We start from the raw sequence: 55787 nt of genomic DNA on the forward strand, positions 1-55787 counted from the left end.
CGCATCGCCACCGACGTTGACTACGCCAATATCGAGGCAGTGGTCGGCCACGAATATTTTCACAACTGGACCGGTAACCGCGTCACCTGCCGTGACTGGTTCCAGCTGTCGCTGAAGGAAGGCCTGACGGTGTTCCGCGACCAGGAATTCTCGGCCGATATGGTCGGCACCGATAGCGGCCGTGCGGTCAAGCGTATCGACGATGTGCGCGTCTTGCGTCAGGCCCAGTTCCCGGAGGATGCCGGCCCGATGGCGCACTCGGTGCGTCCTGACTCATATGTCGAGATCAACAATTTCTATACCGTCACGATTTATGAAAAGGGTGCGGAAGTGGTCCGTATGTACCAGACCCTGTTCGGCCGCGACGGTTTCCGCAAGGGCATGGATCTGTACTTCGAACGCCACGACGGCCAAGCGGTCGAGTGCGACGATTTCCGCGCCGCGATGGTCGACGCCAACGGCCGTGACCTGAGCCAATTCGAGCGCTGGTACAGCCAGGCCGGCACCCCACGGGTTCAGGTGCAGGCCAAGTATGACGCCGCCAAGAAGACGTATGAACTGACCTTGTCGCAAACCTGCGCACCGACGCCGGGACAAGCCAAGAAGCTGCCATTCCATATCCCGGTTGCGGTCGGTCTGCTCGATAGCGCCGGCAAGGACATGCCGCTGCGCTTGAGCACTGACGCCAAGGGTAAAGCGACCGCCGAGACCACCCGCGTGCTTGAACTGACCAAGGCGCAACAGACTTTCCGTTTTGTCGATGTTGCCGAACAACCGGTGCCGTCGATCCTGCGTAATTTTTCGGCGCCGGTAGTGCTGGACGTTGAGTACACGGATGCCGAACTGGCGTTCTTGCTGGCACACGACAGCGATCCGTTCAATCGTTGGGAAGCCGGCCAGCGCCTGGCGACGCGCAGCTTGCTGTCGCTGACTGCAGCAGTGCAGGATGCATCGCAGGCTGGTCACGTAGTGGCGCTGGAAGAAGTTTTGAACAATGCGGCTTCGAACAGCGATGCCTTGGGCAAGGCCTTCGGTTTGATCCTCAACGATACGACGCTCGACGCTGCATTCCGCGAGCAAGCACTGACATTGCCGTCGGAAGCGCTGTTGGCCGAACAAACCGAAGTAATCGATCCGCAAGCCATCCATCGTTCGCGTCAATACCTGCGCGGCAAATTGGGACAGGCATTGAAGGACGATCTGCTGGCGGCGTATCACGCCAACCAGACACCAGGCGCGTATAGCCGGACGCTGATGCATCCGGCAAGCGCGCGCTGAAAAATGTCGCGCTGGCATACCTGATCCAGGCCGACGATGCGGCCGCACATGAATTGGCGCAGCAGCAATACGACCACGCCAACAACATGACCGACCGCCTGGCGGCGCTGGTGGCGTTGACCAATAGCAGCGCGCCCGGCAAGGCTGCTGCATTGGAAAGTTCTACAAGGACTTCGAACAGGAAGCGCTGGTGATCGACAAGTGGTTCGCACTGCAAGCGACCGCGTATACTGCCGATATCGCCGCCATTCGCGCCTTGCTGGAACATCCGGCCTTCACGCTGAAAAACCCGAACCGCGCACGCAGCCTGATCTTCAGTTTCTGCAGCGGCAATCCAGCCAATTTCCATGCGGCCGACGGCAGCGGTTATGAATTCTGGGCAGACCAGGTGATCGCGCTCAACGGCGTCAACCCGCAAGTCGCGGCGCGCCTGGCGCGCAGCCTGGATCGCTGGCGCAAATACGCGCCGGCGCTGCAGGAAAAAATGCGCAGCGCCCTGCAACGGGTGGCGGCAGCGCCAAACTTATCGAAGGATGTACTGGAAGTGATTGGCAAAGCACTCGCCAATTGATTTTGGTTGCTTCGCCGTCATCGTGGCATACCATGCCGGCGGCGAACAGCTACAACAAAGAAAGAGCAATATGAAACGTGTCAGTCTTACGCAGCACCTGATCGAGCAACAGCGCTTGCACAACAGCATCCCGGCCGAATTGCGCCTGTTGATCGAAGTCGTGGGCCGTGCCTGCAAAACCATCAGCCATGCCGTCGGCAAGGGCGCACTGGGTGAAGTGCTGGGCAGCGCCGACAGCGAAAACGTGCAAGGCGAAGTGCAGAAGAAACTGGATATCATTTCCAATGAAATCCTGCTCGAAGCCAATGAATGGGGCGGTCACCTGGCGGCGATGGCGTCGGAAGAAATGGAGTCGATCCATCCGATTCCAAATCGCTATCCGCAAGGCGAATACATGCTGTTGTTCGATCCGCTCGACGGCTCCAGCAACATCGACGTGAACGTCTCGATCGGCACCATTTTCTCGGTGCTGAAGGCGCCGGACGGCATGAAGACGCCGACCGAGCAGGATTTCATGCAAGCCGGACGCAAGCAGGTCGCCGCCGGTTATGCAGTGTATGGCCCGCAGACCATGCTAGTGCTGACTACCGGCAATGGCGTGCATTGCTTCACGCTGGATCGTGAAATGGGTTCGTGGGTCCTGACCCAGCGGGACATGCAGATCCCGGCCGAGACCAAGGAATTTGCGATCAACGCATCCAATGCACGCCACTGGCATCCGCCGGTCACGCGCTACGTCAATGAGATGCTGGCCGGCACCACCGGTCCGCGTCAAAAGGATTTCAACATGCGCTGGATCGCCTCGATGGTGGCCGATGTCCATCGCATTTTGAATCGTGGCGGCATTTTCATGTATCCGGCCGATGCGCGTGAACCGGATAAGCCAGGCAAGCTGCGCCTGATGTATGAAGCCAATCCGATGGCCTTTATCGTCGAGCAGGCCGGTGGCGCTGCGACCGACGGCAAACAGGCGATCCTGGATATCCAGCCGGAGAAGCTGCACCAGCGCGTGCCGGTGTTCCTTGGTTCCAAGAGTGAAGTCGAACTGGTGACGCGCTACCACCAGGAGTAATGGGATGGGGCGTACACGTGCGGCCTTGGTTGCGGATCGACCGGGCCGGCGCGGGGCGTCAAGGCAGTGAGCGCCCAGTCGATGTAAAATTGCACGCCGTCGGCATCAGCTGCTTGCAGTAACGATTATTTATATACAAGAGGAACAGATTGAAAACAGCACTAATCGGAGAGAAAGACGTCCCCGAATTTGATCACGATATCATGACCAATTTGCTGGTCACGACGGTGGAATTGAACATCGTCCGGCAAGAAGAGATGTTGATCGGCATCCGCAATGCAAAACAGGAAATCTATCGCGTTATCGGCGCTTCCAGCAGCAAGCAATACAACAATGCCTCGGAAGAACTGGAAGACCTGGGTTTGAACAATGAACTGGAAGAAGCCGATCGCGCCAAGAATGGCTACGACGCAATTTTCGGTTTGACCAAGTAAGCAGGAGTTCACATCCTGCTGATGCTGTCGGCTCGATGAGCCGGCAGTGTTCATTATGACAACAAGGATTGCGTATGTCTGATCCTTGTTTCAATTCCGATCCTGTCCGAGCTCAACCGATTCCGCCGTTTTTTCAATCATCAGCAACGCTCTGGCGCCCCGCGAGTCCTCCTCATCGTTTGAATTTCCCATCTATAACAATATTCGGTAAGGCGGTCCTGTCCCTGTCCGATTAAATACGCAGAAATTGCCATTTCTGGTATTCATTATATTTCCATATGGAAATATAATGGCGGCTGTCTTCATCCAGGGAAAAGAACAATGAAAGCAATCATCGCATTGGCGGTGCTCACGATCATCATGATGGCCGTGATTGCCGTGCTGACCAGAGAGAAGCAGGCGACTGTGCAGAAGCGCCGCGAATACGTCAAGAAAAAGCCGTTATCGAACAACGAACAAGTCATGTACTGGCGCTTGATCGGGGCGCTGCCGGACCACATGGTGCTGACGCAAGTCAGTTTGGGCCGCTGCCTGGGTACCAAGGACAGCGTGGGTCTCGATACCTTGACGTCGAAGAGTCTGGATTTCGTGATTTGCGATAAAGCTAGCGATGTGGTTGCCGTGGTTGAGCTGGATAACAAGACGCACAACCACAAGACATTCAGCAAGGAAGACGAGAAAAAATACAAGGCATTGAAAAACGCCGGCATCGATATCATCCGGTGGCGCGCCAGTTCGCTGCCAAGCGAAGCCGATATCCGTGAGCGCTTCACCTTGATGGATCCCACCAAGAAATTGCGGGCGGTAAAAGCCAAAACCCATCAGACCAGCATTTTCGGAATCGGCATCGGCAAATACAGGAATACTGGCGCCGGCTGACCAGGAATTTTACGATCGCAAGGGCTGCCCGCGTAGTTGCTTTAAGCAGTGATCACACAATTGCGTCCCATATCCTTGGCTCGGTAAAGCCGTTCATCTGCTGCGCGGAATATCGTATCTATGCTAGTGCCGTCGTGGCCGAACTGCGAGACGCCGATGCTGACGGTGAGCGCCAGTTTGGGTATCAGGATGCTCTCGAACACGGCGTTTTCGGTTGCCGACCTGACCCGTTCGCCGATCGTCACGGCGACATCCATGGTGGTTTGCGGCAGCAGGATCATGAATTCCTCGCCGCCCATGCGGGCGATGCTGTCATAGGGGCGGATTGCATCTAGGCTCTGCTGCACGAATCCTTGCAGGACTTCATCGCCGATCTGGTGGCCATAATGGTCATTGATCGATTTAAAATTATCCAGGTCGAGGGCCAGCAGAGAAAAGGGCAGGTTGTCACGCTTGGCCCGTGCTATTTCAGCATCGACCCGATCAATGAAATGGCGGCGATTGGCTGCGCCGGTCAGCGGATCGGTTGATGCCAGGTGTGCCAGCATCTGATTGCTGCGTTGCAGTTCCTGGATCGCGCTTTCCGTTTTTACCATCGCCATCGCCAGGCGATTCACCATTTCTTCCTGGCTGTAGACTTTGGCGAAGGAGCGCGTTGTGTGGAAGGCCTGGATAATGCCGTAGCTGAGGAAGAAAAATCCGCCGGCAAAGATGGCATGCGCCAGCCACCACATATGATTCCAGGGCGGCCAAGGATGAAGGCTAGCGAGGATAGGCCGAACATGGTGATCGAGATTCCGAACACAGTCATCAGCGGCGAACGAATCCTGCCTATCAGCATCAGTGTGACATTTATCGCGGAAAAGGCCAGCGCGCCGCCCTCCATCGTCAACCGCACCACCGGATTGCCGGCAATCGGCGAGTAAGCCAGGATGGCAACCAGGATATTGACCAGCAGGAAGGCCGCTATCCATATCAGCCATCTGCGTGGAGCGGCGCGTTGTCCCGGGCTATCGGCTTCCTGGTTGAACGACAGCAGGCCAATCAGCAGCAGGATCGCCATCGCAAGGCGGGATGCCGGTCCGTACAGCAGGAACAGCCAGATATTGTGGTGGGCCATGCCGGTGAAGGCGCCATGCAGCGCATAGATCGCGGTAAATCCCAGAAAGGCCAGTGTCAGCCAGCGCAACAGCGGTTCACCTGACGATTGGTAGCATCGCCAGCTCACATATGTGACAAACACTCCCTCCAACGTAGCTGCGGCGATCGCCATTTCGTGGAACAGGTGGTTCTCGAATTTGAGGGCCGGGTCCTGGAAGAAGTACAGGTAGGCGATCAGGACGATGGGAGACAGGGCAAATCCTGCAATCAGCAATTTCGCGTACAGCTTGGTCACACGACGGATTGCTTCTGGCTGTTCTCCGATTTTTGTGCTCATGTCCATATGCATCCTTCGAAGCGATGATGGCTTGCTCACTGATGTGCCCAATTTGCGACAGGTTGTCAACACAGAGCATTGCTGTGGAAAACAAATTCTTACAAGCAAGGTAACAAACATTCGGGCCCGCGGGTAGGGGGGGCGAAGAATATTTCTCGGCGCAACGGCAATGGCCTTCAATCATTAATAAAACGACATGATTGCGCAGCTGTGCCCGTTGACGATTTTTCGGTTGGCGGAATGGAGTGTCTGGGTTGTTAATCAGGAATGATCACGCGTCATCGTTCAATTGCGATCTCAATATAGGCTTGCCTGGACCCGAGCGGGCAATTCGCTATCGTAAGCGTCGGCATCGAATGCACCATCCGTCAGCCGCTCGTGCATGGCCCCGGGACTGGGCAGGCGGCTGCGTTCCAGTTGCTGCGATGGGTCCCAGAGTTTTGAGCGGACCAACGCCTTCGAACAATGAAAATAAGCCGCCTCGATGTTCACGATGGTGACTGTGCGCGGCAGTTTGCCATTTACCGCAAAATTGCCCAGCATGGCCGGATCGGTGGAGATTTCCGCGCGGCCGTTGACGCGCAGCGTTTCACCGATACCAGGCACGATGAAGAGCACTGAAATGCGCGAGTCGACGACGATGTTGCGCAGTGTGTCGATGCGGTTATTGCCTGGACGGTCCGGGATCGCCAGCGTACGCTCATCCAGAATCTTGACGAATCCTGGCGCATCTCCTTTTGGGGAGCAATCGGTGCCTTCGGGGCCGGCAGAAGAAATGACGATAAATGGCGAGGCGGTGACAAACGCTTGGTAATCCTCGTTCAGGAAATCAATTTCCTTCCAGATCGCGCGTTCATGCGGTTTGCCATAAATCTCTTCCAACTGCGCGATGCTGGTAAGCATATGGATTCTCCGAATTGGTATGCGGCAATTTTACCAATGAATCACTGTCTTTCCCGGATTGCGGCGGTAGCGGCCTGTCTCTGGCGCCGGAAATGAAGCAATCATGATGAACGCAGAAAATGGCTACAGCGTAATGTTCCCGCGACCGATCTCGATGACCTTGCCGCCAACCTGGATGGTGCGCTCGGTCGTCACTGCTAGACGCAGCAGGCAAGGGCGCTGCACCGCCGCCCCTTGTTCGACCTGATATTTGAGCGGTAACGTGTAGTCGTGAGCGAGCAGCCAGCCGCCCAGGTTGGCGCAGGCCGAGCCGGTGCCCGGATCTTCTACTACGCCGCCGCCTGGCTTGGCGTAGAAATAGCGGGACAGGATCCGCCCCGGATTTTCGGTGTCGAAAGCAAACACATAAACCGTCTTGCGATCGATGCTGTTTTGCGGCCAGGCATCCAGGCGGCTACTGTCGGGGCGCGTCCGCCGCACCGCATCGAGGCTACGCAGCGCCACCAGCATTTGATCGGTGCCGGTGTCGACCCATAGCGGCGCGGCCAGCAAATCATTTTCGTTCAATCCGAGCAATGCCGCCATGTCCACTTGCGTCAGATCGGCCGCAGCGGTTTTCGGTTGGCCGGGCGCAGTCAGGGTCCAGATGTCGCCTTCGGCGCTTACCGGGACTACTCCGGCGTTGAGTTCCAGCGACAGCGTAGGACCGGTGCGAGCGAGATCACGCACCACATGTGCGGTCCCAAGCGTCGGGTGGCCGGCAAAGCGCATTTCATGGCCGGGAGTGAAGATGCGCACGCGTGCGTCGGCGCGATCTGAAGGCAGGATGAAAGTGGTTTCCGATAAATTGAATTGCAGCGCCAGGGCTTGCATGGTGGGGGCATCCAGGCCGCGTGCGTCTTCGAATACGCACAACTGGTTGCCGCTGAAAGTCGATTCGGCAAACACGTTGAGGAGGCGGTAAGCGTAGCTGGCCATGGGAATCCCGTCGTTCTGAAAGTGAGCAATTCTAGCAGGTTGACTGGGTTGCTTTCAGAGTGGATAGCATCATCTGTTTATCGACAATGCGGCGTCGAATCCCGCCGGCAAGTGGTTTTTTGTGGCGTGCGCTTGACATTGTCGCCAACTAGGCGCAAAAGTTGTCCTTGTCCCGACCCATCCACCCAACGGGACAGCGGGGGCGCCAGAATGGACTGCGATTTGCCGGAATTGATCGAGCTGGAACGCATCATGCAGGAAGGAAAACCCTACCTGGAAAGCAAGACCGTATGCGAAATTCAGATGAAAGGGCATCGTTTTCCTGTCTATGCGCTGACGATCGGCAGCAAGAGTCCGGAAGCGTCGGCGGTCGGATTCTTTGGCGGCGTCCACGGCCTCGAACGGATTGGCACCCGTGTACTGCTTTCCTTTTTGCGTAGCCTGTTGAGCCGCTTGAAGTGGGACGCGGCGCTGCATCAGCAATTGGCTTCAGTACGATTGGTCTTCATGCCGCTGGTTAATCCGGCCGGCATGTGGGACAGTACCCGCTGCAACCCGCGAGGTGTCGACCTGATGCGCAATGCACCTGTCGACGCCAGCGAGAAGGTCGCCTTCATGCTCGGCGGCCAGCGCTTCAGTTCGCGTCTGCCTTGGTATCGCGGTGTCTCCGACGCACCGATGGAGGCGGAGGCCCAGGCCTTGTGCAGCGTTGTACGGCAGGAGCTGATGAGCCGCGAATTCAGTATTGCGCTGGATTGCCATTCCGGTTTCGGCCTGAAGGACCGCATCTGGTTCCCCTACGCCCACAGCCGCACACCGATTCCGCATCTGCCACAAGTCCTCGCCCTCAAGGAGCTATTCAATCAAACTTATCGCGAACATAACTATCTGTTCGAAGCGCAGAACAAACAGTATCTGACACATGGCGATTTGTGGGATTACCTGTATCTGCAGGCGCAAGCCAGAAGCGACCGGGTTTTCTTGCCGCTGACGCTGGAGATGGGTTCCTGGCTCTGGGTGCGGGAAAATCCGCGCCAGCTGTTTTCTCGTCTGGGCATGTTCAATCCGAAATCGCCCAACCGGCTGCAGCGTGTGTTGCGCAGCCATCTGGTGTGGTTCGAGTTTCTCACCCGTGCGGCCGGCGCTCACCGCTATTGGACGCCCGATAGTCCCGGCTTTCAGCAAGAGCATGGAATGCATCATGAGTAGGTGGGTGTTCCTGCGTGGTTTGATGCGAGAGTCCCGTCATTGGGGGAAATTTCCAGACGTGTTTCGTTCGCTGGTGCCCGACGCCGACATCACACTGCTAGACCTGCCCGGCAACGGTAGCCTGCATACATTGAGAAGTCCGATGCGGGTGGAGGAAATGACCGAAGCCTGCCGTAGCCAGCTCAAGAGCCGCGCTATTGAGCCGCCTTATCATTTGTTTGCCTTGTCGCTGGGCGGCATGGTCGCTACCGATTGGGCCGCGCGCTATCCGGAGGAGGTCGATGGTTGCGTGTTGCTCAATACCAGCCTGCGCCCCGTCAGTCCGTTCTATCGGCGTTTGCGGCCGCGCAATTACCCGGCGCTGCTTTCTCTCGGCTTGCTGGGCTTGAGTCGACGCCGCGTCGAACGGCAGGAAAGCCTGTTGCTGGACTTGACCAGTAATCAACATCCGCAGCAAACAGAAGTGCTCGCTGCCTGGATCAGCTACCAGCACGACCAACCGGTCAGCCATCGCAACGCGTTGCGCCAGTTGTGCGCGGCAATTCGCTATCGTGCACCGGCAAGCGTACCGCAAACGCCGATACTGATTCTCGCCGGCGGCGCTGACCGGCTGATCGATCCTCGCTGTTCGCAGCGTCTGGCGCAGCAGTGGCAAGCGCCATTGGTGGTGCAAGAAGCAGCTGGTCACGATCTGACCCTGGATGCGGGGCATTGGGTGGCGGAACAGGTGCGCGATTGGCTGGCGTGACAGCGGTTCGTGGGCCGTAATACAAGTGATCCGAAAGAGCGCAGAATATCCCTATTGCATTGGCCGATTCCTCATGTTGGAGCGGCAATGTGAGGAGACTGCCATGTACATGAAGATTCTGGTGGCGTACGACGGCACGCCGGAAAGCAAGTCCGCCTTGCACGAATGTATCCGCATCGAACCGAATCCCTCGGCAGAAATTCACCTGCTGGCGGTGGTCCAGCTATCACCGTATGGCATGGCCGGCGGTTACGCGCCGGAAATTGCATTCACTACCAAGACGCAAATGATGCAGCAGGAGCTGGAACGAGGCCGCGAGCAACTGGCGTCCGCTGGACTGAAGGTGATCACGCACTTCAAGATTGGCGAGCCGGTCGATGTGATCGGCGCCCTGGCCGACCAACTGGGAATAGAGCTCATCATCGTTGGCCATTCGCGCCGCAAGACATTTGCTATGCGGTGGTGGCGAGGGGCGATGGATGCGTTGCTGGTGGAGAGGGTCAAGAGCAGCATTCTTGTCGCGGTTCACGCCTAGTCGTCCGGACCGTTGCTCATCGGTGACCTCCCTTAGCAGTACTTCATTTGACGAAGATAAAGTCGCAATATAGTTTTGCTATACTCCCGCTTGCTTAAAAGACAAGAGGAAGATACATGATCGCTTTAGATACCCTGGAAACGCTGGTTGCGGCGTCATTGGTATTGCTGCTGGGACGCAAGTTGGTGTCGTCTTCGACTTTCCTGAAAACATACAGTATTCCTGAGCCGGTGGTCGGTGGTCTGCTGGTGGCGCTGGTGTTGTTTGCGCTGCGCGGACTTGGCGATGTGCAGGTGCAGTTTGATGGCGGTTTGCAGGGGCCGTTGATGCTGGCGTTTTTTGCCACCATCGGGCTGAATGCCAATCTTGCCAGTTTGAAGGCAGGTGGCCGTACCCTGATGCTGTTTCTGGTTGTGGTGCTGGGTCTGTTGATATTGCAGGATACGATTGGTATCGGCATGGCCAAGATGTTGGGACTGGATCCTTTGATCGGTTTGCTGGGAGCATCGATTTCTCTTTCCGGCGGACATGGCACTGGTGCAGCTTGGGGCCGAGTGTTTGCCGAGCGCCACGGACTAGCGGCGGCGACTGAGATTGCGATAGCATGCGCGACATTCGGCTTGGTTCTAGGTGGTTTGATTGGCGGCCCGGTAGCCGGATTCCTGGTGAAACGGGTGAAATTGCCTATGGTGAAAAACGCTCAGGAAGAGCAGCAGGATGCGCCGCTGAGCTTTGAACAACCAAAGGCGGTGCAACTGATTACTGCGCAATCATTCATCGAAGCATTGGCCTTGATTGCCGTCAGTCTTACGGTCGGCACCATGATCGCCAATCGACTGAACGGCACGGTATTTGAATTACCGACGTTTGTCAGCGTGCTGTTCGTTGGCGTCTTGTTGAGCAACGGTTTGTCGCTGGTGGTCGGCTACAAGATTTTTGAACGCGCAATCCTGGTCATTGGTAACGTCAGCCTGTCGCTATTTCTGGCGATGGCATTGATGAGCCTGCGTCTGTGGGACCTGGCGTCGCTGGCCTTGCCGGTGCTGTTGATCCTGGCCGTACAGACGGTTGCGATGGCGCTGTATGCAGCCTTTGTGACTTTCCGCGTGATGGGATCGAACTACGACGCGGCGGTCCTGGCAGCCGGACATTGCGGTTTCGGGTTGGGTGCAACACCAACCGCGATTGCCAACATGCAGGCGGTGACAGACCGTTTCGGACCGTCGCGGCTGGCGTTCCTGGTCGTACCGATGGTCAGCGCCTTCTTCATCGACATTGCGAATGCGATCGTGATCAAGCTGTTCCTCGCGCTGCCGATTTATAACTGACGCGCCCCTGCATCGAAGAAGCGCGCTTCGCACACTCGTGTGTATGCGCTTCCTCGATGCGGCATCGATCGACATTTCTGTCGATATTCTGGAATGCTGGCGCGTTGCCGTCATCTTGCGCTTTGTACTATACAATTCGCTGTTCCCGACATTTCCCCGCCGTTTCGACGTGCCCACTCCGCAATGACCGATATTTCCCCGCAAGCCCCCGATTTGCCCGTTGAAACCGAAGCCGCTGATAGTTACGTTATTCAGGAGCCGCGTTTGTGGCGCGATGACGGCTGGACCGCGCGCATTATCAAGAACGACGATGACGACGGCTGGGCGGTGGCGATGATCAAGGATGGCGAGCCGGAACCGGCGCTGGTCGGCCCATGGACCATGGGGCGCGACAAGAAAAATCCGAAGCCATTGGATGCGCCGGCGTTCATTACGCTGGTCAAGACGGCAACTGAATTCGTGCGCCGCCACGAACAGCAATTGCACGCGATATTACACAAGAACATGACTGTGAGTGATGGTTCTGCGAGTTACAACGTGACACTGGATATCGTTCCTGATGACGATTTTCCATATGCATTGCTGAGCGCTCGCGATGAGGACGGCGAGCAGGTCGCCCAGGTACGTGTTGCGCCCACCTTCAAGCTGAGCCAGAGCAGCGCCAGTACCTGGGTCGAGAATGGTTTCCGCAAACCGGGGTGACGTGTTGCCGTCACTGAGCGTTGGTGCCGGATTATTCGGGCGCACGGATTGAGAAGAAAAATTAGGATTGTGCTTGGAGCGGTTTGAGTAAAACCTTATACTGTGTATTTATACAGTTTTTGGTGAGCAATGCCGCACAAGTTTCGTTTGTTTCTCGTTTCTCTGTTTCTTCTCAGTTCCAATGCTTTTGCCACAGATTGCTCATCTCATTATGCCGGTGGCCAGGCTCCAAGGATTCTCAACGACAAGTTGGCGCGCCAGACCCAGGAGCTTTGCTACCAGGCATTTGTCGTCATGCATTCCGGCATCACGCGCACGCCGCTCTGGTCGGCCGAGCATTTAACGCGCAATAACGTTGATGCGGCGCGGACCCTGTCACGTGAAAATTCCTTCCATCCCGAGCCGGCGCTGCTGATCAATGATCGGGCGGAACTGAAGGACTATGCGCGCTCCGGCTTTGACCGCGGCCACATGAGTCCGAACGGCGACATGGCGAACCGGACTTCGCAGTACGAAAGTTTCAGCCTGGCCAACATGATCCCGCAGAATCCGCAGAACAACCGGCATGTCTGGGCCGCGATCGAAAGCGCTGTGCGCAACATGGCGGTGAATGACGGCGAACTGTATGTGATCACCGGACCGGCATTTCTGGGGCAGGAGCTGCAGAAGGTCGGTAACGTATTGGTGCCAACTTATATCTATAAAGTCGTCTATAGTCCGAAGAGGCAACAAGCTGCGGCATATTTCATCAAGAACGAAGATACTTCGCACTACGAACAGATGTCGATCACGCAACTCGAAAATACCTTGCGCATCAACCTGCTTCCCGGCGTGCCGAAGCACGTCAAGGATGTGGCGATGAAATTGCCCGGGGCAAGCATGCGCGGCGAGCGAACCAGTCCGGAAAAACGGGCAGAGCCGGCGGCGCAACAGGTCCAGAAAATGGAAACGGATTTGCTGACGAGATTGCTGAACGATTTCTTGAAAATGTTGATGAATTTTTTAACCAGCCTGATTCAGAAAGGGATGTCCCATGTCTAAATTTACGCCATTCGCGGACGAAAGTGCGACCTTCGCCATCGGTAAATTGAACGTTGAAAACCGCCTGGATCGTGTCAGCCTGTTTGGCGATCTCGATCTGACCTTGGACGCGCGCGGACTGGAGCAAGCCAAGGCGCTGCAGGTGCTGGTCAATCAGGTGATCGGCGAGATGGAAGCGCGGACGTTGCCTGATGTGTTGCCGACAGCGCCTGTGGTGAAGGTCAGCAATCCGTTTTAACCAAGGTATCAATGAGTCAATGAGGCGGCAAGATGGATGAAGCAACGGGTAACGAAACTGAATTGAGTGCGGTAGGCATGCTGGGGAACGGTGCTCCGGTGACCATGGCATTGGAAGCCGTCGCGATTCGCAAGCATGGTGTGGGCGGTTGGGAGCCTTTTCATTATGAGAAGATTTCCGAGAGCGAATATGAGGTCACCGGCGGCACGTGCGAACTCATTGGCGGTGTAAAAAAATGGCCGGGAGAGCACACTACGGTGATCGTGTCGGTGGAGGAACTGGCGGCTGAAGCGCGGACAGATGTGCCTGTGGAAATGGTGCAGAAATTGCCCCGGGTCGAGTCATTGAGTCCAGTCGGCAAGCAGGCTTCACAAAGGGCTCTGCCGCAGAACGATGATGCAGGCGGCGCACCAACCTATCTCACGGTCGTGTTGCAATTGCCGCAGGACGAACAAGGTCGCAAGCGTATATATAACGCACTTAGCCTCGATACGAATTTTTTTGGCGCGGTGGTGACGGCAACTTCCCTGGCCGACGAAATTGCCGTCAACCAGTTGCTGGAAATGCGTTGCGAACCGGGAGATGTCAAGGACGCGCGCGAACGGGCGACGGCGCGCAATAGCAAGGCGTGAGCGCTTTGTGCTGCTGGTCTTGCCAATCTCTCAGAGAGAGGTCCTCAGCGAGAACAGTTCCGGAAACAGCACTACATCCAGCATCTTCTTCAGATAGCTCGCGCCCTCGGTGCCGCCGGTGCCTTTCTTGAACCCGATCACGCGTTCCACCGTGGTCAAGTGACGGAAGCGCCAGAAGCGGAACGAGGTTTCGAGGTCGACCAGTTTCTCGGCCAGTTCATATAACTCCCAGTGTTTGTCCGGCGTCTTGTAGACCGTGAGCCAGGCGTTTTCCACGGATTGGTCGGCGACGGTGGGGCGGCTCCAATCCAGCGCCAGCCGGGCGTCGTCGACTGCCAATCCGGCACGCGCCATGAGCATCACTGCCTCATCGTAAATCGACGGCTGCTTCAGCGCGTCGTCCAACCGCGCAAACGATTCCGGCGAGTCTCGATGCATTTGCAGTAGCGTTGCATTCTTGTTCCCGAGCAGGAATTCGATCTCGCGATACTGATACGACTGGAAGCCGGAGGAGTGGCCCAGATAGGGACGGATCGCTGTATATTCGGGCGGCGTCATGGTCGCCAGAACATCCCAGGCATGCACCAGTTGATCCATGATGCGGGCGACGCGCGCCATCATCTTGAAGGCTGGCGACAGCATATTCATGCGCAGCTGCGCGCGCACCGCATGCAGTTCGTGCAGCATCAATTTCATCCACAACTCGCTGGTCTGGTGCTGGACGATGAACAGCATCTCGTTGTGATTCGGCGACAGCGGCCGCTGGGCCGACAACACCTGGTCGAGCGCCAGGTAATCGCCGTAGCTCATGTCTTCCTTGAATTCCATCTTGGCGCCGTGCCAGGCACCTTTTTCGTTGTACGGGCATTCCATTCTTGTCTCCTGGTGCTAATTAGGTCACGGCTTCTTGTTGCGCGCTGATTTCGTAGTCTGTATCGACCAGGATTTGGCGCAGCGATTCGACCGCGTCCCAGACGTCGATAAATCGCGTGTAAAGCGGCGTGAAACCGAAGCGCATCACTTGCGGTTCGCGGTAATCGCCGATCACACCGCGTGCGATCAGTGCGCGCATGATGCCGTAGCCGTGCGCGTGCGCGAAGCTGACGTGGCTACCGCGCTGCGCATGATCACGCGGCGTGACCAGTGTCAATTGCTGACCGGCGCATCGGCTTTCCACCAAGGCGATGAACAGGTCGGTCAACGCCAGCGATTTGGTGCGCAACGCCTGCATGTCGGTCTGCGCGAAGATGTCCAGGCCGGATTCCACCATCGCCAGCGACACGATCGGCTGGGTGCCGCACAAGGCGCGGCGGATGCCGTCGGTTGGCGCAAAATCGGGCTGCATCGTGAATGGCGCGCGATGTCCCCACCAGCCCGACAAAGGCTGGCGGAATTGCGCGTGATGGCGTGGAGCGATCCAGGCAAAGGCCGGCGCACCGGGGCCGCCGTTCATGTACTTGTAGGTGCAACCGACGGCGAAATCGGCATTGGCTGCATGCAGGTCGATCGGCAGTGCGCCGGCGGAATGCGCCAGATCCCACAACACCAATGCGCCATGTGCCTGTGCGGCGGCCGTCACTGCCTGCATGTCATGCAGGTGACCGCTGCGGTAATTCACGTGAGTCAGCATCAGCACAGCGGTTTCCGCATTCACTGCGGAGGAAAGTTCTTGCGGCGAATCGACCAGGCGGATGCGGTAGCCGCGATCCAGCCATTCCGCCAGGCCCTGGGCCATGTAGATGTCGGTCGGGAAGTTGTCGCGTTCGGTAACGATCACCTTGCGCGTCGCGCTGTCCGGCTGCGAAGCTTGCATCTGCAGCGCGGCGGCTAGCATCTTGAACAGGTTGATCGACGTCGAATCGGTGATGACCACTTCGTTGTCGCCGGCCCAATTAATGGCGCCAGCTTGTTACCCAGCCGTGCGGGCAGATCGAACCAGCCGGCCTTGTTCCAGCTGCGTATCAGGTCGTTGCCCCATTCCTCTTCGATCACTTTCTGGGCGCGTTGCAGTGCCGCTTTCGGGCGTGCGCCCAGCGAATTGCCGTCGAGGTAAACGACGCCGGGCGGCAGCGCGAATTGCGCGCGCAGCGGCGCCAGTGGATCGTTCGCATCAAGTGTTTCACAAGCTGCGCGAGTGTTGATGTGCTTGATCATTGCCATGTTCCAGAAGAGTTAAAGAGGCCGCAATATCGCCCTGACCGGGCTGGCATCGAGGCCGGCCAGGCGCAGGGGCAGGGCAATCAGTTCGTAATCGCCGGCGCCAATCGCATCGAGCACGATACCTTCGAGTATCGCCATGCCGTGGCGGCGTACTGCGTGGTGCGCCAGCATGTTTTTTGATTCCTGCGGGTCGAGCGATGGCGTATCGACGCCGATCAGACGCACGCCATGCTGCGCCAGCAGATCGATGGTCTCTGGCGCAACGGCCGCAAATGCCGGATCCCATTCGGCTTGCGGTGCGCTGGCATAAGTACGCAACAGCACGCGCGGCGGCACATCATTCAGTGCATGCGCAATGTCTTGCGGCTTGACCGGCGAAGCGCCGATGCAATGGATCACGCGGCAGGGGCCGATGTAGGCATCAAGCGCGACCTGGTCAATGGACAAGCCTTGCGGATCGTAATGGGAAGGTGCATCGCAATGTGCGCCGGTATGCGTGGAGAGGGTTATCCGACTGACATGCACGGGGCAACCTTCGGCGATTTCCCAAGTGGTTTGCGCACTGAAGGTGGTGTCGCCCGGCCAGACTGGAATACGTGGGGAAAGAATGGGGCTGATGTCCCAGATGGGTTTGGAGGCACTGTGGGCATTGTTCGTCATTGGCGTGGCACGATAGTCGATTCGACGAAATATTTTAGGCGAGCTGATTAGAATTTTTCTACGAAATTACTATACAATTTTGGCTAAATTTAGAATAAATTCAATATTTATTGAATATTGTTGAAAGATAATTTCAATGCAGCTCGATGCCATCGATTTAAGCATTCTGACGTTGTTGCAGCAGAATGGCCGGATCAGCAACCAAGATCTGGCGGAAAAGGTTTTCCTGTCGCCGTCTTCGTGTCTGCGCCGGGTGCGCATTCTGGAGGAGGAAGGCATCATCAGCCGCTACAGTGCGTTGCTGAATCCGGAAAAACTTGGGCTGGAGCTGGATGTCTTCGTGCAGGTGACAATGCGCCGCGATGTGGAAAGCTGGCATGAGAATTTCATGGAGGCGCTACAGAAATATCCGGAGGTGGTCGGTTCCTATATCATCACCGGCGATGCCAATTACCTGTTGCGCGTCAAGGCGCGCAACCTGAAACATTATTCCGCTTTCGTGCTGGAAAAACTCTATAAGATACCGGGCGTGCTCGATATCCGTTCCAACATCGTGCTGCAGGCGATCAAGGAAACCTACGAATTGCCGCGCGAGCTGTTGCGTGACGGCTGATCAATTACCACTAATAGAATTATCAACATCATGGCAAAGACAGTACAAGAAGTTCTGGACCGGCAAAAAGACGGCGCGCAATTCGTGTTGTCGGCGCCCATGCTCGGTCTCGAAGTCGAGGAATTTGATACCGTTGCGAAGATATGGGTGAAGGAAGGTGGCCCAGGATTTCAGCTGGCCGGCGTACCGCACCGGAAATGCATCGACGGCGAATTTTTCATCGACCGGATAACAGTCGTCAAGACCGCGGCGGCTTAACCGGTTCGCCGCGTGCGCAGCCGATCCGTTTTTCGGACTTGACGGGATGACGCCAAGCCCGGCAGATAGAAGGTGAAACGGGTGAGGGAAATCACCCGTTTGTGATACGTCGGTTTGTCACACTTCTTTTTCGCAGTTGATCATCCACGAGATGCCGAACTGATCCTGGACCATGCCGAAGCGTTCGGCCCAGAAGGTTTTGTCGAGAGGCATTGTTATGTTGCCGTTCTTGACCAGCGCATGATAGAAGCGTTCTGCATCAGCGATCTTGTCGACGTTGATTGATAGCGAAACGCCCTGCGGCTTCTGGTAATACCCCGGGGGACAGTCGGATCCCATCACCGCCATGCCGTTGAATTCCAGATGGATGTGCATGATTTTGTCGCGCCATTCAGGTGCGGTTTGCTCCGCCATCGGTGAATTCCCGTGCGTCAGCATGAAGACGATTTTGCCGCCAAGTGCCTGTTCATAGAACTTGAATGCGGCTTCGCATTGACCGTCGAAATTAAGATAGGGAATCAATTTCATGATGCAATCCTTTAATGAGTGATTGAATATGCCGCTCGTATGGGAATCAGTGCACTTATTTTTCCGCGACGGCTTTCAGGTTGGCCAGACCGGCTTCAAAATCCTTGCCGATCATATGGTCCATATCAAAAAACAGGCCCATCACTTTCGAAATGAAAGGCGAAGGGCCATACATGGCCCAAGTGACAATGTTGCCGTCGCCTTGGGGTTCTACGGTAAATTCGGCAGTGTTATGAGCTTCAAACGGCTTGAAGAAATCCAGTTTGATCGCGACTTTGGAGGAGGGGGATGCTTCCGTGATTTCCATGCGCCCGGAACCCACGTCACTCGAACCGTCCCATGCGTACACGGCACCCACGCCGTTGTCGGCGCCACTGTAGCTTCTCTTCATCGCCGGATCGCGTTTCTCATAAGGCGACCATGCAGTCCAGTTGTGGAAATTGTCGATCTGGGCAATGATCTTTTCCGGTGCGGCCTTGATGGAGATGGTCCGTTGCACACGGAAAGTGTCGGGCTTGGTGGCCGCATAGCCCAACACGGCGGCAAGTACGACGACGATGAGAATGGCGATGGTCTTGATCATGGTTTTCCTTGTTGGGGTGCTGGGATGAAGGGGGAGTTGCGTTTATAGTTTTGCACTCGCAGCGCGCAAGCGTTCCTCTGTTTCCCTGAGTTCGGGGGTGAGCGCATCGCCGAAATCTTCCGCTTCGAATACCTGGCGCAGCTCAAGTTCGACACCACCGTCGGCGTCGAGGGCAGGCCAGCGTTTGACCCAGGCAATCGCTTCTTCCTTCGATTTCACCTGGATCATCGTGAAGCCGGCGATCAACTCCTTGGTTTCGGCAAACGGGCCATCGGTTACAGTTGGTTTGCCGCCTGTGAATTTGATGCGCGCTCCCTTGGAGCTAGGTTGCAGTCCTTCGCCGGCCTGCATGACGCCAGCCTGTATCATTTCTTCGTTGTACTTAATCATTGCTGCAAGCAATTCGCCACTGGGTAGTACGCCCGCTTCGGTCGCCTGGTCTGCCTTGCGTATGATCATGAATCGCATCTTAAATCTCCATTTGGTTTGAGGTGGTGGGCCGGTGCCACTTTAGTATGGCCGATAAATCCGGCCTTACTTGTCAGTCGAATTGGTAATCGTTGAATCGACATGTGGCCGACATTTTTTCATGAATATTTTTTCTAGCCTGCTTTTTATTGTTAAAAACAAAACCATCTGATCTACGGAAGTGCGGGGGATCTGATGTGTTGGCGCCGGTCTATCGGGCCGTCTGAGTATTACAGATTAGGCAAGCTCAAAATGGATTGCAATTCAAATTGTGCTGCAGGGGGAGGAAGTTCGATTGAGTCGTGATGATGTAGCTTGGCCCGGCGTGTGTACGGGCCGCATGCAATGGGAGTGAGCGTACGCTCAAATAATTGAATGGCGATTGCGCGGCAACGTGCCGGTGCATCAGGACGGCATTCCCGGAGCAAACATTCAAAGCCAATATTGCCCAAATTGTAGGCATTGACGATTAACGTAGCGTCAACAATGTGCAGCTATAAAAAATTCATATAGATCAAGCACATAACAAAGTCGCAATGAGGTTATCAACAGGACTATCCACAGATTCTGTGGGTAACTTTGGCCGGATTGAGAGTTCAATCCGGGAGCGGTCACTCAATCACTACAGCCATGAACACGGTCGACAGGCTGAGTAGTGTCAGTCCGAAAATGAAGGCAATGTCGGCATACTGCTCCAGGCGAATGCTTTGCGTGGAGCGCATTGCTGCGTAGGAAAGCATGCCGCTGCTCAGGAACACCAGGCTGTTGAGAGCCAGCAGGTGCCCGAGCCAGATTGCCAGTCCGCTGAATCTTGCGAGCTTGATGATCGACAGCGCAGTGATGCAGACACCGATCATCGTGGCGGAGGAGGGCAGGATGTGTTGCGACAGATTATTGAATTTCATGCGCGGCTATCCTTTTTGTCATCCCGCCATCCCTCAATCGATCATTCAACCCAAGGTCAGCGGTACAAAGATCTTGTCCTTGTCGCGTTGCACCAGTAGTGCCACATTCTTGCCGGCTTTGCCTACCAGCTGGCGCAACTGTTCGACGCTGCTGACTGGCGTGCCGTTGAGCGAAAGGATAACATCGCCGCGCTGGATACCGGCCACTGCGGACGGTCCGGAGGCATCTTCCACCACCAGGCCGCCGCGGGTGCCGATCTGTTGCTGCTCATTCGGACTGAGTTCGCGCAGCGCTAACCCCAGCCTGCCTTGCGAACCGGCGCCGTTGTCGTTGCGGGCCGACTTGGCAGTTTCTGCTTCGGTCAGTTTGACGACCAGCGTCTTTTCCTGGCCGTTGCGGATCACGTCGATCTTGCTGGACGTGCCGGGCACAGTGTCGGCCACCAGGCTTGGCAGATCAGCCGAGTGATTGATCGATTGGCCGTTGAAGCGCAAGATCACATCGCCGGTCTGCATGCCGCCCTTGTCAGCCGGGCTGCCTTTGTCAACTGAACTGACCAGCGCGCCTGTAGTATTTTTCAAACCGAACGATTCAGCCAGCGACTGATTAACTTCCTGCACGCTGACGCCGAGATGGCTACGGGTGACCTTGCCGCTTTTCACCAACTGTTGTTCGACCTTGGTGGCGACGTCGATCGGAATGGCAAACGATAAGCCCTGATAACCACCGGTCTGGCTGTAAATCTGCGAATTGATGCCGATCACTTCGCCGCGGATGTTGAACAGCGGGCCACCCGAGTTGCCGGGATTGACGGCAACGTCGGTCTGGATGAACGGTACGTAGGTATCGTCTGGCAACGAGCGCGATTTGGCGCTGACGATGCCGGCGGTGGCGGTATTTTCAAAGCCGTATGGCGAGCCGATGGCCAATACCGGTTCGCCGACCTTGGTCAGCGTCGGATTACCGATCTGCACCGTCGGCAGATTCTTGGCGTCGATACGGATCACCGCGATGTCGCTTTGCTTGTCGGAGCCGAGCACCTTGGCCCTGAATTCGCGGCGGTCGGTCAACTTGACGGTGACTTCCTGTGCGGCATCGACAACGTGGGCGTTGGTGAGTATCAAGCCGTCCGGGCTGATGATGAAGCCTGAGCCTTCACCGCGCATGATTTGTGGATGGCGCGGGATTTGCAGCTGCGGGCCGAAGCGTTTGAAAAATTGCGAGAATGGGTCGTTAGGATCGAGGTCAGCAGAGTCTTCGTCCTGGTCTGAGACCGCGCTCTGCTTTGGTTTGCTGGTCACACTGATGTTGACCACGGCCGGTCCGAAACGGTCGACAATGCCGGAAAAATCGGTTGCTACGGCTACCGCCGGCGCGGCATTCGCAACCGGCGCCACTGGTGCTGCACTGGCAACCTGCGTCGCTGCATTGGCGTCGGGGATGCCGATTTCTCCACCCTTGGAATGCAGGTAAGCGCCACCGGCGACAACCAGTACGGCGACGGCAATGGTGCTACGGGTAAAATTCAGGCGATTCATGCTGTGCTCCTTTGCAGATGGATGAACCGATGTCGTTTCCAATCCGTTTCAGCACCCGAACGAAGCTGAAAATCTGAGCTTGAAATCAGAGACTAAAACGACTCGATAGCACACAGCATAAATAGTGAAAATTAAAACAAACTTAAAGGCCCGCAGATAAATTTCTTCAGCGTCGAGCTGCAATCAATTTGAGAAATGGACACTTGCAAGGAGGCCGTGGCCAGTGTTGTGTAACGTCACAGCGGCGCCGTGTGCATCGGCAATCTGCTTGACGATGGCCAGTCCCAGGCCGCTGCCTGGTGTTTGCGACTGGCTACCGGCGGCACGATAAAAGCGGTCGAACACGCGCTGCAAATCCGCCTCTGGAATACCAGAGCCGTGATCTTCCACGGACACGGTGACGCCGCTTTCTTCGGATGCGACGGCAATGTCGATGCTGCTGCCGGCCGGGCTGTGGCGCAATGCATTGTCGATCAGGTTGTTGAACAAGATGCGCAAGGCATCGGCATTGCCGACCACGGTAGCCGGTATTTCCTTGCTGATGCCGAGGTCGATTTGATGAGCATCCGCGGCGAGGGCGAAGTCGCTGATCACGCTATGCAGCAGCGCATTCAGGTCGAGTTCGGCATGGGCCTGTTCGAAAGCGCCCGGCTCCTGGCGCGCCAGCGTCAGCAGTTGCTGCAGCAAATGGGTGGCGCGCTCCAGGCCGTTCTTCAAGTCGCCAAACGCAGCCTGGCGTTCGCTGTCGTTGTTGGCGCGCTCGGCCAGTTGCACCTGCAGGCGCAACGCGGTCAACGGCGTACGCAATTCATGCGCGGCGTCGGCGACGAACGCGCGTTGCGCATTGATCGATTGCCCGAGCCGGCCCAGCAAGTCGTTCAGGGCTTGCGTCAACGGCTGGATTTCTTGCGGCAGCTTGGCATCCGGTATCGGCGACAACGCATGCATGTCGCGCGCCTGGACCTCCGCCGCCGCGCGCTTGATCGGCGCCAGCCCGCGGCCGACCGCGATCCAGATCAAGATGCCCAGCAACGGAAACAGCAGCAGCAACGGCGTGACAGTCTTGACGGCCATTTGCGCGGCAATCTGGTTGCGTGCGCTTTGCGGCTGCGCAATCTGCACCACGGTGTTGCCGATCTGCGCACTGTAGACGCGCCACACACCGTTGCTTTGGCGGACATTGGTGAAGCCCAATTCTGCTTGCAGCGGCAGACTGGACTGACCGTGAGAGTGGTATAGCACGACACCGGTGTTGTCCCAGATCTGGATCATGATGTCGTCCTCCAGTTCCGGCCCGCTGTCGGCTCTTGGATCGACCAGCGCAAATGCCTGGCGTGGCAGGGAGGCGGCGATCTGTTTCATCTGATAGTCGAATAGCTCGTTGGCTTCGCCGCGTGCCTGATAGTACAGAGCAATCCCGGCGAGCAAGATGGCGCCGCCCAGGCCGACTGCCAGCCACGACAGCAAACCGCGGCGTATCGACGTCATTTGGCCACCATATAGCCGATGCCGCGAACATTCTTGATGAAGCTGCTGCCAGCTTCTTGCGCAAGGCGTGGATATACACTTCTATCGCATTGCTTTCAATGCTGTCGTCCCAGCCGTACATTTTTTCTTCCAGTTGAGCGCGCGACAATACGGCGCCTGGGCGATCAAGGAACGCGCACAGTAATGCATATTCGCGGGCCGACAGGTTCACCTGCCGTCCTTGCAGCAAGACTTCATGCGTAGCTGGATTGAGAGTCAGCTCGCCGAGCGCAATCAACGGTTCGGCACGTCCCGACTGACGCCGCAGAAGGGCGCGGATGCGCGCTGCCAGTTCTTCCAGATCAAAGGGTTTGACCAGATAGTCGTCGGCACCGGCATCGAGTCCGGCGACGCGGTCAGATACTGCATCGCGCGCAGTCAGGATCAGTACTGGAATCTGCTTGCCGCTGCCACGCAGTGCCTTGAGTACTTCCAGCCCGCTCCTTTTCGGCAAGCCGAGATCCAGCAATATCAATTGATAGTCTTCCTGGACGGCCGCACTTTGCGCAGCGATGCCGTCCTGCACCCAGTCAATGACAAAACCGTCCTGCCGCAGTCCCTTGCGGACCGCTTCGCCCACCATCGGATCGTCTTCCACCAGCAACAAACGCATGAGCCCAGCTCCTTAGGCAACCGGCGATATGCCGGAAATGCTTCAGTTTAGCCGCATTGGATTAAACGATTCTTAAACCAATCCGGATGGCGCCCCGCCAACTTGTCGCGGCAACTGTGTGCAGTAGGAAAAAATCCATATAAATCAATCACATAGGAAAAGCGTTGGGCAGTTATCAACAGGACTGTCCACATTTTCTGTGGGTAAGTAGTGGACTGGAATTAGAGGAAAACATCTTTAGTGGTTTTACGTAACCATTAAGTAATTTCTTTGTGGCAATATCGCCGTGGGCATCAACGATAACGTTTTGTCATTGAAAGATGTGGTGTTCTGGATTTGTCGATGCCGCTTTTATTCGTCGGCAGTTGATCCCGCTGTCTGGCTGCCGGCCCATTCCTGTCGTCCAACTTGCCGTTCGCAGTAACTACAATAAGGAAACCAGCAATGAAAACACTCTTCGTACTTTGTACCCTGTGTTCCAGCATGGCTTTGGCACAAGTGTCTCCTGATGTAAAACCAGATGCCCGTTTCACTCATCAACTGTCTTCTTCCGGCCACTGTCCAAGGAGCAGTTGCTCAAACAGCAATCTACGCAGTCGGCTAAAAAAACTGGCGCTACCAGCTTGCGCACGGAGGCCGTTGCCAGCACGGCCAGCACCAGTACCTACACTTACTTGCGCTGTTTCTACCGCACCAACAACAATCCGACCAAACCGACCACCACCTATGTCTGGGGGCTGGACCGTCCAGCGGCGATTACTACCGCATCAACGGCTACTGGTGGGCGGGTGGACTGTTGAACTGGCAAAACATGTTCTATAGCGATGTGACGCAAAACACATTGCAATCGGTTTGCCAGAGCACGCTCACCGCTAAAGGCATCAGCCAGCCGGTAGCCATGGTCGCTGCAGCCGACAATGCGTTGTCGTTCAACTACACAGTCTGGACCACTGACAGCGTCGCCCAGAACGGCATCAACAAGATCGTCGCTTTCGGCGACAGCCTGTCCGATAATCAAAACATCTACAACGCATCGAACTGGACTCTGCCAAACTCCAATAGCTGGTTCCTGGGGCATTTCAGCAACGGTAATAACTGGGTGGAATACCTTGCCGGGAATCTGCAACTGCCGTTATATAACTGGGCCATCGGCGGCGCAGGTGTGACTACCCAGAATCTGGTGATTCCGGGCGTGATCCAGCAGGTGCAGTCGTACACGACGTACATGCAGAAGGCGCAGAACTACCAACCGCAGAACACCTTGTTTACGCTGCTGATCGGCGGCAACGATCTGGTCAATTACAACAGCACGGTCGATCAGGTCATCAGCGGCGAAACGCAGGCCTTGCAAAACCTGATCCAGTCGGGCGCCCGCAACATCCTGCTGCTCAAACTGCCCGACGTTTCGAAAGCGCCGGTGTTTACCATCAAAACCAATGGTGCAACGGTAGCGGCGCAGGTAACGGGCCTGAACAATCGCCTGGTTGCGCTGGTGGCTTCACTACGGGCACAGTACGGAAGCAGCCTGAATATCCAGTTGTATGATACCTACGCGCTGTTCAACGATCTGCTGACCAACCCAGCCAAGTATCAGGTCAGCAACACCACGCAGTCCTGCCTGAACATCAATACCGACTCCAGCACCAACTATCTGCAAACGCAGACAGCGCGTTCCCAGTGCAACAACCCCGATTCCTTCGTATTCTGGGATACGCTGCATCCGACCACGCATACACACAAGTTGTTGGCCGATGCAGTTACGGCCTTTGTCAGTGGCAGTTTTGCTAATTTGAGCAGCCCAGGCAAGTAGTGCCGGGTAGCTGCCGCCCGGCTCGGGGCGGCAGCCGGCTTGCTGTGTGTGTGACAAGACCGGCCTTACGATTCAGACGTAGAGATCCACGCTGCCGCCTGACGACAGCGTGGATTGTTTTTTGCGTGTTGCGTTCGTCGCCGCATCCTGAGTCGCTTCCTGCATGCTTTGCTGTGCGTCGCTTAGCGCAGGTGCTGCTGCCATTTGAGTTAGCCGGCTGATTTCGGATTCGATCGAGGTGATTTGCAATTGCAGCATCTTCACACGCATGTCGGTCAGTTTAGAGTCCGGTTCTGCTGCCGCATCCTTCAAAGTCGAAACAAGCTGCTTTTGCAGGCTGGAAAGTTGTTTTTGCAACGCGGTGATCTGCGATGCAATACTCGCCGTGGAGCGATCCGCGCTTTGTACTGCACTGGTTTTTGAAATCATGACGTTCCTTTGAATATTGCTGTCATTCAGTTAACGACAAATCTCGCGAAAACTGTAATTCTTTACTTAAGCCGGGGCAGTTTGCTAGCGCTAGCGCTCACAAGTGCGGGCCTAGCCGTAAAATGACAGCTTGAATGTTGATCGAGAAGCGCATGACACAAAACACACATCACCACCTGCATGGCGTCACCTTGGAAGCAATGCTGACCGAACTGGTGGAGCATTTTGGTTGGGAAGGCTTGGCGCAGCGTATCGATATCCGTTGTTTCAAGAGCGATCCAAGCATCAAGTCGAGCCTGACCTTCCTGCGCAAGACGCCTTGGGCGCGCGAGAAAGTCGAAGCGTTGTACGTCGGCATGCGGCGCGCACTCAAATAATTTTTTGTGGAATCAGGTAGAGTTTTGTCGCAAGCAGTTTAAGTATTGTTTGACCGCGCCATTATTGGACGAAGCAGGCTGATTGCTATGGCGCCTGAGTGATCCGGATAGCTCTCTCAATAGCACTGAAGGAAGAATCGCCATGCGCAATGTCATTTACAAGACGGTAGTCTTGAAAGCCTCAGCCGAAGCCCTGTTCGACATGTATGTTGATCCGGTCATGCATCAGGCCATTACTGGCCAGCCGGTCATGGTCGCAGCGGAAGCAGGGGCCGAGTTCGAGGCTTTTGACGGCGCACTGAGCGGTGTCATGCTACAGGTGGTCAAGCCTCGGCTGATTGTGCAGACCTGGCGTTCGAGTGCATTTGCCGAAGAAGACCCGGATTCGATACTGATCCTGTCGTTCCATACGCAAGGCGAGCAAGGGCGCATCGACCTGGTGCATCTCGATGTGCCCGACCAGGATTACGAAAACGTCAAGATCGGCTGGCGAGAAAAATACTTCGAGCCTTGGCGAGAATTTTTGGCAAACTAATCGTCGCTCATTTTCCTTGGCATTGCCGCCAGATTTTTATCGTAACTTGCGGCACCGGTCGATGCCGCAAGGATCTTCCTTATCGCTGCTCGAACAGCACAACCGTCGATTGCAGTCCCGCCATTTGCGCCGCATGATCGATTGCTGGCTTGAGTGCAGAAAATCCAAAAGTCTTCACGTCCACCGTATCCAGCGACAACAGACCGCTCCTGACTAGCGACAGCAGCGCCAGGTAGTCTTCCGGGGTGTACATGAAATGTCCAATCAATTCCCAGCTGTTGAGCAGCATGGCGCCATACGGCACCGGCAGCGGTACTTGCATGCTACCCATCAGGATCAGGCGGCCACGGCGGCGCAAGCTGTTCAGCATTGCGAGTGTGCTGTTCGGATCAATGGCCTGGCCTACCATGTCGAATGCCAGGTCAATACCGCCGGCAGCAGCATCCCGAATGGCCGCAGTGTCGGCTGCGACCTCTCCCGATAGCACTATCGGCAGCACGCGTCCCTGGCCGAGTTCGACCAGGCGCTGCAGCGATGCCGCACGGCGTCCAAGCGCCAATACTTTGCCGGCGCCCATGGCCAACGCCGCCATGACGGCCGCCGAGCCGAAATAGCCACTGGCGCCATTGATGGCGACGGTTTCGCCGGCAGCCAGCCGGCCACGGCGCAAGCCGCCGAACGGCACCACGAATTTAGCCAGTACCGCCAGGCGCTCGGCGGGCAGATGATCAAGCCCCTCCAATGGCAGCAGCGTCGAAGCCGGCATGTCGACGATTTCGCGCAGCGTGCCATGCGGGAACGCCGCCAGCATATTGCCACTGTCATGGCTGATGCCGGTCAGGCCAATCAGGATTTGCGCCGGTTCCTGGACCGCTTCATCGGTAATCCAGTAGGGATTCAACGCAACCCGCTGTCCTGGGTGGAAATGCTGCACACCGTCGCCAACTGCGACGATGCGTCCTATGCCATTGGTGCCGGGGGTGAAAGGGCCAGGCGGGTAAGCATAGGGCAACTTGCCTTGCAGGTAATCGCCGGTGTAGCTCAGCAGCGGCGCTGCCTCCATCCGTATCAGCGTGGCGCCGGGGCGTAGCGCAGGTTGTGCAACTTCCCGCATTGCTAACGAAAGTTCTGCCTGATTAAACATCCATGCTTTCATGCTCATCTCCTGGTTGCGGTGTCGATGATTGAACTTTACGGCGCGGCCACGTATATTTGAAATTAATTAATAGCATGGGACGTATCAATATGATTGATCTGCGTGGAGTCGATCTCAATTTGCTGGTATCGCTGGATGCATTGCTGGAGGAGTGCAACGTGACCAAGGCGGCAGCGCGTCTGCATCTGACGCAGCCGGCGGTGTCGACGCAACTGGCGCGCCTTCGCAAGATATTCGACGATCCATTGCTGATACCGGCCGACGGTGGGCGAGGCATGACCCCGAGCGCGCACGCGTTGGCGCTGGTCGAACCCTTGCACGCCGCATTACGCGACCTGGAGACCGTGATCAGGCAGCGTCCTGCATTCGACCCGTTTCGAGACAGCCGGCGTTTTGTCATCGCCGCTAATGATAATGCGACCGCAGTGCTCGGCTTGCGGTTGATGGAACAATTGCCGTCGCTGGCCGGGGAGGGGATCAGGATCGCCTTTGTAAATGCCGACCAACGCCAGGTCGCCACGCAGCTGGAAAGGGCCGAAATCGATCTGCTGATCGGATCGGAACGCATGGTGCCGCCATCGATGAAAGCGCGGAAACTGATGGACGAGCATTTTGTGATGGCGCAGCGCAAAGGGCATCCGCGCGGCCAAGGCGAGCTTGATCTGGAACAGTATTGCGCGCTCAAGCATGTGCTGGTTTCAACCAGCGGCGGCAGTTTTCATGGTTTTATGGACGAACATCTGGAACAGATGGACCGCCGGCGCGACGTCATGCTGTCAGTGCAGAATTTCACGCTGGTGCCGGATTTGTTGTGCAACAGCGATTATGTGGCGACGCTGCCGAGCCGCCTTGTGCATCGCTACCAGGATCGGCTCGACGCATTCGCATTGCCGTTCCAGGCACGCGGTTTTTCGCTGTTTGCCGCCTGGCATCCGCGTAACCAGGGTGACCCGGGTTTGCTGTGGTTGCGCGACACGATAGCGGCGGTGGATGCTGGAACAGTAATCGGGTAGTTTGTGCCAGATTCCAAGAGCCATCCTCATCGAGAGGTTATCTGACTGATTTACTGTAATTTACCTGCATAATCTTGTCACATATATATTTTTCCACACTTTTATATCTGCGGACCTGTCAAAACTGACAGGTGTGGCTACCGCAAATTCTCAATAGAATGAAAACCGTCTATCGGAGCCTATCCTCTCCTATGTTGATATTTAGCCCGCTGCCGCAAGGTGGTGGGCTTTTTTTGATCTCCCTCCAGTGCTCCCCGGCACCGGTTCGCCGCGATTCTTTGATGAAAGCGCGGCTTTTTTATGGCCGATACCAGCGTCGATAATGCGGCGATGGCGAGTAAAGGCGCGTTTCGTCCACAAGCGCGAAACCTGGTAGTCGTTTTCTTTCTGCAAATAAAAATATATAAAGAAAATGGCCGGTTTAAAATTGTGCCCGCTCAACATGTGAAAACATCGCTGCAATCAAGAAACGGCGGGGCAGCGGCAATTGGCCGCCATAGGGAAGAACAATGCAGAAAATCAAATCGGCCACATCCGTACTTTTACTCCTGGGGTGCATGCTCTTGCTGGCCGGTTGCGCCTCCTTGTCGACGTCGATCTCGCAATTCGAGAAGGGCGACTACGTCGCCAGCGTGAAGTCGACGCTCAGCTACCTCGATGAAAAATACAAGAAAACCGACTACGACGACAGCGATGACAGAAACGGTATCCGTGAACGCCTGCGCATCATTGTGGCCAGTTACGAAGCGACGATTCAGGGCGCCGGCGAGCGCGACTACGATCGCAAGATAGGCGCCTACCTGGCGTTGCTGGATATTCGCACGGCGCTCGCGGCGCGGAGTTATTACCCGAAGTACACCGACTTGCCGTTGCGTTACACGGACGCCACCTTGCGCGACACGCTCGCCTCCGAGTATTACCAGAAGGCTAGCGCGGCAGCGGCCTACAAGGATGAACGCCAGGCGGCGATCAGCTTTGCCGCCGCGGCCGATATCTATCGGCCCTACGGCGACTACAGGGACGCTCGCAAACAGGCCGACAAACACCGCTACGCCGCCGACAGCCTGGATGCAGCGGCCTATTACAAGCAGGGCACGGAACTGGCGGCGAATAATCCGCAGCGTCGGCGCTCGATATATCGCGATGCCGGCCAGGCGTTTTACAATGCCTACAACGTCTACCAGGAACACGGTTCCTACAAGGATGCGCAAGCGCTTTCCGACAAATACCGTACGCTTGGCACGGTGGTGCTGCAGGTCAGCAGCAACGATCCGGACGGCGACATCACTCGCAGCGTGATGGGGCTGTTCAATCTCGGTTTCACCCGTTTCCAATACCAAGGCGGCAATGCCGACCTCGGCATGTACATCAACACCTCCTATGTCTACTATCCGCCACGCGCCCGGGAGTACGTTGAAGCGCTGAGCGAGAATGTCGATACGAAAAATCCGGACGGCAGCACGTCAACCAAGACCTATCGTTTCAACCGCAGGGTTTTGGTGGAAGAGAACTCGTTCCAGATCGTGCTCGACCTGTCGGTGACGCGCGTGCCGAACCTGGATCTGCGCTATAACGAGGGCGCCGAAAGCCGCCGCACCACAATCAGCTATTTCGGCGACGTGCCGAGGAGCGGCAGATATGGGTATCGCACAGAAGGTTACCTGATGGACCGCAATCAGCTGTGGCAAAGCGTGCAGGCGCAATTGATCAATCGCCTCGGCAATGACAACAGGATTCGCATGATCCAGGACGATATCCGCAATTTCTGATGGCCGGATAGCGGCATCGGCGAGGAAAGGCAGGGCGCCAAAATTTCCCGGCACATCCTGCTAATATACTGGCTTTCCTGCCGGGTTACCGCTAGCGCACCGGCCGGTTCTCACTTGATTTTTCCTTCGATTTTTTCTTCGTTTTTTGTCCATGACTTCGATTCGCGGCCCATCCTTCCAATTAGTCGACCAGATCGACGCCGAGCAACTCAAGCGCGACGGTGGTTTCGGTGAGCGAACCCGGCCATTGCTGGTGAAGGGCGCGCTGCGCAACTGGCCGGCGCAGCAGGGCTGGTCGTTTGAACAGATGGCCGCGCTGCGCTACAAGGACGGCTCCGAGCCGAAAGTGAAGTTCCAGAATGGCCTGGTCGAGCAGGGGCAGACCAGGCATCGTCCGGTGATGCCGGTCGGTCCTTATCTGCAGGAGCTGGCGGCGATCGCACGGCAGCCTCTGGCTGACGATATTGGATTGCTGCCTAACCAGCGTCGCCATCAGTTGGCTGCGGGTGAACAGTTTTTCCTCGATTGGTCGTACATGCAATCGTTCCAGCCGGATCGCATGTACCTGGCGCAATGGAATATCCTCGATGAGTTTCCGGCGTTGCGCAACGATTTCTCGATCAAGGAATTGTGGCCTGGCTGGCGCTGGACCTGGGAGTATGTGTTCATGGGGCCGGCCCACACGGTAACCGGCCTGCATTACGATTTCCCGCACAACTGGTTTTGCCAGGTCCGCGGAACCAAGGAATTCATCCTGTTCCCGCCCGAGCAAACGCCGCACATGTGCATCTCGCAGAAGTACGACTGGGGAGCGATCCTGAGCGACATCAATATTTCTCGCCTCGATCAGCAGCCGGAGCAGTTGCGCGAATTTGAAAAAACGCAGGGGCTGTACGCACGGGTCGAACCCGGCGATGCGCTATTCATTCCCAAGCGCACCTGGCACGCCGTGGTATCGCTGGAGCCGTCGATTAGTCTCGGCGTGTTTGGCCTGACGGCGCCCGAAGTGCTGTTCGGCGGTGTGCCAAATGAGCTGAAAAACGTTTTCCACAAAATGCACCTGTACCGTTGGGGCAATTGCACCTGTCACAAATACTGACGGCGTTGGCGCAACGGTCCGTGCCACGAATTTTTTCAAGCGTAGGCAAAGTAGGGAATTGATGAATTCACAACGCTCTCATCTGTTTCTCTGGCGCGGCCGCGCGCTGGTGGTCGGTCCTGGTATCGATTCAAAATTCCATGCACATTTTGCGACGCAACTGACCTGGGGGCTGGATGCGCCATTCCAGGCGCGCCTGGCGCCGGACCAACCGTGGACTACCACACGCGCAGCAGTCTTTGCATCCAACCAGACCCATCAGATCCAGTGCGACGCGACACTGCTCGCGCATCTATTCATTGAGTTGCCGCAACGCTCACAGAGCATGCCGAGTGCGCTGCTGGCGGGCTTCGATCACGTTGTCGATTTTGCGCGGGTTCGCAACGCTCTCGATCATGGCAGGAGCGGCAGCTTGGAACTTGAAGATGCGGAACAGGCAATGCGGGACTGGCTGTCCTGTGCGGCGCTGGGCGATGCCGCACAACAGCAGATTGACCCGCGCATCAGTCAAGCACTGGCGTGGATCGATCACCGTCCCGGCGCCGCGGTTAGCGGCGCGTCGCTAGCCGCAGACGCGCATCTCTCACCCAGTCGCTTTACCCATTTGTTTCGCCAGCAGACCGGCTTGTCGCTGTCGCGCTATCTGCTGTGGTCGCGCCTGCTGGACGGCGTTGAGGCGGTCGCGCGCGGCGACAACATGACCAATGCCGCCCATCACGCCGGGTTTGCCGACCTGGCCCACATGAGCCGGACCTTTCGCCATACCTTCGGCGTAGTGCCATCGGAGCTGCAAAAGATGGCGATTGCGTTCAAGCGAGACTGAAAACGATGGTCTAAGATGGTCTTATATTAAAAACGGAGACCGTCATGAACACAGATTCGCAATCCCTGTCCGCGCGCGCCATCGATACCTTGCTCGCCAAGTATTCCGAAAGCCATCTCAATCCCGTCAATGAAATCATCCATTTCATTTGTGTGCCGGTGATCGTCTTTACCTTGCTGGGTTTGCTGTGGACGATTCATCCGCTGGTGGCTGTGGCGGCGGCGCTGGCGTCGTTGCTGTATTACTTCTCGCTGTCGGTACCGCTGGCGATCGGCATGCTGTTGATGTTCGGTTTCATGCTGGCGCTGCTGTATGTGCTGCCGCCACAGTGGATATTGCCGCTCTCGATCACGGTGTTCGTGCTGGCATGGATCGGTCAGTTCATCGGCCACAAGATCGAAGGCAAGAAACCATCGTTTTTCGACGACCTGCGTTTCCTGCTGATTGGCCCGCTGTTTGTGCTCGGCTTCCTGTACCGGCGTCTCAGCATTGCCTATTAATCGTTCGCACGCCGCAATGAAAATTGCCATCTTCGGCGCCGGATCGATCGGCGTCTACATCGGTGGATCGTTGCTGGCATCCGGCGCTGAGGTCGTGCTGGTAGGACGGGCGCGGATGCGTCAGCAGATTGCCCGCGAAGGCTTGTTGCTGACCGATCTGTCAGGACGCAGCATGCAGTTGGCAGCGGTTGACGTACCGTATGCTGAAACCGCTGCGGCACTGGCCGATGCCGACCTGATCCTGGTGACCGTAAAGAGCGCCGATACGCCAGCTGCAGCGACAGAAATTGCCGCGCACGCCAAACCGTCGGCGCTGATTGTCAGCCTGCAGAATGGCGTCGGCAATGCCGACACATTGCGGCAGGCCTTACCTGGCTGGACGATATTGGGCGGCATGGTGCCGTTCAATGTCGCGCAAATGGCGGGCAGCCGATTTCATCGTGCCACCGGCGGGGAGCTGGTGATCGAAGCCAGTCCTGCACTGCGAGGCTGGGAGACGGTGTTTCGCGCCGCACATTTGCCGCTGCAGGAAAGCGATGAATTTCCGTCCATGCAGTGGGGCAAGCTGTTGCTGAACTTGAATAATTCTGTGAATGCGCTGTCCGATCTGCCGCTCAAGGCGGAGTTGTCGCAACGTGCATACCGGCGCTGCCTGGCCCTGCTGATCGAAGAAGCGTTGCCGTTACTGCGCGCGGCCGGAATCCGGCCGGCAAAAATTGCCAGGGTGGGACCGCAATTGCTGCCGACATTGCTGCGTCTGCCGGACGCATTGTTCAAACGTCTGGCTGCGACCATGCTGCAAATCGATCCCGAGGCGCGTTCGTCGATGTGGGATGACTTGCACAACGGGCGTTTAAGCGAAGTCGATTATCTGAACGGGGCGATTGTCCGCTTGGCCGAGTCGCTGGGACGCGAAGCTGCGGCCAATCGCCGCATTACCGCACTGATCCATGCAGCAGAGGGAACAACGCTGAGACCACTGTCGGGTGAGGTGCTATACAGCGCCCTTGCCGGAGCATCGCAAAAAGAAATGGTCTGAATTGCACCGAGTATGGAACGTTAAACGCATGGACAGCTCGAAACAGAGTCATTGCATCAGATCGTCGTCATTCATCGTTGATCCATTGTGAAATGAAAGGCCGAATATGAAGAAACTGCCAAGAAAAGAACTGCTGGGCGCGCTGGCTCTTGTGCTGGCGACCATCCCTTTTGCTTACGCTCAAAATGAGCCGATCCAGCCACGTGAGCCAGGCGCCGCCCTTGAAGGCCATCCCGATGCACGCAACGATCGCAGTCCCGCATCTTTCTACGACGGTGCACATCGGATCAATACGCATAGTGTCATGCGTTGCAAGGACGGTACGTTGCAGAAAGCTCGTGCCGATGCTTGTCGCGGTCACGACGAAAAGCCGAAATGATCATGGACGTTACCGCTCCGTGTTGCAGACATCAATTGCAATCATGCTGATATATGAATGCGGAATATCTGTTATTGGTTAAATAAAGCAGACAAGCATGTTGCATCGCCATATAGTTACACCTGTCTCCTCCAACACCTCCTAAGGTTTGGATTCAGCCCGCAACCGCAAGGTGAGCGGGCTTTTTTTGTCCCCACGGCTTGCATCGCTGTTTTGCGCTGACGCCGATCAATGCAGCGCAAGTTTCCTGCCTTGTTGTGAGCAGAGCAAAAAAATCCATATGAATCAAATAGATAAGACGCCAGCTAAAAGGTTATCAACAGGCTTGCGCACAATTTTTGTGGGTAACTTGCGAGGGGTGGCATCGCCGGATTCTTTGCCGAGAATATCGAAGCGCGGCAGAATTGCCCTGCATTGCTGCGAGCATGGTAAAAAAATCGATATAAATCAAATAGATAGATTGCTAGTCAGAAGGTTATCAACAGGCTTGCTCACAATTTCTGTGGGTAACTCACTCGGTAATATCCGGCCTGATCCACTACGGATGATACGGATCGGCTATGAATGCCCAGTTGTGAGCAGCCCGATAAAGTCTATATGAATCAAGTAGATAGCATGCAGGCTAAAAGGTTATCAACAGGCTTGCTCACAATTTCTGTGGGTAACTCGATTGAAGGTGGCAGCGTTGCATTTCTTTGGGTAATAAAAAGCCCCGCAAGGTGCGAGGCTAGTGGATTCGATCAGCAAGCGCCCTATTAGAAGCGCAGGAAAGAACCGCTCAGGCGCTTGTATGGGGCTGTCCAGACTGTCAGGATCTTTTCGATCCAGCTTGGGCGCGCATTAACGGCGCTGCCGATAGCATGGAAAGAGTTGTCAGAATGTGCTTGTGCCTGCATCGAACGTGTCGACAGCGGAAGCGGAGGAGAGATACTGGCCATGATTTTGCCTTTCAATTAGTCGTCTTTGTTGCAGTGCAGTATAGGCAATCTCAGATAACGAAGCCAATTTCGGTTTTAGATATTCGCCATATGATTTATGAATATCAAGCCGGCAGCGTATATTCTTGGAGGCATGTGCTTGCGCACAGGGCATTGATTGATTGTGTTGTACATGGCGCATGAGCATGAATATGCGTGTGTCAATCGCTAAATTGCTGCTTTTATGCCAGAAGCGCATAAGCATATAGCTAACATATTGGCAGCTGACAATTTTCGTGCTGTAATGCAGCAAGCCACAGCATGGCTATATGGAGTCGGGCGCGGCGATGGATAGTGTCGCCACCGTCATTCTTGAAAGATGTAACTTCACTGCGTTCGAAACGGAGAAAACCATGAAAAAACTCTCAGGCTTGGCCTTGCTTGCTTGCTGCTTTATTTTTAATCCAGCATTTGCGGCAAATGAGCAGCAAAATAAAATGGCATCGTGCAACAAAGACGCCACTGGTAAAACCGGGGACGACCGCAAGGCTTTCATGAAAGATTGCTTGAGCAGCAAGCCTGCCGCAGCCGCACCCATGACCCAGCAAGAGAAAATGAAGTCGTGCAATGTCGACGCTACCGGCAAGAAGGGCGACGATCGCAAGGCGTTTATGAAGCAATGCTTGTCAAAACCAAAGGGCTAAGGCGTTTCGTCACAAGCGACGATTCAGTTGCAAGTAAAAGCCTCGCTCATGCGAGGCTTTTTTTTGATTTTCATTTTGTTACCAAAATGCCGTGTAGGCACGGGAATTAATGTTTATCATGCGAAGTCGAAACAAAGCTCGTATTTTTTAAGGAAAACCAGATGAAAAAATTAGCGCTCACCCTGACTCTCGGCCTGGCCTGCGTAGCGGCCCAAGCTGCCGACTGGCAATCCGTTGGATCCAGCGATGCATCCGAGCTCAAGCTGGACCAAGCATCGATCAAGGAGAACAAGGGTATCCGCGAAGCCTGGTCAATGTGGAATTTCAAGGATGCGCGTAAGAACGAAGGCGATCCAAAATTCCCTACCTTCCATTCTTATCAGGACTTCACACTGTACAACTGTAAGGCTAAGACATTGCGTCTGGCTGGCGAAGTTCTGTACGCTGAACTCGATGGTGCCGGCGCCAAGCTGGATCATAGCGATGCATTGAAGAATTCGCCGTTTACCAAACCGGCAGAAGGCTCCGTGGCCGAAGTCATGATGAATTTCGTCTGCGCGTTTCCTCTCGCAGGTAAATAATCAAGCTATCAAGTCGCAATATGCGTAGACCGACGTGGCCTGCGTGCCGCAACGCCGGGGAAGTGGCGAGTCGCCTGAACTCGCCGAAATAGCTTTGACAGGGCAGCCGTTGCACTTGCTATACGCTTGCCCAGATCGTCTGCTCTTCGCATGCATGTTCCAGTTACAGCCGTAATTCACGGCGAGAAATGAAGTCGAAATTCCCGCATCGGCTGTATATCCAATCCTTTACCGTAGCGAATCTGCAGCATTCGTATTCTGCTGTACCTGTATTCTCCAGAGATGTGCAAACTCGAAGGCAAACTCAATCATGAAAAAACAATTCATCGCTGTATTCGCACTGTTGGCCGCAACAATGATTTCAACCGCATCGGCGCAAGAAGGGACACCGCGAGTATCGTTGGATAACGCAAAGCCTCCGGCATCCGAAGAGTGCCGGAGGCTGCAGGACCGTATCGATGAACTCAACCGGATGGATGACGAGCGGCTTGCCCGCGGTGGCAAGAACGAGCGCCAACTCAGTCCGGTACAAACCAAGGAATGGATCAGCAAGGAACGCAAGGATGCACAGACCAAGATGTTTTTTGCCAAATGCTAATAGCGCCGACTTGGCATAGTTAGTTGCCATGTCCAAGGGCCTTGTTCGGACGGGTATGCTTGGCCAACGAAATCTGTCCCAGCATTCTTGCAGTCTTTGCTATACTCACGCCCAAGTCGTTGGGTACGTTAGTTCGACCTATCGAGTTTGATATGAAATGGTATGGGCGCTTGATGTGAAGTAAGCACTCTGCGCATTTCTGTTCCAGTCCTCGCCATAGTTCAAGGGGATATTCTCCATGTAATTACTGGCTCTGCGACCCGCTCGTATCAATTCTGTATCAACCACTTCCCAACAGACCCTAAATCAACAGCACGAGCGCCTCTTAAAAGTATCGTGTGGCAGCAAAGGCAGATTTATATAATCGCCATATTGCATTTCATGAGCAATCAACCGTTAGGAAGCAGCATAATGGGAGTCAATCCGTGATGCCCATTATTTTGCCGTAACCGCAAGCCTTAAGAATTGCAACGGAATAGCCATGGAAGGTGTAGTCATTTCCAGAAAAAGCATAAAAATCGTTTCGTGGCTCAGGGCGCAAAAGAGTGGCGAACAGATTCACGCAAAGATACAAATTTTGTAGCCTGGACTCAGCGAACGTCTTTTTATTGTCTTTTAGCTTAAGGTTACACAAAAGCTTATTGTGTCCAATGTTGGACTCTTTATTGCCATCGACAACGTGATTTTTGATGCATTCATTTACTGCTCCAGTTCCAAGCTGCATATCGAACAGTATTCCGTAGATTTCTCCAGAATCGGCAAACCTTTGTTTTATGTTTGGAGAGTCAACAATCAGTCTCTCACTCCATTTTTCATCTGCTAAATCGAACTCGGCTTGCGCTGTCGCAAGGGCTTCTGGTGATGCATTCGTTTTCATCAAATCGATGAGCTTATAAGCTTTGGACGAATAATGACTAAACGCGGTGGATAAATCATCAATCGAAGCCCTGAGATCATCCATGTTTTTCACAATGGCATCACGTTCCCGAAGCCTTACTTCATGGAGGTACGTAAGCCATCCACCGACAATGCCGGAAAGTGCAAAGCCAATGATGATCAGCGCCGCCGGATGCCGCACAAAGTGGTCCACATTATTCCAAAAACCTAGTTGCCCCTTCGGATTTTTTACAATAATGAAGCCCTTCAAGGTTAACCGGGGCGCGCTAAACGAAATTAATCTCTTTTTCACCATACGATCCTTAAGAAATTGCCTTAGAAGTATTTGTTGATGCTATCACCCATCACATTTGTTAAGGATCGACTGAACAACTCGTTCGGATTGCATGTAAATACCGAAATAATTTTAGCTTGCTAAAATAAAGTGCCCCTCGGGAAAACGGTAACATTGGTAACCTTTTTTGGAAATCGACTGCAAAGCCTTGTAGCATAAGACTTTGCGGATTTCGACAAAAGGTAACTTCGGGGTAACCTTGGGGTAACATGGTTACCCTAGTAGAAGGTAATATAGCTAAAAATAATAGTTATATATATCAAAGGCTTAGAGGGAAGTTACCTTTGAGGTTACTAAAGATTACCTTTCAAAGGTAACCACATGAACCTATATAAATCAGGTACTTACAAAGGGAAAATAGTGCAGGTTACCAATGTTACCTTTTCCCCGAGGTCAAACCTAAAATCAGCTTTTCATTGCTTACACCAGAGCTCAGTTTTACCCCTCCAGGTGCGTCATTTCGCGTCATTTTTTTTCGACATATTCTGGCCCTCAGACGGCAGGTTTCCCCTATGTGCGTCATTCCTGAAAATTTGAGTCGAAAGCGACCTATTTAGCGGGCAGGCGTGGTGGGGGGATGACTGCGCGCGCCAGGATAATTTTCGATGGATCGATAATCGACACAACAATTTGCGATCAGGTCGTGGCTGCCTACTATCAAACCGACAACCGATTGCATCATGTATTGGCCGACGCTCGCGCCCATCGACGCGGCTGGCTTGCTTGGACGGATACCCAGAACAAAGGCTGACGTTTTTATGAATACCGCGTGAATAATGTACGGGAAACTGTTCAAATATTTAGTATCCAACCACATTAAAGTTGGAGGCAGACCATGTCTAAAACAGCCATCGTTTCATTTGCGATCTTTGCTTTTTCTGGAAGTATTCATGCTCAAACCATGGATCACTCCAAGATGGATCATGCTACCCACACGGCAGCGATGGCTGACGCGCAGCGTCAAGCTGAGGTGGCCCGGCGTGGCAAAGACGTTATGCCTTTTAGTTTGCCAGCTACGACGCATGTTTTTACTAAAAATGCCGAAGGTGGTGTGCAAAGAGTGATTGCCAAGAATTCGGCAGATGCCGGCCAAGTCAGTTTGGTGCGGCAACATTTGAAAGAGATCCGTAGGCAGTTTCTGAAAGGAGATTTCTCAGGGCCATCCCATATTCACGGTCAGGATATGCCTGGTCTGGGTGATCTCAAGGCTGCACAGCCTGGACAGATTGTTATTACGTATAAAAATGTGACAGGCGGTGCGGAGCTGACTTACCAAACCTCGGATGCTATATTAGTTGCTGCCTTGCACAAGTGGTTTGACGCACAGCTTTCTGACCATGGTAAGGATGCAATGAGCGGTCATTAAATAAGGGCCGCAATATAGTCCCATCACCACGCGGCTCACGATTTCATTGCTTGGATTTTTCGTTGTATATTGAATTTATCTTACATCATGAACCGTGATGAATAAACACATCAATCCTGCCGGCAGGTCTCATTGCTTTTTTGTGTGTGAGTGCAGAGTGCGACTCCGATAACTCACCGCCAGCCCAAGCTTATGATTTTTTTTGGCGGTGAGCACGTGGATACGCGGGTATCGATTTTCTCCCTGATGCGAACGCTACTCTGAGAACTCTTCAAATGCTTTCAACGCATGGGTGGCATACATCATGGAGGGACCTCCTCCCATATATACGGCCGTTCCCAACACTTCTTCTATCTCTGCTCGTGTTGCCCCTAATTTGACCAGAGTCTGCATGTGAAAGCCGATGCAGTCATCGCAACGGCAGGCTACTGCAATGCCTAACGCCACCAATTCCCGCGTCTTCTTGCTCAGGGCTCCCTCTTGAGTGCCAGCTGCAGCTAGCTGGCTAAATGCCGCCATCAAGTCTGGCTGTGATTGCCGCAAGCCGCGCATCTTGGCTGCGACCTCTTTGGTCAGCTCTTTGTAGACTGGAATACCGCTCATGCCAGCTCCTTTGGTTGGTAAGTCAAAAATAGACGCCTGTTTGGATTGCACCCCTCGAGCTGGAGTCAGGTGTTTCATTTTCCTCTTTGAGGAAGTGTATTCCGTTTTTACCTGTCTATGCAGCAAGCACGACTTTCGCAGCCATGCCGACAGCAATGAGGGCGGCGACCAGGGCAAAGCCCTGTTGCAGCCTTGGTCCACTTAATCGGCTGGCGACAAGTCGTCCGCCCAGCATACCCATTACAGCGCCTGCGGCGAATGGCATGCCCACTTGCCAGTTCATGCGTCCCGCAATGGCGGTCGACATGACGCCGGAAGCCGACACCAGCGTAATCACCGCCAAGGATGTCGCCATGATGGCGTGGACAGGTGCGTTGGTTGCCCGTCTGAGTGCCGGCACAATGACAAAGCCGCCGCCAACGCCCAGCAGGCCCGAGAGAAAGCCGGCGCCGATACCTGAAAGTGCAAGCGCTCGAGTGCAGGAAGCGGTCCAGACAAAGCGCCCAGTGCCCGCGTCCAGCTGACATGGCGGCAATTGCTGGATTGGTTCAGCCTGGAGAGGTTTCGACGGGGTCGTTTGCTTGAACATTCGTAGCGCCACAAACGCCAGTACAGCAGAGAATAGCAAGGTCAGAAGACCATTTGGCATGCGATGAGCGAGCCATAGGCCTACGGGCGAGAACAACGTACCGGTCACGGCCATCAATGCGGCGGCCCGGTAACGCACGATACCCGCGCGTAATCCGATGACGGCACCGACAGCAGCGGACAGGCCAACTGCGAGCAGGGCAACAGGCGCAGCCTCTGCCACACTCAGATGCAAAATGAAGAGCAGCAAGGGGACGGCGAGGATGGCGCCACCGGCGCCGGTCAGCGCCAGGATCAGGCCGACCACGGCTCCAAGGGCTGCGCTACCAGAAGTTAAGCTTTCCATTTATTCACCATATACATGGACTCGCCAGTGACAAGTTTTCCAATGTGCCTTGCTCGGCGAGTTAAACCTGCTGCAGACTCGATTTCACCCGCTCAAGCAACTCGAATACAACCATGCGGCCACCATGGCGGCCACAAAGCCCCACGCCTTCGGATAACCCGCGCCCAAGGCAACTAGCGCAGGACCCGGACAGAAGCCTGCAAGGCCCCAGCCGATGCCGAATACGGCGCTTCCCAAAACCAGTCTCAGCGTTACCTTCGCATTGGCTGGTAGCTGCACGGGCAATCCCAGGAACGAGCGCTTGCGGCGTTTGGCAATGAAGAACGCGAGCGAACCGACGGCTATCGCACCGAGCATCACGAAGGCCAGCGACGGGTCCCAGCGTCCCGCTAGGTCTAGGAAGCCCAGGACTTTTGCCGGGTTGGCCATACCGGAAATCATCAGGCCGATGCCGAAGAGCAGGCCAGCCAGTAATGCAGTGACTGCGGTCATTTCAGCCTCCAATCAGATGTCGTTGCACGAAGACGGTCGCGAAGCCTGTCGCCATGAAGGTCGCCGTCGCGATCAGCGACCGAGTGGCGCCACGAGAGATGCCGCAGACGCCATGGCCGCTCGTACAGCCGCCGGCATAGCGGGTGCCGAGACCAACCACAAAGCCGGCGATGAGGATTTCACCCCAGCCGGCCTGAATGTCGGGAGTCGCCGGATTGCCGAACGCACTCGCGAGGATTGGAGCGCCGACCAGGCCCGTCAGGAAAGTTATACGCCATGCCATGTCATTGCGCGGCAAACTTAGCAATCCTCCGAGGATGCCGCTAATTCCGGCGATACGGCCATTGAAGAGAACGAGGACGGCTGCCGCCGCGCCAATAATCAATCCCCCAGCCAGCGATAAGCCGGGCGTGAAGTTTTCTAGATCCATCAACATGTTGTCTCCTGTTTGACATTGGCGCAAAACTGCTCGTATAGAACCCCCATCACGGCAAGCGCCTCCTCGCTTGCAATGGAATAGAAGATGCTCCTGCCGTCCCGCCGCGTTGCGACCAGGCCGTTTTCACGCAGCACGCCGAGTTGCTGGGAAAGAGTCGGCTGCCGTATGCCGAGTCGCTCATCCAGTTCATTCACGCATAGCTCGCCCTGAGATAACTGGCACATCAGCAGCAACCGGTCTGGATTTGCCAGCACCTTGAGCAGCGCGCAGGCTCGCGCCGCAGCGGCCTGCATGGTCCCAGGGTCAATGGGAGAAGGAATATTGTTCATATAGCTAGGGAATAATTAATTTGAATATATTATATACTTTGATATAATAATTGCGAGTAGTTTTTTTACCTTCACGGAGTCCTCTGATGCCAACCACCATACAATCGTTCTTCGATCCCGCGACTTGGACCGTGACCTACGTGGTTTACCAGGAAGGGCAGACGGAGTGCGCCATCATTGACTCTGTGCTGGACTACGATCCTAAAGCGGGACGGACCTCGACGGCGAGTGCCGACAAGGTCATCGCATTTGTACGTGAGCACAAATTGCGGGTGGAGTGGATACTGGAGACGCATGCCCACGCTGACCACTTGTCGGCTGCGCCTTATCTCCGAACCCATCTGGGTGGCAGGATTGCCATCGGGCAGAATATCCGCAGCGTGCAGGGCGTCTTCAAGAAGCTGTTTAACCTGGAGCCGGAATTCCGGCCCTACGGCTCACAGTTCGACCATTTGTTTGAAGAAAACGAAGAATTTGCCATTGGCGGCCTGAGCGCCAGAGCACTCCATGTGCCTGGCCATACGCCTGCCGATATGGCCTACCAGATTGGGGATACGGTCTTTGTCGGCGATACGCTCTTCATGCCCGACGTCGGCTCGGCCCGTTGCGACTTTCCGGCGGCGATGCGCACGCGTTGTATCGCTCCATTCGCAAACTGTTGGACCTGCCTGCCGCGACCAGGCTTTTTATGTGCCACGATTATCCACCTGCGGGCCGCGAGCCCGGGTGGGAAACCACCGTATATGCTCAGCGGAAATACAACATCCACGTGCACGACGGCGTAAGCGAAGAACAGTTTGTCGCCATGCGCCAGGCGCGCGATGCGACGCTGGAAATGCCGAACCTGATTTTGCCGTCGGTACAAGTCAATATCCGGGCCGGAGAATTGCCGCCCGCCGATTCGAACGGCGTTCGCTATCTCAAAATCCCGCTCAACGCTATTTGAATGTAATCGACCAGATTAAATTTGCTATTCTTGCCTCCAACTACCGATATGCCAATCGTTAGCTTTTCGCCCACGGCTTTCCAGCTGGCCTCATACGCATCACTGAACCATGCGCTGCAACAGCCGACTCCTCACGCAATGTGTTGCGCGCCTATGTTGCGGCCATCACTCGCGCCAGTCGCTCCCGCACCTCACTTGCGAGCTCGGCGACTTCCGGCCTATCGACCAATTGGAGCACTGCATCGGTGTTCATGAACTCGACCTGTATGTGGCCGGCCTCATCTTGACGCACCACCACGTTACAAGGAAGCAGCAATCCAATTGATGGCTCCATCGCGATGGCGCGGTCAGCCAATGCAGGATTGCATGCACCAAGGATGCGGTAGGGGGGAATGTCTTTGTTGAGTTTCTTCTTTAACGCTGCGGCAACGTCAATGTCACTCAAAATACCAAAGCCCTCCAGTTGCAGCGCTTGCGTAACACGGTCGATTGCATCTGAGAAAGGAACATTGACGGTTTTCCCGAAGCCGTATTTGATGGTCATGGCAGGTTCTCCATAGTGAAGTGTGTTGAGCAATGAAATTCAGGACGTCGCTTACAAGGTTGTGATTTGCTGTCTCTCGCATCATTTTTAGCGTAATCACTATGCGCAATTTATACAATTCTCGCGCTGAAAATTATGCGTTGAATCAAGACTTTATGATCAGAACAGGACGGTCCGAGATGCGCAGATACTGCTCAGCGACGCTACCTAGTGCAAATCTCAGGGCGCCATGCAGTCCGTGCGAGCCCATTACCACCAAACCAGCATCCCATTGCGCAGCGGCACTCTTGATAATTTCCGCGATTCTTGTTTCCCGTTCTTTGAGTTCAATTACTTGCATATCCCCCGCGACACCGGCGACATTGAAGATATGGATCGCCGCTTGCCTGATGTTTGCTGTTTGTTTGGCCGCCGCCTTAAGTATTTGGTCATGATGAAAATACTTAGCGCTAAGCATAAATAAATCGATGAACGGATCCACATTCACATACAAAGCACGAATTTCGCAGCCTTTTTCTTTGGCCAATTCTATCGCCTGGCGCAGGGCACTATTTGCGAGTTCACTGCCATCTATCGCTACCAAGATGCGTTGAGCCGGGACGTGATCGTTTTTCCGAGATAGTCCGGAAATCCGGCTATTTTGCTGTCTTGCGGGCGAATCGGAATGTACCAGCAGAATGGGGCGCTCTGAAATGCGTACAAAGTGTTCAGCCACACTTCCCAACATCAAGCGTCGCACCCCGCCTCGTCCGTGTGTTCCTAGCACTGTCAGGTCGATGTCGTGCTTGTCACCTTCGGCTTTGATTGCCTCCGGGATGCCACCCTCAAGATCACGCAATTCCAGCAAACTTGTCTGCACGTTAAAGCCTTGCAGCCGCAATTTAGATTCTGCTTCTGACAGCATTTCTTTGCTGTCAGAAAGAATCGCCTTGCGCATTGACTCAATGTACGAAAAGTCTCCGTCAATCGATGGGTAGTTTACGAGCCAGTCTTCGATGACATGGACAATGTGTATCGTTGAACCCGGCACAGAAAAATTGGTAATTTCCGTTAATGCTCTGTCGGACGTTTCGCTACCATCAATGCCGAACAGGATATTCTTGTACATAGCAATGGTGTCCTCTAAAAAAGAACATATATCTGACCATCAATCGAACATGATCGCTCCGGCCGTTCGATATTCATCAACGGGCCAAGGATCTACGTCGGCCAAAAGGGTGTTTCACGGCTTCGAACCATAACAAATTCATTGCGGCCACACCGACACCACCCAATAGCATCGAAGGCGTCGGCAGGACAAACGCGAATAACCGGCTGATGGCAGGAATCCCTAGTGTGGCGCCCAGCAAGACGAGTGTAGTCAGGGCAATCCATCCGAAGTAACGATTGGAGCTCCCGGAACGGCGCCAGGAGGCTTGCCTCCACGAGCGATTTGCATGGATTAATCCAAGATTAGATATCACCAGCACGGTGAAGGTCATGGCACGAGCCATACCGTCAGAGTTCGACATGAAACGAGTGCCTGCATACACAACGAGTAAGGTTATAAGCAATCCGCCTCCCTGCCATAAGCCGCGTATAAGTACCTGCTTGTCGAACAGATGTGCTTCCGGACGACGCGGCTTGGCTAGCATGGCTCCTGCCTCAAGCGGTTCAGCCTCAAAAACGATGGAACATGCGGGATCAATGATCAATTGCAAAAAAAGAATATGAACCGGCAACAGCAGAATTGGCCAGCCCAGCAGGACGGGTATGATCGACAGGCCGACAATAGGCACATGCACCGCTACCACAAAGACAATTGCTTTACGCAGGTTGGCAAATACCCGACGACCGTAGCGCACTGCAACGACGAGTGACGAAAAATCGTCATTTAATAGTACGAGTGCGGCGGCTTCGCGAGCAACATCGGTACCTCTCGCTCCCATGGCCACGCCGATACTGGCTGCTTTCAGCGCTGGCGCGTCATTGACGCCATCTCCGGTCATCGCCACAACATCCCCCCTCGCGCGGAAAGCCTGCACGATTCGCAGTTTCTGTTCCGGTCGAATGCGACTGAAAATGTGGGTGTTTGCGAGTCGCGTGCGCAACTCGTCATCGCTCAAATTAGTCAGTTCAGCACCAGTGATGACAGCGTCGTCTGCAGGAATCCCTGCCTGTCTGGCAATTGAAACTGCGGTTGCAGAATGATCACCGGTGATCATTACCACGCGAATTCCTGCCATATGACACTCTGCAATCGCTTGTGGAACATCGGATCGTACTGGATCCTCCAATGCTATTAATCCCAGAAATTCGAACTCGAAGTCATGTTGATTGCCAGGCAGAGTTTCGGCAGCGAAAATAGCGCGCGCAACGCCCAACACCCGCAATCCGTCAGCCGCCATGAGCCGCACCTGCTCGGCAACCACAGCGCAGCGCGTGGTGTCGAGATGGCATAGATCAACGATTGCTTCCGGCGCACCTTTAGCGGCAATCACCCGTTCGCGCTGATTAGGAGATTGCCAGACACGTGACATGGCCAGCATTTCGCGTGACAGAGGGTAGTCTTCTATTAAGGTCCAGTCGCCATGAAGGTGCTCGGTATTTGCTAGTAAGTGTTTCCCCGCCTCACCGATAGCTGACTCCATCGGGTCAAAAGCGCGGCGATGACTAGCCAATACCGCGAATTCCAAAATGCCGTGCAATTCCTCCGGGAGCGGAGCGGATCCAGCCACTGTCGTGTCGTAGATAGCTGAATCAATCCATAACCGTCTGACCGCCATTCGATTCGAGGTCAAAGTTCCTGTTTTGTCGACACAAAGTACGGTGGTCGCCCCAATAGCTCAATGGCTGGAATGCTTCTCGCCAATACTTGTTCACGCGCTAACCGCCAGGCGCCAAGGCCCAAAAAGAGCGTCAGCACGACCGGCAGTTCCTCCGGCAATATCGCCATCGCCAGTGTCAGCCCGTAAGCAAGCCGTTGATCCAATCTCCACGTGTCAACCAGTAGGTAACTGCAAGTCCACCCGCCAAGAGCAAACCGACGGTTGCTACATGTTTCACGACGCGCCGTGTTTCAAGTTGAATGGGGGTACTCTGTCCACCTAAGCCCGCCAGAGATTTTCCGATATGCCCAAGTGCGCTGCGTTCGCCGGTAGCAATGACACGACCACGTGCCGTGCCTTGCGTGACGAGAGTTCCAGAGAACAGTTGCACAGCATCGCTCACATCCGATGCGATAGCAGCGAGATTTGAAATAAGACCTGTTTCCTTAGCCACCGGGACAGACTCTCCCGTCAACATGGATTCGTCGACTGCAAGGTTTGATGAATCTACGATATATATATCAGCGGGAACGCGGTCACCTTCGGCCAACAATACAATGTCGCCGCGAACGAGGTCACTCCCCGCTATCTTGCGTGTCAGTCCGTCGCGTATGACTAGTGTTTGCGGGCTAGAGAGGTCGCGCAACGCCTCCAGTGAACGTTCTGTACGGCGCTGCTGGAAAAATGTGATCCCCATAACGACGAAGACAAAGCCCAGTAGCATCAACGCCTCGTTTCGATCGCCAAGGAACATATAGATAGCGCCACAAGCTACCAACAGCAAGAACATCGGTTCAGAGACAATCTCACGTAGCAAGCGCAATATGCCGCGTCGACTAGAGACCGGAAGCTCGTTCGGGCCGTCTTGAATGAGGCGCTCGCGCGCTTCTTTTTCGCTCAAGTCATCATCATGGGTGAAGGATGCTGACATTGATGACTCCCCCAGCGATATCGGTTATGTTTCGATGGTTTTATGATCTAGATCGGGACGCCGCCAAGGATCCACGTGCGTCATCAGATTTAGCACGCGATGACGCTGTAGCACCCGCTGTCGTGCTGCAACCGCTATGTCATGACCAGCCTCTACGCTAATTGCGGCATCAACCTCTATGTGGGCATCAACAACGATCATATCCCCCATCTTGCGTGTACGTACGTCGTGGACACCATTAACGCCGGGTGTTTCAATTAGTGTGCGGCGGATAGCCTGAACTTCTTGCTCATTGACGGAACGGTCCATGAGGTCATGGAGTGCATCCCAGCCAAAACTCCAACCCATCTTGGCGACCATGAATCCCACGATCAGCGCTGCGATGGGATCCAGTATAGGGTATCCAGCCAGATTGCCGATGATACCGACACCCACAACCAGCGAAGATGCCGCGTCGGAGCGCGCATGCCAAGCATTTGCTACCAACATACTGGATTTGACACGTTTGGCTACCGAAAGCATGTAGCGAAACAGCGTTTCTTTTGCAATGAGGGCGCCACCTGCAACCCAGAGGGCAACAATGTGCACCTTTTGCACCGTATCGGGATCTTCCAGTTTGCGAAAGGCGGACCACAACATACCAATACCGACGGCTAACAGCAGCAAGCCTAAAACTAGCGAGGCTGCAGTCTCGAAGCGCTGGTGACCATATGGATGGTCTTCGTCAGCATCCTTTTTTCCGTGATAGCTGGCAAACAGCACAACGAAGTCCGCAACAAGGTCTGATAGCGAGTGGATCCCATCGGCAACGAGACCTTGGGATTTGGCGAAAACACCTACAACCACCTGTGTAACGGTCAGTAGAAGATTGACACCGACGCTTACCCAGGTGCTCCGAGACGCAGCTGCCGCGCGCTCTTCTGGGCTGTGTCGGGTGTCTTCCGGATCATCGGCAATTTCGTCAAAATTCATGGAAAGGTAGTCCTATGTAAACATGCGCCGGGGATAGCATCGAGGCTACCACGCGATGATAATCCTTGATTACATGCATATCTGGATTGATTCAGGTCAAATTCATCGACAGTTTATAACTAGGTGCAGATCTATTATGGCACCCTCGTCGAGGAGCGTTCCATCCTGAGCAACTGGGTGATATCTGCGCGAAAGGCGCAAGACGAATGCGACGTATTGTCATACGCAAATTCAAGTCAAATGGAAGTTCGTTGTCGCAGCAATGTTGCGGGCTTCTCCGGGATGACCGGCCAAGTTTAGCGGTATGGAAAGGAACGTCACCGCAACAACAGGTAACAGCGTGGCGAATACGACGCCAAGATACTGGCGAATGAATAACTGTAGGGCAGGATGCATGGCAGATTTCCTTGATTGAAATGATTGATGCTGAATGCTAGCCGCCACACCTTAAGGAATGCTTAAGGCAAAGGCATGCTAAGAAAACCTTAAGAAAACAGCCTCATCATGAATTCCAGGAAATAACCATCAACCCGGAAGGTATTGCCATGAAGCTATCGCCGTTTGCGAAGTCCTTGATTCAATCCGTTGTGCTCTTGCTCATAGTGGCTGCTCTTGCGCTCACGTCCGTTGCCGTCCACGCAGCCACTCCGGCAGAACTCCTCTCGAATTATTCTGCACAAGCGGGATCGCCTGCCGTACCTGCCCGTGGGCAGCAACTTTTTATCACGCGCCACGGCCGCGAATGGAGTTGCGCCTCTTGTCACGGCGCCGTACCCACTCAGGCCGGTAAGCATGCATCAACAGGTAAGCCTATCAATGCGATGGCGCCTGCCTTTAATCCTGAGCGCTTCACCGACGCAGCCAAGAGCGAGAAATGGTTTCGTCGCAACTGCAACGACGTCGTCGGCCGTGAATGCACTGCTGCTGAGAAGGCGGATGTATTGAGCTGGCTACTGACACTCAAGCCTTGATCGCGACAATCCCTTAACGCTCGATGAGAATAAAATATGAAATCTCTCTTTTGTTCGAACGTCACTCGACTCATATTCAGTTTAATCGCTGCTATCGGAATGGCTGCCCCAGTCATGGCCGACAATGACAGACGCTCTCAGCAGGTTCCAATGTTGTCTAAGTACCAGCAGGAATGCGCCGCCTGTCACGTCGCCTATCCGCCCGGCATGCTTCCGGCTGCATCCTGGCAGCGGCTACTGAATAATCTGCCGCACCATTACGGCACGGATGCCTCACTGGATCCGGCAACGGTGAAGCAACTTGCGACCTGGCTCACGAATTATGCTGGCACCTATACGCGAGCTAATGAGACGCCGCCCGAAGATCGCATCACCCGCTCGCCATGGTTCATACGCCAGCACGATGAAGTATCTGCGGCTACCTGGAAATTGCCTGCAGTGAAGAGTGCAGCCAACTGTATTGCCTGCCACACCCAATCCGACAAAGGAGATTTCAATGAACGCCATATCCGAATCCCCCGTTAAGTCGCCAGCGTCCGATACGAACACGCGGAAAATCCTTGTCTGGGATATTCCCACTCGGGTCTTTCACTGGCTGTTAGTTCTGAGTTTTGGCGGGGCTTATCTCACCGCCGAAAGCGAAAGCTGGCGGCTACTGCATGTGACGCTCGGTTACACGATGGCCGCCTGGTAGGCTTTCGCCTCATGTGGGGATTAATAGGTACGCGATATGCGCGTTTCTCGACGTTTGTACGCGGCCCCAAGGCCGTTGCACGCTATCTCGGCGCATTGCTGCGCGGGCGTCCTGAACACTATACCGGACATAACCCGGCAGGCGCGTTAGCTATTGTGGCTTTGCTCACGCTGGCGTTAGCAGTCAGCGCATCAGGTTGGGCCACATATAACGATATCGCGGGTGATCGGGTTCAGGATATTCACGAAGCGGTGGCCAACGTAATGCTGGCCATCGTCGGCATCCATATTGCCGGCGTACTGGTAGCCAGCTGGCTGCATCGCGAGAACCTGGTCGGCGCGATGTTCACCGGACGTAAGTTGGGCAGACCGGAAGACGGCATTCGGAGCGCATGGCGCAGCGTGGGGGCACTGTTGCTGGTGGCGGTCCTGGCGATTTGGTGGACGCAATGGCAAAGTGCGCCAACGCCAGGTCATCTCGCTGACCGACCCATTGCATCGACCAAGGCTGGCGATCATGATCGTGATGGCGACTGAGGGCGCCTTCGTGCGACAATCCAACCCATGCACATCCTGCTTGTTGAAGATGACCTCCTACTAGGCGACGGCTTGAGAGCCGGATTGCGGCAGCTTGGCTTTCAGGTTGACTGGGTGCGGGATGGTCAGGCGGCGGAAAATGAGTTGCGCACGCAGCCTTATGCCGCTGCGGTACTCGATCTCGGCCTGCCGCTGAAAGATGGCATTGATGTGTTGACGGCCATTCGTCGTGCAGGCGTCTCGGTGCCAGTGCTGGTATTGACTGCGCGTGACGCTGTGCCTGACCGTATCAAGGGGCTCGACATTGGCGCTGATGATTATGTAATCAAGCCGGTCGACCTGCATGAACTGGCCGCACGGTTGCGCGCGCTTGTTCGGCGCGCGCACGGTCAGCCGCAGGAATGCCTCGCCGCGCAAGACGTCATACTTGATCCTGCTGCACATTCGGTGTTACAAAAAGGGGAAAACGTCATTCTGTCGACCCGAGAATTCGATCTGCTCCACGCGTTCATGCTTAACGTGGATCGCGTGCTATCACGTGAGCAGCTTGAACAGCATCTCTACAGTTGGGGGCAGGAGGTGGAAAGCAACGCCATCGAAGTACATATCCACAATCTACGCCGCAAGCTAGGAAACGCATTGATCCATACAGTGCGCGGCGTTGGCTATATTTTGTTGCGAGAATCACAGAAGCCATGATCAAACTACCCCGTTCATTGCAAGTGCGGCTGCTCCTATTGGTATTGGCGATGGTAACGGGTGTCTGGTTGATCTCAGCAACACTAATCTGGTTCGACGCACGCCGCGAACTGGATGAACTCCTGGATAGCCATCTGGCGCAAGCAGCAGCGTTGTTAGTGGTGCAGCAAGGGCAAGAGGCCGACGCCGACGACCGCAGCATTGACGCGCCTATATTGCATCGCTACGCCCCAAAAGTTGCTTTCCAAGTCTTCCACGATGGCCGCTTGACACTGCGTTCGGCCAATGCGCCGCTCCAGCCGATGGTCGAACCTGGCCAACGTCATGAAAATGGCTTCGAGACGGCGCAGATCAACGGCGTCATGTGGCGTGTTTTCAACGCCAATGGCGCCGAAAAAGACGTGCAAGTATATGTAGGTGAACAAACAGATTCAAGAGCTTTGATCATGTGGGCGATGCTACGCACCACGCTATGGCCGACAGTTGCCGCATTGCCTTTATTAGCATTGGCGATCTGGTGGGCGGTGTACCGGGGCGTCGCCCCTATGCGTAGACTCGGATGGGCTCTCGCTTCGCGGCAACCGCAAGCATTGCATCCAGTGGAAATACCCGATGCAAGCTCGGAAATGGAGCCAATGATCAATGCACTGAACGGACTATTCGAACGCATAGGGGGGCTATTGGAAGCAGAACGCCGCTTTACTGCAGATGCGGCCCATGAATTACGCACTCCGATTGCTGCAATTCGCGCTCAGGCTCAAGTGGCGCTAGGCGAAGCCGACGACACATTACGAAAACACGCGCTAGAAAATACACTGGCGGGCTGCGATCGCGCTACACGCCTGGCGGAACAATTATTAACTCTATCCAGACTGGAAGCCATCGCAGCACCGGCTATGGCTGACGTCGATTTGGTGACTTTGACAAAAAGGGTATTGGCTGAGCTAGCACCGAAAGCTGTCGGAAAAAACAAGTACTGGAATTTGAAGCAATAGGGTCGTATTCAATTCAAGGTGAAGAGACATTATTGGCAGTTTTGGTGCGCAATTTGGTGGACAATGCGGTGAGATACAGTCCGCCGTCGGGCCGGGTGGAAGTAAGAATAAAACGAGAGGGTGGTCGTGTTGTGCTAAGCGTGGACGATAGCGGCCCGGGCCTGTCCGAGACCGACATCGCTCGACTTGGCGAGCGATTCTTCAGGGTGCCGGGCAGTATTGAAAGCGGTAGTGGACTTGGCTGGTCAATCGTACAGCGCATCGCAACTGTGCATCGGCTAGAGCTAAAAGTTGAGCGATCGCATGAACTTGGAGGGCTCGTGGTTCGAGTCATCGGAGAGATGAGTGGTCCAAAAGTGCCTAGCTAGAGATATTTATGTCCTTAGATGACTATTCCAGTGCCTTCATGCTGCAGTGCATCTTTATGCTGCTCAGTTGCCTTTTATTGCGCTAAATCAAAGACGTCCGCCAATTGCCCGTTATTGTGAGCAACATGGACCCTAGATCGTTCACTCCATGGCTACAACACATACTGCCAGCCGTATTAGTTAGCGGTTTATTTGCGCTTGTTTATCTAGTGCTGGCGCCATTTCTGGCCTCTGTCGCGTGGGCGGGAGTGCTGGCGTATATCACCTGGCCTATATATCTGCGGATTCACGTTTGGATGGGTGGTCGACGCTCCTTCAGCGCGCTATTGGCGACGATATGCATGGGAGTTTCGTTGGTATTACCGCTGCTATGGCTGATTGTGATGGTTGAAAAGGATTTGGTTGTCGAGTACAACACTTTCCAGGCCTATTTAAAGCAAAGCGAGCATCCTATTCCAGGCGCCATTACCTATTTCCCATGGATCGGAGAATACCTGCAGAATTGGTTGGAAAAACATCTTGCCGATCCGGTGCAATTAGAGCAGTACCTGGCGCAATGGCTAGCACAAGGAGCACACCAATTGCTTATTCTGTTTGGAGGGATTGGACGAAACATTGCGAAGCTTGCATTTGCCATGATGACGCTATTTTTTTTCTATCGTGATGGCGAAACGGTCTTACATCAGATCCGAGGTGTTTTGCGAAGCTTAGTGGGCGAACGAGTCGATGCTTACATGAGTGCTGCTGGTCATATGTCTAGGGCCATTCTCTTGAGTGTGATTGTTGCCGCAATAGTACAAGGCGTCATTGCGGCGATCGGATATTGGGTGGTTGGTATTGAGGCGGCTGCCTTACTCGGTATTGCGACGGCGCTTGCTTCCGTTATTCCGCTCTTTGGAACGGCTTTGATCTGGATTCCACTCAGTATTGGATTATTGTTGAATGGCCACCTTTGGCCGGGACTCGGGTTAATCGCATGGGGTATCCTGCTGATCCATCCGGCCGATAATCTGATTCGTCCTCTGCTGATCAGCAACGCAACAAAAATTCCGATCTTATTCGTTATGTTCGGTGTTCTTGGCGGACTTGCAGCTTTTGGATTAGTCGGGTTATTTTTAGGACCAGTGATTTTAGCCGTCGCAATTGCAGTCTGGGGCGAGTGGATTAAATCAATTGATCCTGCCTGACCGCAGAAAGACAAAAAATGATTGCTACTAGCTAGTAATATGTGCTTTCCGCCGAAGTAGCCCCAGCCAAATATTCGAATGGAGTCCCTGCGTTGATTGTTCCGCGCAGTATCCTGTCACCTGCATGGCGCTCGACAAGCGCCGCTTCACCGGTCAATGCGGATGCGTCGAGCAAAGCAGTTGCTGACGCGATGGTGCCGTCGACCGGGATCACCTCGCCGCTGCGTACAGCCAGCCGGTCACCCGGTCTAATAGCGTGAATAGATATTCGAACCAGTTGCCCTTGTTCAATGCGATAGGCAAATTTTGGTGCGCATGGCAGTATTGTAGACCGTTCCTTGCGGGCGCGCCGCTGCGCATATGACTCTAAGGTCCGGGCACTTGCGAGCATGATACCCATCACGATAGCGATCAGAAATTGTCTCGCAGCAAGCGCACCAACTATCGAAAAAAGCGCCAATGCATTGATGCCCAGTTTCCCCCACGAAAAACCGCGTCGCATGCTCCGAATCAGGATTAACAAAGCGGGTACGGTACCAGCAGCCCATAGCAAATTTGCCAGATCGGACCTGTCACCCAAGCGAATGGCAAAACCGATCGCCAAGAAGATGGCGGAAGTAAGTAAAGCCATGAAATTGGGTGAGCAAAGAGCGTTCATATACAAAGCTTCAAATTTATTGGAATGCCTTCCGGTCGGCAATGTGCTAAGTTTCGGCTAAGTACGACCGGCCATGATGGTTGTCGCAAAGACCTGCGCAGGCAACGACGTAAGAATGGGGGATATTTTAAATATAATCAAACGTTTGCTATCTGATGTTCCAACAAAAAAATCTTCGTCCAGACGCTGTTTCAATCCAACAACAAGGACCCGCATCTTCGGCAAAGAAAAATGCAAACAATAACCGTTCCCAAATACTCTGCACCAGCGAAGTTTTTTCATTGGCTGACCGTACTTCTACTTGTGATTCAGTACGCCATCGGATGGCTGATGCCTGATATTGGGCGCGGTACGCAGCCAGTCGGATTGATTAGCTGGCACCTGTCCATCGGCGCGTTGATCGTATTGCTCGTGATAATAAGGTTGCTATGGCGCTGGACGCACCGTCCGCCGCCGGAACCACAAATAGTGTCGCCGTTGTTGAGTCGCATTGCGCAAGGCACCCACTGGCTACTT

59 protein-coding genes and 8 pseudogenes (2 of these 67 only partly in view) are annotated in these 55787 nt (G+C 54.9%); 37 read left to right on the forward strand and 30 right to left on the reverse strand.

Features of this window, described 5'->3' with window-relative positions:
* The 4 genes and pseudogenes from pepN to CAter10_RS04840 all read left to right on the forward strand — a co-directional run.
* Positions 1-1849: pseudogene (gene pepN / locus CAter10_RS04825) on the forward strand (aminopeptidase N) (it extends 861 nt beyond the left edge of the window).
* Between the two features lie 70 nt (positions 1850-1919).
* A complete protein-coding gene (locus CAter10_RS04830) occupies positions 1920-2921 on the forward strand; it encodes a class 1 fructose-bisphosphatase (protein WP_061535165.1) in 1002 nt (333 codons plus the stop codon).
* A gap of 149 nt (positions 2922-3070) precedes the next feature.
* The gene (locus tag CAter10_RS04835) at positions 3071-3355 is read left to right on the forward strand and encodes a hypothetical protein (RefSeq protein ID WP_061532517.1); all 285 of its coding nucleotides are present in this window, start codon (positions 3071-3073) and stop codon (positions 3353-3355) included.
* A 321-nt stretch (positions 3356-3676) separates the two neighbouring features.
* A complete protein-coding gene (locus CAter10_RS04840; protein ID WP_061532518.1) occupies positions 3677-4234 on the forward strand; it encodes a DUF2726 domain-containing protein in 558 nt (185 codons plus the stop codon).
* 41 nt (positions 4235-4275) lie between these two features.
* On the opposite strand, the pseudogene CAter10_RS04845 reads toward CAter10_RS04840, so the two are convergent.
* From CAter10_RS04845 to CAter10_RS04855, 3 genes and pseudogenes are all read right to left on the reverse strand, one after another.
* Positions 4276-5678 (reverse strand): annotated as a pseudogene (locus tag CAter10_RS04845) (GGDEF domain-containing protein).
* A 291-nt stretch (positions 5679-5969) separates the two neighbouring features.
* Positions 5970-6575 (reverse strand): pyridoxamine 5'-phosphate oxidase family protein, encoded by a 606-nt coding sequence (locus CAter10_RS04850; RefSeq protein WP_061532519.1) that lies wholly within the window; start codon positions 6573-6575, stop codon positions 5970-5972.
* A gap of 123 nt (positions 6576-6698) precedes the next feature.
* Positions 6699-7553, reverse strand: coding sequence for a PhzF family phenazine biosynthesis protein (locus CAter10_RS04855; protein WP_061532520.1), 855 nt, complete (start codon positions 7551-7553; stop codon positions 6699-6701).
* A gap of 210 nt (positions 7554-7763) precedes the next feature.
* Between CAter10_RS04855 and CAter10_RS04860 the strand changes: the two genes are divergently transcribed.
* The 8 genes from CAter10_RS04860 to CAter10_RS04895 all read left to right on the forward strand — a co-directional run bounded on the left by CAter10_RS04860 (position 7764) and on the right by CAter10_RS04895 (position 13986).
* Positions 7764-8762: a M14 family zinc carboxypeptidase gene (locus CAter10_RS04860; protein ID WP_061532521.1), complete on the forward strand. Its 999-nt coding sequence runs from the start codon at positions 7764-7766 to the stop codon at positions 8760-8762.
* Positions 8755-9510 (forward strand): alpha/beta fold hydrolase, encoded by a 756-nt coding sequence (locus tag CAter10_RS04865; protein WP_061532522.1) that lies wholly within the window; start codon positions 8755-8757, stop codon positions 9508-9510. Before CAter10_RS04860 ends, CAter10_RS04865 begins: the two co-directional genes overlap by 8 nt.
* A gap of 103 nt (positions 9511-9613) precedes the next feature.
* Complete coding sequence (locus tag CAter10_RS04870) at positions 9614-10045, forward strand: universal stress protein (RefSeq protein WP_061532523.1); 432 nt, start codon at positions 9614-9616, stop codon at positions 10043-10045.
* 116 nt (positions 10046-10161) lie between these two features.
* A complete protein-coding gene (gene gltS, locus CAter10_RS04875) occupies positions 10162-11373 on the forward strand; it encodes a sodium/glutamate symporter (RefSeq protein ID WP_061532524.1) in 1212 nt (403 codons plus the stop codon).
* 183 nt (positions 11374-11556) lie between these two features.
* The gene (locus CAter10_RS04880; RefSeq protein ID WP_061532525.1) at positions 11557-12075 is read left to right on the forward strand and encodes a hypothetical protein; all 519 of its coding nucleotides are present in this window, start codon (positions 11557-11559) and stop codon (positions 12073-12075) included.
* A 249-nt stretch (positions 12076-12324) separates the two neighbouring features.
* Positions 12325-13116: a DNA/RNA non-specific endonuclease gene (locus tag CAter10_RS04885; RefSeq protein ID WP_236905493.1), complete on the forward strand. Its 792-nt coding sequence runs from the start codon at positions 12325-12327 to the stop codon at positions 13114-13116.
* A complete protein-coding gene (locus CAter10_RS04890; protein WP_061532527.1) occupies positions 13109-13354 on the forward strand; it encodes a hypothetical protein in 246 nt (81 codons plus the stop codon). The genes CAter10_RS04885 and CAter10_RS04890 overlap by 8 nt, the downstream gene beginning before the upstream one ends.
* 32 nt (positions 13355-13386) lie before the next feature.
* Positions 13387-13986 carry a hypothetical protein gene (locus CAter10_RS04895; protein WP_061532528.1) on the forward strand — a complete coding sequence of 200 codons (600 nt, stop codon included), beginning with the start codon at positions 13387-13389 and terminating at the stop codon, positions 13984-13986.
* A 30-nt stretch (positions 13987-14016) separates the two neighbouring features.
* Here CAter10_RS04895 and kynA read toward each other — a convergent pair whose 3' ends face one another.
* The 3 genes and pseudogenes from kynA to kynB form a co-directional block, all read right to left on the reverse strand.
* Complete coding sequence (gene kynA, locus CAter10_RS04900; protein WP_061532529.1) at positions 14017-14859, reverse strand: tryptophan 2,3-dioxygenase; 843 nt, start codon at positions 14857-14859, stop codon at positions 14017-14019.
* Positions 14860-14878: 19 nt separating this feature from the next.
* Positions 14879-16140: pseudogene (kynU, locus tag CAter10_RS04905) on the reverse strand (kynureninase).
* Positions 16141-16158: 18 nt separating this feature from the next.
* A complete protein-coding gene (kynB, locus tag CAter10_RS04910) occupies positions 16159-16806 on the reverse strand; it encodes an arylformamidase (RefSeq protein WP_061532530.1) in 648 nt (215 codons plus the stop codon).
* A gap of 136 nt (positions 16807-16942) precedes the next feature.
* On the opposite strand from kynB, the gene CAter10_RS04915 reads away from it, so the two are divergent.
* Positions 16943-17419: an Lrp/AsnC family transcriptional regulator gene (locus tag CAter10_RS04915; protein ID WP_128082981.1), complete on the forward strand. Its 477-nt coding sequence runs from the start codon at positions 16943-16945 to the stop codon at positions 17417-17419.
* A gap of 30 nt (positions 17420-17449) precedes the next feature.
* Entirely contained in the window at positions 17450-17677 is a 228-nt protein-coding gene (locus CAter10_RS04920; protein WP_061532532.1) for a hypothetical protein, read from the forward strand.
* 117 nt (positions 17678-17794) lie between these two features.
* On the opposite strand, the gene CAter10_RS04925 is transcribed toward CAter10_RS04920, so the two are convergent.
* From CAter10_RS04925 to CAter10_RS21800, 7 genes and pseudogenes are all read right to left on the reverse strand, one after another.
* A complete protein-coding gene (locus CAter10_RS04925) occupies positions 17795-18205 on the reverse strand; it encodes a VOC family protein (protein ID WP_061532533.1) in 411 nt (136 codons plus the stop codon).
* A 55-nt stretch (positions 18206-18260) separates the two neighbouring features.
* Complete coding sequence (locus CAter10_RS04930) at positions 18261-18788, reverse strand: SRPBCC family protein (RefSeq protein ID WP_061532534.1); 528 nt, start codon at positions 18786-18788, stop codon at positions 18261-18263.
* A gap of 42 nt (positions 18789-18830) precedes the next feature.
* The gene (locus CAter10_RS04935) at positions 18831-19256 is read right to left on the reverse strand and encodes a YciI family protein (protein ID WP_061532535.1); all 426 of its coding nucleotides are present in this window, start codon (positions 19254-19256) and stop codon (positions 18831-18833) included.
* 611 nt (positions 19257-19867) lie between these two features.
* Positions 19868-20161 (reverse strand): hypothetical protein, encoded by a 294-nt coding sequence (locus CAter10_RS04940; RefSeq protein ID WP_061532536.1) that lies wholly within the window; start codon positions 20159-20161, stop codon positions 19868-19870.
* A 45-nt stretch (positions 20162-20206) separates the two neighbouring features.
* Positions 20207-21700, reverse strand: a complete 1494-nt coding sequence (locus tag CAter10_RS04945; protein ID WP_061532537.1) for a DegQ family serine endoprotease — start codon at positions 21698-21700, stop codon at positions 20207-20209.
* 183 nt (positions 21701-21883) lie between these two features.
* Entirely contained in the window at positions 21884-23188 is a 1305-nt protein-coding gene (locus CAter10_RS04950) for a sensor histidine kinase (protein ID WP_061532538.1), read from the reverse strand.
* A pseudogene (locus CAter10_RS21800) lies at positions 23185-23840 on the reverse strand (response regulator). The gene CAter10_RS04950 and the pseudogene CAter10_RS21800 overlap by 4 nt, the downstream one beginning before the upstream one ends.
* 572 nt (positions 23841-24412) lie before the next feature.
* Here CAter10_RS21800 and CAter10_RS23075 point away from each other — a divergent pair.
* Positions 24413-24640, forward strand: a complete 228-nt coding sequence (locus tag CAter10_RS23075) for a hypothetical protein (protein WP_061532540.1) — start codon at positions 24413-24415, stop codon at positions 24638-24640.
* On the forward strand, positions 24637-25650 hold the full coding sequence (locus CAter10_RS04965; protein ID WP_205630290.1) for an SGNH/GDSL hydrolase family protein: 1014 nt from the start codon (positions 24637-24639) through the stop codon (positions 25648-25650). Before CAter10_RS23075 ends, CAter10_RS04965 begins: the two co-directional genes overlap by 4 nt.
* Positions 25651-25722: 72 nt before the next feature.
* On the opposite strand, the gene CAter10_RS04970 is transcribed toward CAter10_RS04965, so the two are convergent.
* The gene (locus CAter10_RS04970) at positions 25723-26079 is read right to left on the reverse strand and encodes a FlxA-like family protein (RefSeq protein WP_061532541.1); all 357 of its coding nucleotides are present in this window, start codon (positions 26077-26079) and stop codon (positions 25723-25725) included.
* Between the two features lie 152 nt (positions 26080-26231).
* Between CAter10_RS04970 and CAter10_RS04975 the strand changes: the two genes are divergently transcribed.
* Together CAter10_RS04975 and CAter10_RS04980 are read left to right on the forward strand one after the other, a co-directional pair.
* Entirely contained in the window at positions 26232-26456 is a 225-nt protein-coding gene (locus tag CAter10_RS04975) for a VF530 family protein (RefSeq protein ID WP_061535167.1), read from the forward strand.
* 142 nt (positions 26457-26598) lie between these two features.
* Positions 26599-26991 carry an SRPBCC domain-containing protein gene (locus tag CAter10_RS04980; protein ID WP_061532542.1) on the forward strand — a complete coding sequence of 131 codons (393 nt, stop codon included), beginning with the start codon at positions 26599-26601 and terminating at the stop codon, positions 26989-26991.
* 79 nt (positions 26992-27070) lie between these two features.
* Here CAter10_RS04980 and CAter10_RS04985 read toward each other — a convergent pair whose 3' ends face one another.
* Positions 27071-28147: a zinc-binding dehydrogenase gene (locus CAter10_RS04985; protein WP_061532543.1), complete on the reverse strand. Its 1077-nt coding sequence runs from the start codon at positions 28145-28147 to the stop codon at positions 27071-27073.
* A 74-nt stretch (positions 28148-28221) separates the two neighbouring features.
* Between CAter10_RS04985 and CAter10_RS04990 the strand changes: the two genes are divergently transcribed.
* Positions 28222-29160: a LysR family transcriptional regulator gene (locus CAter10_RS04990; protein WP_231879177.1), complete on the forward strand. Its 939-nt coding sequence runs from the start codon at positions 28222-28224 to the stop codon at positions 29158-29160.
* Between the two features lie 201 nt (positions 29161-29361).
* Here the strand turns inward: CAter10_RS04990 and CAter10_RS04995 are convergent, their stop codons facing one another.
* A complete protein-coding gene (locus CAter10_RS04995) occupies positions 29362-29601 on the reverse strand; it encodes a hypothetical protein (protein ID WP_128082982.1) in 240 nt (79 codons plus the stop codon).
* A gap of 68 nt (positions 29602-29669) precedes the next feature.
* Here CAter10_RS04995 and CAter10_RS05000 point away from each other — a divergent pair, with 68 nt between their 5' ends.
* The 6 genes from CAter10_RS05000 to CAter10_RS05025 all read left to right on the forward strand — a co-directional run bounded on the left by CAter10_RS05000 (position 29670) and on the right by CAter10_RS05025 (position 34769).
* Positions 29670-30929: a hypothetical protein gene (locus tag CAter10_RS05000; protein ID WP_128082983.1), complete on the forward strand. Its 1260-nt coding sequence runs from the start codon at positions 29670-29672 to the stop codon at positions 30927-30929.
* Between the two features lie 151 nt (positions 30930-31080).
* Complete coding sequence (locus CAter10_RS05005; protein ID WP_061532546.1) at positions 31081-32028, forward strand: cupin-like domain-containing protein; 948 nt, start codon at positions 31081-31083, stop codon at positions 32026-32028.
* A 61-nt stretch (positions 32029-32089) separates the two neighbouring features.
* Positions 32090-32851: a helix-turn-helix transcriptional regulator gene (locus CAter10_RS05010; RefSeq protein ID WP_061532547.1), complete on the forward strand. Its 762-nt coding sequence runs from the start codon at positions 32090-32092 to the stop codon at positions 32849-32851.
* Positions 32852-32895: 44 nt separating this feature from the next.
* Positions 32896-33351: an Mpo1 family 2-hydroxy fatty acid dioxygenase gene (locus CAter10_RS05015; protein ID WP_061532548.1), complete on the forward strand. Its 456-nt coding sequence runs from the start codon at positions 32896-32898 to the stop codon at positions 33349-33351.
* A gap of 16 nt (positions 33352-33367) precedes the next feature.
* A complete protein-coding gene (locus CAter10_RS05020; RefSeq protein ID WP_061532549.1) occupies positions 33368-34390 on the forward strand; it encodes a 2-dehydropantoate 2-reductase in 1023 nt (340 codons plus the stop codon).
* A gap of 106 nt (positions 34391-34496) precedes the next feature.
* The gene (locus tag CAter10_RS05025; protein ID WP_061532550.1) at positions 34497-34769 is read left to right on the forward strand and encodes a hypothetical protein; all 273 of its coding nucleotides are present in this window, start codon (positions 34497-34499) and stop codon (positions 34767-34769) included.
* A 755-nt stretch (positions 34770-35524) separates the two neighbouring features.
* On the opposite strand, the gene CAter10_RS05030 is transcribed toward CAter10_RS05025, so the two are convergent.
* On the reverse strand, positions 35525-35707 hold the full coding sequence (locus CAter10_RS05030; RefSeq protein ID WP_128082984.1) for a hypothetical protein: 183 nt from the start codon (positions 35705-35707) through the stop codon (positions 35525-35527).
* 392 nt (positions 35708-36099) lie between these two features.
* Here CAter10_RS05030 and CAter10_RS05035 point away from each other — a divergent pair, with 392 nt between their 5' ends.
* From CAter10_RS05035 to CAter10_RS05045, 3 genes are all read left to right on the forward strand, one after another.
* Complete coding sequence (locus CAter10_RS05035; protein WP_061535169.1) at positions 36100-36390, forward strand: PsiF family protein; 291 nt, start codon at positions 36100-36102, stop codon at positions 36388-36390.
* A gap of 161 nt (positions 36391-36551) precedes the next feature.
* Positions 36552-36971, forward strand: a complete 420-nt coding sequence (locus CAter10_RS05040; protein WP_061532552.1) for a surface-adhesin E family protein — start codon at positions 36552-36554, stop codon at positions 36969-36971.
* A 310-nt stretch (positions 36972-37281) separates the two neighbouring features.
* Positions 37282-37569: a hypothetical protein gene (locus CAter10_RS05045; protein ID WP_061532553.1), complete on the forward strand. Its 288-nt coding sequence runs from the start codon at positions 37282-37284 to the stop codon at positions 37567-37569.
* A 418-nt stretch (positions 37570-37987) separates the two neighbouring features.
* Here CAter10_RS05045 and CAter10_RS05050 read toward each other — a convergent pair whose 3' ends face one another.
* Entirely contained in the window at positions 37988-38758 is a 771-nt protein-coding gene (locus CAter10_RS05050; RefSeq protein ID WP_128082985.1) for a hypothetical protein, read from the reverse strand.
* An 877-nt stretch (positions 38759-39635) separates the two neighbouring features.
* Between CAter10_RS05050 and CAter10_RS05055 the strand changes: the two genes are divergently transcribed.
* Positions 39636-40166, forward strand: a complete 531-nt coding sequence (locus CAter10_RS05055) for a hypothetical protein (protein WP_061532555.1) — start codon at positions 39636-39638, stop codon at positions 40164-40166.
* Between the two features lie 255 nt (positions 40167-40421).
* Here CAter10_RS05055 and CAter10_RS05060 read toward each other — a convergent pair whose 3' ends face one another.
* The 5 genes and pseudogenes from CAter10_RS05060 to CAter10_RS05080 form a co-directional block, all read right to left on the reverse strand.
* Positions 40422-40769 (reverse strand): carboxymuconolactone decarboxylase family protein, encoded by a 348-nt coding sequence (locus tag CAter10_RS05060; protein WP_061532556.1) that lies wholly within the window; start codon positions 40767-40769, stop codon positions 40422-40424.
* Between the two features lie 115 nt (positions 40770-40884).
* A complete protein-coding gene (locus tag CAter10_RS05065; protein ID WP_061532557.1) occupies positions 40885-41703 on the reverse strand; it encodes a sulfite exporter TauE/SafE family protein in 819 nt (272 codons plus the stop codon).
* Positions 41704-41764: 61 nt separating this feature from the next.
* A pseudogene (locus CAter10_RS05070) lies at positions 41765-42195 on the reverse strand (DUF6691 family protein).
* 1 nt (position 42196) lies between these two features.
* The gene (locus tag CAter10_RS05075) at positions 42197-42631 is read right to left on the reverse strand and encodes a YeeE/YedE family protein (protein ID WP_061532558.1); all 435 of its coding nucleotides are present in this window, start codon (positions 42629-42631) and stop codon (positions 42197-42199) included.
* Positions 42625-42963 (reverse strand): ArsR/SmtB family transcription factor, encoded by a 339-nt coding sequence (locus CAter10_RS05080; protein ID WP_061532559.1) that lies wholly within the window; start codon positions 42961-42963, stop codon positions 42625-42627. Before CAter10_RS05080 ends, CAter10_RS05075 begins: the two co-directional genes overlap by 7 nt.
* Positions 42964-43049: 86 nt before the next feature.
* Here CAter10_RS05080 and CAter10_RS05085 point away from each other — a divergent pair.
* Positions 43050-43909, forward strand: a pseudogene (locus tag CAter10_RS05085) (MBL fold metallo-hydrolase).
* Positions 43910-44060: 151 nt separating this feature from the next.
* Here CAter10_RS05085 and CAter10_RS05090 read toward each other — a convergent pair.
* The 6 genes from CAter10_RS05090 to CAter10_RS22720 all read right to left on the reverse strand — a co-directional run bounded on the left by CAter10_RS05090 (position 44061) and on the right by CAter10_RS22720 (position 49559).
* Complete coding sequence (locus CAter10_RS05090) at positions 44061-44453, reverse strand: DUF302 domain-containing protein (RefSeq protein WP_061532560.1); 393 nt, start codon at positions 44451-44453, stop codon at positions 44061-44063.
* A gap of 145 nt (positions 44454-44598) precedes the next feature.
* The gene (locus CAter10_RS05095) at positions 44599-45561 is read right to left on the reverse strand and encodes a universal stress protein (RefSeq protein WP_061532561.1); all 963 of its coding nucleotides are present in this window, start codon (positions 45559-45561) and stop codon (positions 44599-44601) included.
* Between the two features lie 76 nt (positions 45562-45637).
* The gene (locus tag CAter10_RS23390; RefSeq protein ID WP_236905494.1) at positions 45638-47218 is read right to left on the reverse strand and encodes a cation-translocating P-type ATPase; all 1581 of its coding nucleotides are present in this window, start codon (positions 47216-47218) and stop codon (positions 45638-45640) included.
* A 178-nt stretch (positions 47219-47396) separates the two neighbouring features.
* The gene (locus CAter10_RS23395; protein ID WP_236905495.1) at positions 47397-48191 is read right to left on the reverse strand and encodes an HAD-IC family P-type ATPase; all 795 of its coding nucleotides are present in this window, start codon (positions 48189-48191) and stop codon (positions 47397-47399) included.
* 24 nt (positions 48192-48215) lie between these two features.
* The gene (locus CAter10_RS05105; protein ID WP_061532562.1) at positions 48216-49163 is read right to left on the reverse strand and encodes a cation diffusion facilitator family transporter; all 948 of its coding nucleotides are present in this window, start codon (positions 49161-49163) and stop codon (positions 48216-48218) included.
* 231 nt (positions 49164-49394) lie between these two features.
* Entirely contained in the window at positions 49395-49559 is a 165-nt protein-coding gene (locus tag CAter10_RS22720) for a hypothetical protein (RefSeq protein WP_156477056.1), read from the reverse strand.
* A gap of 149 nt (positions 49560-49708) precedes the next feature.
* Between CAter10_RS22720 and CAter10_RS05110 the strand changes: the two genes are divergently transcribed.
* The 6 genes and pseudogenes from CAter10_RS05110 to CAter10_RS05135 all read left to right on the forward strand — a co-directional run bounded on the left by CAter10_RS05110 (position 49709) and on the right by CAter10_RS05135 (position 54613).
* The gene (locus tag CAter10_RS05110) at positions 49709-50134 is read left to right on the forward strand and encodes a DUF1924 domain-containing protein (protein WP_061532563.1); all 426 of its coding nucleotides are present in this window, start codon (positions 49709-49711) and stop codon (positions 50132-50134) included.
* Positions 50135-50233: 99 nt separating this feature from the next.
* Positions 50234-50659 carry a diheme cytochrome c gene (locus tag CAter10_RS05115; RefSeq protein WP_231879283.1) on the forward strand — a complete coding sequence of 142 codons (426 nt, stop codon included), beginning with the start codon at positions 50234-50236 and terminating at the stop codon, positions 50657-50659.
* Positions 50631-51364 (forward strand): annotated as a pseudogene (locus CAter10_RS05120) (cytochrome b/b6 domain-containing protein). Before CAter10_RS05115 ends, CAter10_RS05120 begins: the two are co-directional and overlap by 29 nt.
* Before the next feature lie 27 nt (positions 51365-51391).
* Positions 51392-52063, forward strand: coding sequence for a response regulator (locus CAter10_RS05125; protein WP_061532565.1), 672 nt, complete (start codon positions 51392-51394; stop codon positions 52061-52063).
* A pseudogene (locus CAter10_RS05130) lies at positions 52060-53426 on the forward strand (ATP-binding protein). Before CAter10_RS05125 ends, CAter10_RS05130 begins: the two are co-directional and overlap by 4 nt.
* Before the next feature lie 125 nt (positions 53427-53551).
* Positions 53552-54613, forward strand: coding sequence for an AI-2E family transporter (locus CAter10_RS05135; RefSeq protein ID WP_061532566.1), 1062 nt, complete (start codon positions 53552-53554; stop codon positions 54611-54613).
* A gap of 31 nt (positions 54614-54644) precedes the next feature.
* Here CAter10_RS05135 and CAter10_RS05140 read toward each other — a convergent pair whose 3' ends face one another.
* On the reverse strand, positions 54645-55244 hold the full coding sequence (locus CAter10_RS05140) for a P-type ATPase actuator domain-containing protein (RefSeq protein ID WP_164840417.1): 600 nt from the start codon (positions 55242-55244) through the stop codon (positions 54645-54647).
* Positions 55245-55502: 258 nt separating this feature from the next.
* Here CAter10_RS05140 and CAter10_RS05145 point away from each other — a divergent pair, with 258 nt between their 5' ends.
* Positions 55503-55787: the 5' portion of a cytochrome b gene (locus tag CAter10_RS05145; protein ID WP_061532568.1), read on the forward strand. Its footprint extends 258 nt past the window's final position; the window shows 285 of its 543 coding nt (coding positions 1-285); it begins with the start codon at positions 55503-55505; the stop codon falls past the right edge of the window.

Origin of the sequence: Collimonas arenae (assembly GCF_001584165.1) — a bacterium.
GTDB lineage: Bacteria > Pseudomonadota > Gammaproteobacteria > Burkholderiales > Burkholderiaceae_D > Collimonas > Collimonas arenae.

What these genes read in the sequence shown, in the direction of transcription:
- CAter10_RS04830 (WP_061535165.1), top strand. Translation starts at nt 1,920, where the DNA reads ATGAAACGTGTCAGTCTTACGCAGCACCTGATCGAGCAACAGCGCTTG.
- CAter10_RS04840 (WP_061532518.1), top strand. Translation starts at nt 3,677, where the DNA reads ATGAAAGCAATCATCGCATTGGCGGTGCTCACGATCATCATGATGGCC.
- CAter10_RS04850 (WP_061532519.1), bottom strand. Translation starts at nt 6,575, where the DNA reads ATGCTTACCAGCATCGCGCAGTTGGAAGAGATTTATGGCAAACCGCAT.
- CAter10_RS04855 (WP_061532520.1), bottom strand. Translation starts at nt 7,553, where the DNA reads ATGGCCAGCTACGCTTACCGCCTCCTCAACGTGTTTGCCGAATCGACT.
- CAter10_RS04860 (WP_061532521.1), top strand. Translation starts at nt 7,764, where the DNA reads ATGGACTGCGATTTGCCGGAATTGATCGAGCTGGAACGCATCATGCAG.
- CAter10_RS04865 (WP_061532522.1), top strand. Translation starts at nt 8,755, where the DNA reads ATGAGTAGGTGGGTGTTCCTGCGTGGTTTGATGCGAGAGTCCCGTCAT.
- CAter10_RS04870 (WP_061532523.1), top strand. Translation starts at nt 9,614, where the DNA reads ATGTACATGAAGATTCTGGTGGCGTACGACGGCACGCCGGAAAGCAAG.
- gltS (WP_061532524.1), top strand. Translation starts at nt 10,162, where the DNA reads ATGATCGCTTTAGATACCCTGGAAACGCTGGTTGCGGCGTCATTGGTA.
- CAter10_RS04880 (WP_061532525.1), top strand. Translation starts at nt 11,557, where the DNA reads ATGACCGATATTTCCCCGCAAGCCCCCGATTTGCCCGTTGAAACCGAA.
- CAter10_RS04890 (WP_061532527.1), top strand. Translation starts at nt 13,109, where the DNA reads ATGTCTAAATTTACGCCATTCGCGGACGAAAGTGCGACCTTCGCCATC.
- CAter10_RS04895 (WP_061532528.1), top strand. Translation starts at nt 13,387, where the DNA reads ATGGATGAAGCAACGGGTAACGAAACTGAATTGAGTGCGGTAGGCATG.
- kynA (WP_061532529.1), bottom strand. Translation starts at nt 14,859, where the DNA reads ATGGAATGCCCGTACAACGAAAAAGGTGCCTGGCACGGCGCCAAGATG.
- kynB (WP_061532530.1), bottom strand. Translation starts at nt 16,806, where the DNA reads ATGACGAACAATGCCCACAGTGCCTCCAAACCCATCTGGGACATCAGC.
- CAter10_RS04915 (WP_128082981.1), top strand. Translation starts at nt 16,943, where the DNA reads ATGCAGCTCGATGCCATCGATTTAAGCATTCTGACGTTGTTGCAGCAG.
- CAter10_RS04920 (WP_061532532.1), top strand. Translation starts at nt 17,450, where the DNA reads ATGGCAAAGACAGTACAAGAAGTTCTGGACCGGCAAAAAGACGGCGCG.
- CAter10_RS04925 (WP_061532533.1), bottom strand. Translation starts at nt 18,205, where the DNA reads ATGAAATTGATTCCCTATCTTAATTTCGACGGTCAATGCGAAGCCGCA.
- CAter10_RS04930 (WP_061532534.1), bottom strand. Translation starts at nt 18,788, where the DNA reads ATGATCAAGACCATCGCCATTCTCATCGTCGTCGTACTTGCCGCCGTG.
- CAter10_RS04935 (WP_061532535.1), bottom strand. Translation starts at nt 19,256, where the DNA reads ATGCGATTCATGATCATACGCAAGGCAGACCAGGCGACCGAAGCGGGC.
- CAter10_RS04940 (WP_061532536.1), bottom strand. Translation starts at nt 20,161, where the DNA reads ATGAAATTCAATAATCTGTCGCAACACATCCTGCCCTCCTCCGCCACG.
- CAter10_RS04945 (WP_061532537.1), bottom strand. Translation starts at nt 21,700, where the DNA reads ATGAATCGCCTGAATTTTACCCGTAGCACCATTGCCGTCGCCGTACTG.
- CAter10_RS04950 (WP_061532538.1), bottom strand. Translation starts at nt 23,188, where the DNA reads ATGACGTCGATACGCCGCGGTTTGCTGTCGTGGCTGGCAGTCGGCCTG.
- CAter10_RS04970 (WP_061532541.1), bottom strand. Translation starts at nt 26,079, where the DNA reads ATGATTTCAAAAACCAGTGCAGTACAAAGCGCGGATCGCTCCACGGCG.
- CAter10_RS04975 (WP_061535167.1), top strand. Translation starts at nt 26,232, where the DNA reads ATGACACAAAACACACATCACCACCTGCATGGCGTCACCTTGGAAGCA.
- CAter10_RS04980 (WP_061532542.1), top strand. Translation starts at nt 26,599, where the DNA reads ATGCGCAATGTCATTTACAAGACGGTAGTCTTGAAAGCCTCAGCCGAA.
- CAter10_RS04985 (WP_061532543.1), bottom strand. Translation starts at nt 28,147, where the DNA reads ATGAAAGCATGGATGTTTAATCAGGCAGAACTTTCGTTAGCAATGCGG.
- CAter10_RS04990 (WP_231879177.1), top strand. Translation starts at nt 28,222, where the DNA reads ATGGGACGTATCAATATGATTGATCTGCGTGGAGTCGATCTCAATTTG.
- CAter10_RS05000 (WP_128082983.1), top strand. Translation starts at nt 29,670, where the DNA reads ATGCAGAAAATCAAATCGGCCACATCCGTACTTTTACTCCTGGGGTGC.
- CAter10_RS05005 (WP_061532546.1), top strand. Translation starts at nt 31,081, where the DNA reads ATGACTTCGATTCGCGGCCCATCCTTCCAATTAGTCGACCAGATCGAC.
- CAter10_RS05010 (WP_061532547.1), top strand. Translation starts at nt 32,090, where the DNA reads ATGAATTCACAACGCTCTCATCTGTTTCTCTGGCGCGGCCGCGCGCTG.
- CAter10_RS05015 (WP_061532548.1), top strand. Translation starts at nt 32,896, where the DNA reads ATGAACACAGATTCGCAATCCCTGTCCGCGCGCGCCATCGATACCTTG.
- CAter10_RS05020 (WP_061532549.1), top strand. Translation starts at nt 33,368, where the DNA reads ATGAAAATTGCCATCTTCGGCGCCGGATCGATCGGCGTCTACATCGGT.
- CAter10_RS05025 (WP_061532550.1), top strand. Translation starts at nt 34,497, where the DNA reads ATGAAGAAACTGCCAAGAAAAGAACTGCTGGGCGCGCTGGCTCTTGTG.
- CAter10_RS05030 (WP_128082984.1), bottom strand. Translation starts at nt 35,707, where the DNA reads ATGGCCAGTATCTCTCCTCCGCTTCCGCTGTCGACACGTTCGATGCAG.
- CAter10_RS05035 (WP_061535169.1), top strand. Translation starts at nt 36,100, where the DNA reads ATGAAAAAACTCTCAGGCTTGGCCTTGCTTGCTTGCTGCTTTATTTTT.
- CAter10_RS05040 (WP_061532552.1), top strand. Translation starts at nt 36,552, where the DNA reads ATGAAAAAATTAGCGCTCACCCTGACTCTCGGCCTGGCCTGCGTAGCG.
- CAter10_RS05045 (WP_061532553.1), top strand. Translation starts at nt 37,282, where the DNA reads ATGAAAAAACAATTCATCGCTGTATTCGCACTGTTGGCCGCAACAATG.
- CAter10_RS05055 (WP_061532555.1), top strand. Translation starts at nt 39,636, where the DNA reads ATGTCTAAAACAGCCATCGTTTCATTTGCGATCTTTGCTTTTTCTGGA.
- CAter10_RS05060 (WP_061532556.1), bottom strand. Translation starts at nt 40,769, where the DNA reads ATGAGCGGTATTCCAGTCTACAAAGAGCTGACCAAAGAGGTCGCAGCC.
- CAter10_RS05065 (WP_061532557.1), bottom strand. Translation starts at nt 41,703, where the DNA reads ATGGAAAGCTTAACTTCTGGTAGCGCAGCCCTTGGAGCCGTGGTCGGC.
- CAter10_RS05075 (WP_061532558.1), bottom strand. Translation starts at nt 42,631, where the DNA reads ATGTTGATGGATCTAGAAAACTTCACGCCCGGCTTATCGCTGGCTGGG.
- CAter10_RS05080 (WP_061532559.1), bottom strand. Translation starts at nt 42,963, where the DNA reads ATGAACAATATTCCTTCTCCCATTGACCCTGGGACCATGCAGGCCGCT.
- CAter10_RS05090 (WP_061532560.1), bottom strand. Translation starts at nt 44,453, where the DNA reads ATGACCATCAAATACGGCTTCGGGAAAACCGTCAATGTTCCTTTCTCA.
- CAter10_RS05095 (WP_061532561.1), bottom strand. Translation starts at nt 45,561, where the DNA reads ATGTACAAGAATATCCTGTTCGGCATTGATGGTAGCGAAACGTCCGAC.
- CAter10_RS23390 (WP_236905494.1), bottom strand. Translation starts at nt 47,218, where the DNA reads ATGGCGGTCAGACGGTTATGGATTGATTCAGCTATCTACGACACGACA.
- CAter10_RS23395 (WP_236905495.1), bottom strand. Translation starts at nt 48,191, where the DNA reads ATGTCAGCATCCTTCACCCATGATGATGACTTGAGCGAAAAAGAAGCG.
- CAter10_RS05105 (WP_061532562.1), bottom strand. Translation starts at nt 49,163, where the DNA reads ATGAATTTTGACGAAATTGCCGATGATCCGGAAGACACCCGACACAGC.
- CAter10_RS22720 (WP_156477056.1), bottom strand. Translation starts at nt 49,559, where the DNA reads ATGCATCCTGCCCTACAGTTATTCATTCGCCAGTATCTTGGCGTCGTA.
- CAter10_RS05110 (WP_061532563.1), top strand. Translation starts at nt 49,709, where the DNA reads ATGAAGCTATCGCCGTTTGCGAAGTCCTTGATTCAATCCGTTGTGCTC.
- CAter10_RS05115 (WP_231879283.1), top strand. Translation starts at nt 50,234, where the DNA reads ATGGCTGCCCCAGTCATGGCCGACAATGACAGACGCTCTCAGCAGGTT.
- CAter10_RS05125 (WP_061532565.1), top strand. Translation starts at nt 51,392, where the DNA reads ATGCACATCCTGCTTGTTGAAGATGACCTCCTACTAGGCGACGGCTTG.
- CAter10_RS05135 (WP_061532566.1), top strand. Translation starts at nt 53,552, where the DNA reads ATGGACCCTAGATCGTTCACTCCATGGCTACAACACATACTGCCAGCC.
- CAter10_RS05140 (WP_164840417.1), bottom strand. Translation starts at nt 55,244, where the DNA reads ATGGCTTTACTTACTTCCGCCATCTTCTTGGCGATCGGTTTTGCCATT.